At 70.8% G+C, this 49,868-nt stretch carries 55 protein-coding genes, 1 tRNA gene and 4 pseudogenes; 40 read left to right on the top strand and 20 right to left on the bottom strand.

Annotation, left to right across the window (positions count from 1 at the left end):
* The 4 genes from EBN88_RS05800 to gap form a co-directional block, all read left to right on the top strand.
* Positions 1-1,002, top strand: a 1,002-nt coding sequence (locus EBN88_RS05800) for a Tm-1-like ATP-binding domain-containing protein (RefSeq protein ID WP_147472663.1), incomplete at its 5' end; no start/stop codon positions are given.
* A gap of 174 nt (positions 1,003-1,176) precedes the next feature.
* A complete protein-coding gene (locus tag EBN88_RS05795) occupies positions 1,177-2,004 on the top strand; it encodes a phosphoenolpyruvate hydrolase family protein (RefSeq protein ID WP_122182716.1) in 828 nt (275 codons plus the stop codon).
* A 172-nt stretch (positions 2,005-2,176) separates the two neighbouring features.
* The gene (locus tag EBN88_RS05790; protein WP_122182715.1) at positions 2,177-3,205 is read left to right on the top strand and encodes a GlxA family transcriptional regulator; all 1,029 of its coding nucleotides are present in this window, start codon (positions 2,177-2,179) and stop codon (positions 3,203-3,205) included.
* A 162-nt stretch (positions 3,206-3,367) separates the two neighbouring features.
* Positions 3,368-4,366 (top strand): type I glyceraldehyde-3-phosphate dehydrogenase, encoded by a 999-nt coding sequence (gene gap, locus EBN88_RS05785; RefSeq protein WP_122182714.1) that lies wholly within the window; start codon positions 3,368-3,370, stop codon positions 4,364-4,366.
* Between the two features lie 39 nt (positions 4,367-4,405).
* Here gap and EBN88_RS31600 read toward each other — a convergent pair whose 3' ends face one another.
* Together EBN88_RS31600 and EBN88_RS05775 are read right to left on the bottom strand one after the other, a co-directional pair.
* On the bottom strand, positions 4,406-4,954 hold the full coding sequence (locus tag EBN88_RS31600; protein WP_233580482.1) for a hypothetical protein: 549 nt from the start codon (positions 4,952-4,954) through the stop codon (positions 4,406-4,408).
* Positions 4,955-5,034: 80 nt separating this feature from the next.
* Positions 5,035-5,793 (bottom strand): VOC family protein, encoded by a 759-nt coding sequence (locus EBN88_RS05775; RefSeq protein ID WP_122182713.1) that lies wholly within the window; start codon positions 5,791-5,793, stop codon positions 5,035-5,037.
* 259 nt (positions 5,794-6,052) lie between these two features.
* On the opposite strand from EBN88_RS05775, the gene EBN88_RS05770 reads away from it, so the two are divergent.
* The 8 genes and pseudogenes from EBN88_RS05770 to EBN88_RS05735 all read left to right on the top strand — a co-directional run.
* On the top strand, positions 6,053-6,571 hold the full coding sequence (locus tag EBN88_RS05770; protein ID WP_122182712.1) for a DUF6879 family protein: 519 nt from the start codon (positions 6,053-6,055) through the stop codon (positions 6,569-6,571).
* 3 nt (positions 6,572-6,574) lie between these two features.
* Complete coding sequence (locus tag EBN88_RS05765; protein WP_122182711.1) at positions 6,575-7,423, top strand: helix-turn-helix domain-containing protein; 849 nt, start codon at positions 6,575-6,577, stop codon at positions 7,421-7,423.
* Positions 7,424-7,557: 134 nt separating this feature from the next.
* Entirely contained in the window at positions 7,558-7,830 is a 273-nt protein-coding gene (gene tgmA, locus EBN88_RS05760; RefSeq protein WP_122182710.1) for a putative ATP-grasp-modified RiPP, read from the top strand.
* The gene (gene tgmB, locus EBN88_RS05755; protein WP_122182709.1) at positions 7,830-8,792 is read left to right on the top strand and encodes an ATP-grasp ribosomal peptide maturase; all 963 of its coding nucleotides are present in this window, start codon (positions 7,830-7,832) and stop codon (positions 8,790-8,792) included. The genes tgmA and tgmB overlap by 1 nt, the downstream gene beginning before the upstream one ends.
* Entirely contained in the window at positions 8,789-9,931 is a 1,143-nt protein-coding gene (gene tgmC, locus EBN88_RS05750; RefSeq protein ID WP_122182708.1) for an ATP-grasp peptide maturase system methyltransferase, read from the top strand. The genes tgmB and tgmC overlap by 4 nt, the downstream gene beginning before the upstream one ends.
* 93 nt (positions 9,932-10,024) lie before the next feature.
* On the top strand, positions 10,025-10,288 hold the full coding sequence (locus EBN88_RS05745) for a hypothetical protein (protein WP_122182707.1): 264 nt from the start codon (positions 10,025-10,027) through the stop codon (positions 10,286-10,288).
* Positions 10,269-10,790, top strand: coding sequence for a DUF6879 family protein (locus tag EBN88_RS05740; protein ID WP_122182706.1), 522 nt, complete (start codon positions 10,269-10,271; stop codon positions 10,788-10,790). The genes EBN88_RS05745 and EBN88_RS05740 overlap by 20 nt, the downstream gene beginning before the upstream one ends.
* 3 nt (positions 10,791-10,793) lie before the next feature.
* A pseudogene (locus EBN88_RS05735) lies at positions 10,794-11,264 on the top strand (Scr1 family TA system antitoxin-like transcriptional regulator); the annotation flags it as partial.
* Positions 11,265-11,295: 31 nt separating this feature from the next.
* On the opposite strand, the gene EBN88_RS05730 reads toward EBN88_RS05735, so the two are convergent.
* From EBN88_RS05730 to EBN88_RS05705, 6 genes are read right to left on the bottom strand one after another with little or no spacing between them, the layout of a single operon-like run.
* Positions 11,296-11,487, bottom strand: a complete 192-nt coding sequence (locus tag EBN88_RS05730) for a DUF397 domain-containing protein (protein WP_122182704.1) — start codon at positions 11,485-11,487, stop codon at positions 11,296-11,298.
* A gap of 3 nt (positions 11,488-11,490) precedes the next feature.
* Positions 11,491-11,685, bottom strand: coding sequence for a DUF397 domain-containing protein (locus EBN88_RS05725; protein WP_122182703.1), 195 nt, complete (start codon positions 11,683-11,685; stop codon positions 11,491-11,493).
* 4 nt (positions 11,686-11,689) lie between these two features.
* Positions 11,690-11,875, bottom strand: a complete 186-nt coding sequence (locus EBN88_RS05720) for a DUF397 domain-containing protein (RefSeq protein WP_122182702.1) — start codon at positions 11,873-11,875, stop codon at positions 11,690-11,692.
* Positions 11,876-11,878: 3 nt separating this feature from the next.
* Entirely contained in the window at positions 11,879-12,073 is a 195-nt protein-coding gene (locus EBN88_RS05715) for a DUF397 domain-containing protein (protein ID WP_122182701.1), read from the bottom strand.
* A gap of 4 nt (positions 12,074-12,077) precedes the next feature.
* On the bottom strand, positions 12,078-12,275 hold the full coding sequence (locus tag EBN88_RS05710) for a DUF397 domain-containing protein (RefSeq protein WP_122182700.1): 198 nt from the start codon (positions 12,273-12,275) through the stop codon (positions 12,078-12,080).
* 4 nt (positions 12,276-12,279) lie between these two features.
* Positions 12,280-13,164, bottom strand: coding sequence for a helix-turn-helix domain-containing protein (locus tag EBN88_RS05705; RefSeq protein WP_122182699.1), 885 nt, complete (start codon positions 13,162-13,164; stop codon positions 12,280-12,282).
* A gap of 240 nt (positions 13,165-13,404) precedes the next feature.
* Here EBN88_RS05705 and EBN88_RS05700 point away from each other — a divergent pair, with 240 nt between their 5' ends.
* From EBN88_RS05700 to EBN88_RS05685, 4 genes are all read left to right on the top strand, one after another.
* Positions 13,405-13,860 carry an ATP-binding protein gene (locus tag EBN88_RS05700; RefSeq protein WP_147472662.1) on the top strand — a complete coding sequence of 152 codons (456 nt, stop codon included), beginning with the start codon at positions 13,405-13,407 and terminating at the stop codon, positions 13,858-13,860.
* Between the two features lie 80 nt (positions 13,861-13,940).
* Positions 13,941-14,294, top strand: a complete 354-nt coding sequence (locus EBN88_RS05695) for a hypothetical protein (protein WP_122182697.1) — start codon at positions 13,941-13,943, stop codon at positions 14,292-14,294.
* Positions 14,291-14,641, top strand: a complete 351-nt coding sequence (locus EBN88_RS05690; RefSeq protein ID WP_122182696.1) for a DUF7848 domain-containing protein — start codon at positions 14,291-14,293, stop codon at positions 14,639-14,641. Before EBN88_RS05695 ends, EBN88_RS05690 begins: the two co-directional genes overlap by 4 nt.
* A 105-nt stretch (positions 14,642-14,746) precedes the next feature.
* The gene (locus EBN88_RS05685; protein ID WP_122182695.1) at positions 14,747-15,202 is read left to right on the top strand and encodes an NUDIX domain-containing protein; all 456 of its coding nucleotides are present in this window, start codon (positions 14,747-14,749) and stop codon (positions 15,200-15,202) included.
* A gap of 70 nt (positions 15,203-15,272) precedes the next feature.
* Here EBN88_RS05685 and EBN88_RS05680 read toward each other — a convergent pair whose 3' ends face one another.
* Positions 15,273-16,190 (bottom strand): NADP-dependent oxidoreductase, encoded by a 918-nt coding sequence (locus tag EBN88_RS05680; protein ID WP_122182694.1) that lies wholly within the window; start codon positions 16,188-16,190, stop codon positions 15,273-15,275.
* A 123-nt stretch (positions 16,191-16,313) separates the two neighbouring features.
* On the opposite strand from EBN88_RS05680, the gene EBN88_RS05675 reads away from it, so the two are divergent.
* From EBN88_RS05675 to EBN88_RS05660, 4 genes are all read left to right on the top strand, one after another.
* Positions 16,314-16,751, top strand: a complete 438-nt coding sequence (locus EBN88_RS05675) for a winged helix-turn-helix transcriptional regulator (protein WP_122182693.1) — start codon at positions 16,314-16,316, stop codon at positions 16,749-16,751.
* A 459-nt stretch (positions 16,752-17,210) separates the two neighbouring features.
* Entirely contained in the window at positions 17,211-18,224 is a 1,014-nt protein-coding gene (locus EBN88_RS05670) for a formylglycine-generating enzyme family protein (protein ID WP_122182692.1), read from the top strand.
* 60 nt (positions 18,225-18,284) lie between these two features.
* Positions 18,285-20,024, top strand: a complete 1,740-nt coding sequence (locus EBN88_RS05665) for a sulfatase (RefSeq protein WP_122182691.1) — start codon at positions 18,285-18,287, stop codon at positions 20,022-20,024.
* 36 nt (positions 20,025-20,060) lie between these two features.
* Entirely contained in the window at positions 20,061-22,124 is a 2,064-nt protein-coding gene (locus EBN88_RS05660; protein ID WP_122182690.1) for a sulfatase, read from the top strand.
* A 27-nt stretch (positions 22,125-22,151) separates the two neighbouring features.
* Here EBN88_RS05660 and EBN88_RS05655 read toward each other — a convergent pair whose 3' ends face one another.
* Positions 22,152-22,337: a hypothetical protein gene (locus tag EBN88_RS05655; protein ID WP_199742266.1), complete on the bottom strand. Its 186-nt coding sequence runs from the start codon at positions 22,335-22,337 to the stop codon at positions 22,152-22,154.
* Between the two features lie 143 nt (positions 22,338-22,480).
* Positions 22,481-23,809 (bottom strand): NAD(P)-binding domain-containing protein, encoded by a 1,329-nt coding sequence (locus tag EBN88_RS05650; RefSeq protein WP_233580481.1) that lies wholly within the window; start codon positions 23,807-23,809, stop codon positions 22,481-22,483.
* A gap of 97 nt (positions 23,810-23,906) precedes the next feature.
* On the opposite strand from EBN88_RS05650, the gene EBN88_RS05645 reads away from it, so the two are divergent.
* Positions 23,907-24,278, top strand: a complete 372-nt coding sequence (locus EBN88_RS05645; protein ID WP_122182688.1) for an ArsR/SmtB family transcription factor — start codon at positions 23,907-23,909, stop codon at positions 24,276-24,278.
* Positions 24,279-24,510: 232 nt separating this feature from the next.
* Here EBN88_RS05645 and EBN88_RS32545 read toward each other — a convergent pair whose 3' ends face one another.
* The 3 genes from EBN88_RS32545 to EBN88_RS05630 form a co-directional block, all read right to left on the bottom strand.
* Positions 24,511-24,777, bottom strand: a complete 267-nt coding sequence (locus EBN88_RS32545) for a hypothetical protein (protein WP_158621327.1) — start codon at positions 24,775-24,777, stop codon at positions 24,511-24,513.
* A gap of 138 nt (positions 24,778-24,915) precedes the next feature.
* Entirely contained in the window at positions 24,916-26,091 is a 1,176-nt protein-coding gene (arsB, locus tag EBN88_RS05635) for an ACR3 family arsenite efflux transporter (RefSeq protein WP_122182687.1), read from the bottom strand.
* Positions 26,088-26,402 (bottom strand): ArsR/SmtB family transcription factor, encoded by a 315-nt coding sequence (locus EBN88_RS05630; protein ID WP_122182686.1) that lies wholly within the window; start codon positions 26,400-26,402, stop codon positions 26,088-26,090. The genes arsB and EBN88_RS05630 overlap by 4 nt, the downstream gene beginning before the upstream one ends.
* 79 nt (positions 26,403-26,481) lie before the next feature.
* Between EBN88_RS05630 and EBN88_RS05625 the strand changes: the two genes are divergently transcribed.
* Together EBN88_RS05625 and EBN88_RS05620 are read left to right on the top strand one after the other, a co-directional pair.
* The gene (locus EBN88_RS05625) at positions 26,482-26,910 is read left to right on the top strand and encodes an arsenate reductase ArsC (protein ID WP_233580480.1); all 429 of its coding nucleotides are present in this window, start codon (positions 26,482-26,484) and stop codon (positions 26,908-26,910) included.
* Between the two features lie 84 nt (positions 26,911-26,994).
* A complete protein-coding gene (locus EBN88_RS05620) occupies positions 26,995-27,861 on the top strand; it encodes a phosphotransferase (protein ID WP_122182684.1) in 867 nt (288 codons plus the stop codon).
* A gap of 132 nt (positions 27,862-27,993) precedes the next feature.
* Here the strand turns inward: EBN88_RS05620 and EBN88_RS05615 are convergent.
* Positions 27,994-28,934: pseudogene (locus EBN88_RS05615) on the bottom strand (toprim domain-containing protein); the annotation flags it as partial.
* A 434-nt stretch (positions 28,935-29,368) separates the two neighbouring features.
* Here EBN88_RS05615 and EBN88_RS31590 point away from each other — a divergent pair.
* The 4 genes and pseudogenes from EBN88_RS31590 to EBN88_RS05595 form a co-directional block, all read left to right on the top strand.
* Positions 29,369-33,271, top strand: a pseudogene (locus EBN88_RS31590) (DUF6531 domain-containing protein); the annotation flags it as partial.
* 29 nt (positions 33,272-33,300) lie between these two features.
* Entirely contained in the window at positions 33,301-33,954 is a 654-nt protein-coding gene (locus EBN88_RS32655) for an RHS repeat-associated core domain-containing protein (protein ID WP_158621326.1), read from the top strand.
* Positions 33,954-34,556, top strand: a complete 603-nt coding sequence (locus EBN88_RS05600; protein ID WP_122182682.1) for a hypothetical protein — start codon at positions 33,954-33,956, stop codon at positions 34,554-34,556. Before EBN88_RS32655 ends, EBN88_RS05600 begins: the two co-directional genes overlap by 1 nt.
* A gap of 1,579 nt (positions 34,557-36,135) precedes the next feature.
* Complete coding sequence (locus tag EBN88_RS05595; RefSeq protein WP_147472661.1) at positions 36,136-39,615, top strand: type ISP restriction/modification enzyme; 3,480 nt, start codon at positions 36,136-36,138, stop codon at positions 39,613-39,615.
* A gap of 372 nt (positions 39,616-39,987) precedes the next feature.
* On the opposite strand, the gene EBN88_RS31580 is transcribed toward EBN88_RS05595, so the two are convergent.
* Genes EBN88_RS31580 through EBN88_RS31575 form a run of 4 tightly spaced genes read right to left on the bottom strand, consistent with a single transcriptional unit; the run spans position 39,988 to position 41,510 of the window.
* A complete protein-coding gene (locus EBN88_RS31580) occupies positions 39,988-40,368 on the bottom strand; it encodes a hypothetical protein (protein WP_233580484.1) in 381 nt (126 codons plus the stop codon).
* Positions 40,368-40,793 (bottom strand): ATP-binding protein, encoded by a 426-nt coding sequence (locus EBN88_RS05585; RefSeq protein ID WP_122182680.1) that lies wholly within the window; start codon positions 40,791-40,793, stop codon positions 40,368-40,370. Before EBN88_RS05585 ends, EBN88_RS31580 begins: the two co-directional genes overlap by 1 nt.
* Positions 40,794-40,839: 46 nt before the next feature.
* Complete coding sequence (locus EBN88_RS05580; protein ID WP_122182679.1) at positions 40,840-41,247, bottom strand: NUDIX hydrolase; 408 nt, start codon at positions 41,245-41,247, stop codon at positions 40,840-40,842.
* A 20-nt stretch (positions 41,248-41,267) separates the two neighbouring features.
* Positions 41,268-41,510: a hypothetical protein gene (locus EBN88_RS31575; RefSeq protein WP_233580485.1), complete on the bottom strand. Its 243-nt coding sequence runs from the start codon at positions 41,508-41,510 to the stop codon at positions 41,268-41,270.
* Between EBN88_RS31575 and EBN88_RS05575 the strand changes: the two genes are divergently transcribed.
* From EBN88_RS05575 to EBN88_RS05525, 11 genes are all read left to right on the top strand, one after another.
* Positions 41,424-42,143: a GntR family transcriptional regulator gene (locus EBN88_RS05575; protein WP_233580483.1), complete on the top strand. Its 720-nt coding sequence runs from the start codon at positions 41,424-41,426 to the stop codon at positions 42,141-42,143. The genes EBN88_RS31575 and EBN88_RS05575 overlap by 87 nt on opposite strands.
* A gap of 166 nt (positions 42,144-42,309) precedes the next feature.
* Entirely contained in the window at positions 42,310-42,666 is a 357-nt protein-coding gene (locus tag EBN88_RS05570; protein ID WP_122182677.1) for an SCO3933 family regulatory protein, read from the top strand.
* Positions 42,666-44,042 carry an FtsK/SpoIIIE domain-containing protein gene (locus tag EBN88_RS05565; protein ID WP_122182676.1) on the top strand — a complete coding sequence of 459 codons (1,377 nt, stop codon included), beginning with the start codon at positions 42,666-42,668 and terminating at the stop codon, positions 44,040-44,042. The genes EBN88_RS05570 and EBN88_RS05565 overlap by 1 nt, the downstream gene beginning before the upstream one ends.
* A gap of 84 nt (positions 44,043-44,126) precedes the next feature.
* Positions 44,127-44,789 carry a DUF2637 domain-containing protein gene (locus EBN88_RS05560; RefSeq protein ID WP_122182675.1) on the top strand — a complete coding sequence of 221 codons (663 nt, stop codon included), beginning with the start codon at positions 44,127-44,129 and terminating at the stop codon, positions 44,787-44,789.
* 16 nt (positions 44,790-44,805) lie between these two features.
* Positions 44,806-44,991, top strand: a complete 186-nt coding sequence (locus EBN88_RS05555) for a hypothetical protein (RefSeq protein ID WP_122182674.1) — start codon at positions 44,806-44,808, stop codon at positions 44,989-44,991.
* 2 nt (positions 44,992-44,993) lie between these two features.
* The gene (locus EBN88_RS05550) at positions 44,994-45,185 is read left to right on the top strand and encodes a mobile element transfer protein (protein ID WP_102910782.1); all 192 of its coding nucleotides are present in this window, start codon (positions 44,994-44,996) and stop codon (positions 45,183-45,185) included.
* A 15-nt stretch (positions 45,186-45,200) separates the two neighbouring features.
* A complete protein-coding gene (locus EBN88_RS05545) occupies positions 45,201-45,395 on the top strand; it encodes a hypothetical protein (protein ID WP_102910781.1) in 195 nt (64 codons plus the stop codon).
* A gap of 8 nt (positions 45,396-45,403) precedes the next feature.
* Entirely contained in the window at positions 45,404-45,664 is a 261-nt protein-coding gene (locus EBN88_RS05540; protein ID WP_122182673.1) for a SpdD protein, read from the top strand.
* 162 nt (positions 45,665-45,826) lie between these two features.
* Positions 45,827-47,128, top strand: coding sequence for a replication initiator (locus EBN88_RS05535; protein ID WP_122182672.1), 1,302 nt, complete (start codon positions 45,827-45,829; stop codon positions 47,126-47,128).
* Positions 47,104-47,298, top strand: a complete 195-nt coding sequence (locus EBN88_RS05530) for a helix-turn-helix transcriptional regulator (RefSeq protein ID WP_033314625.1) — start codon at positions 47,104-47,106, stop codon at positions 47,296-47,298. The genes EBN88_RS05535 and EBN88_RS05530 overlap by 25 nt, the downstream gene beginning before the upstream one ends.
* Entirely contained in the window at positions 47,295-48,701 is a 1,407-nt protein-coding gene (locus EBN88_RS05525) for a tyrosine-type recombinase/integrase (RefSeq protein WP_122182671.1), read from the top strand. The genes EBN88_RS05530 and EBN88_RS05525 overlap by 4 nt, the downstream gene beginning before the upstream one ends.
* Before the next feature lie 231 nt (positions 48,702-48,932).
* Here EBN88_RS05525 and EBN88_RS05520 read toward each other — a convergent pair.
* A tRNA-Arg gene (locus tag EBN88_RS05520) sits at positions 48,933-49,004 on the bottom strand.
* Positions 49,005-49,160: 156 nt separating this feature from the next.
* Here EBN88_RS05520 and EBN88_RS05515 point away from each other — a divergent pair.
* Together EBN88_RS05515 and EBN88_RS05510 are read left to right on the top strand one after the other, a co-directional pair.
* Positions 49,161-49,664 carry a response regulator gene (locus EBN88_RS05515; RefSeq protein WP_122182670.1) on the top strand — a complete coding sequence of 168 codons (504 nt, stop codon included), beginning with the start codon at positions 49,161-49,163 and terminating at the stop codon, positions 49,662-49,664.
* Positions 49,661-49,868: pseudogene (locus EBN88_RS05510) on the top strand (ArgS-related anticodon-binding protein NrtL); the annotation flags it as partial. The gene EBN88_RS05515 and the pseudogene EBN88_RS05510, both read left to right, overlap by 4 nt.

The following is a 49,868-nucleotide window of genomic DNA, read 5'->3' as shown; positions in this document are numbered from 1 at the left end:
GAAGGCGCCGCCGTGGTCGCCGCGCGCCTGCACGCCGAGGGCCGGCTGGACGGCGCCTGCGCCGTCGGCGGCTCGGGCGGCTCCTCGGTCGCCGCCGGCGCGATGCGGGCGCTGCCGGTCGGCGTGCCCAAGCTGCTGGTCTCGACGATGGCCTCCGGCGACGTCTCGCCCTACGTCGGGGAGAGCGATGTGACGATCATGCACGCGGTGGTCGACGTCGCCGGCGTGAACTCCGTCTCGCGCCAGGTCTTCGGCAACGCGGCGGCGGCCGTCGCCGCGATGGCGCTCGCGCACCGCGCCCGCGAAACACAACCTCCCCGCGAGGAACGGCCGTTGGTCGCCCTGTCGATGTTCGGCCTGACCACCCCGGCCGTGGACGAGGCGCGCGCCGAGCTCCTCCACCTCGGCTACGAGCCGCTGGTCTTCCACGCGACGGGCGCCGGCGGGCGCGCCCTGGAGAAGCTCGCCGCCGACGGCCGGCTCGCCGGGGTGCTGGACCTGACCACGACGGAACTCGCCGACGAACTGGTCGGCGGCGTGCTCAGCGCGGGCCCGCGCCGGCTGGAGGCGGCGGGCGCCCGGGGCATCCCGCAGGTGGTCTCGCTCGGCGCGCTCGACATGGTCAACTTCGGGCCACGGGCGAGCGTTCCGGCCGCGTTCCACGACCGCCACCTCCTCGTGCACAACCCGACGGTGACGCTGATGCGCACCACGCCGGAGGAGAACGCCGAACTCGGGCGGCGGCTCGGCGCCAAGCTCGCGGCGGCCACCGGGCCGGTCACGGTGCTGGTGCCGCTGCGCGGGCTCAGCGGGATCGACCTGCCGGGCGGCCCGTTCCACGCGCCGGACGCGGACCGCGCCCTGTTCGCCGCGCTGCGCGAGGCGCTGGCCGGCTCGCGGGTGGCGCGCGTCGAGGTGGACGCGCACCTCAACGACCCCGGCTTCGGCCGCGACGCCGCCCGCCGCCTGCACCGGATGATCACGGGGAACGGTCAACGGTGAACGGCGAACGACCTCCGGCGAACGGCGAACGGTCAGCGGCGTGCGACCACCGGCGAGCGGCGAACGGCGAACGCCCGGCGTCAGGCGTCCCGTTGACACCCGTCGGCCGGTTCCCCGTTCCCTGAGTCACCCACCACGAGTCACCCACCACCACCGAAGGAGCGAGAAGCGCCCATGGACCGTGACACCGCGCTGGCACGGCTGCGTGCCACCGTCGCCGCCGGCCGGCCGATCATCGGCGGGGGAGCCGGCACCGGCATCTCCGCCAAGTCGGCCGAGGCCGGCGGCATCGACCTGCTCATCATCTACAACTCCGGCCGCTACCGCATGGCCGGCCGAGGCTCGCTCGCCGGGATGCTCGCCTACGGCGACGCCAACGCCATCGTGCTGGAGATGGCCGACGAGGTGCTGCCCGTCGTCCGCGACACCCCGGTGCTGGCCGGCGTCAACGGAACCGACCCGTTCCGCGTGATGGGCCGGTTCCTGGACCGGATCGCGGCGGCCGGCTTTGTCGGGGTGCAGAACTTCCCCACCGTCGGGCTCATCGACGGGGTCTTCCGGCAGAACCTGGAGGAGACCGGCATGGGCTTCGACCTGGAGGTCGAGATGATCGCGACGGCCCACCGGCGCGGCCTGCTGACCGCCCCCTATGTCTTCGACGCCGACCAGGCCACGGCCATGGCCAGGGCCGGCGCCGACGTGCTGGTGCCGCACCTCGGGCTCACCACGAAGGGCACCATCGGCGCCGCCACCGCGCTCGGCCTCGACGAGTGCGTCGAGCGGATTCAGGCGATGCGCGACGCCGCCGTGGCCGTCAACCCGGACATCCTGGTGCTGTGCCACGGCGGCCCCATCGCCGAGCCCGAGGACGCGCGCCGGGTGTGGGAGCGCACCACGGGCGTCGTCGGCTTCTTCGGCGCCAGCTCGATCGAACGGCTCCCCACCGAGGTCGCGATCCGCCGCCGGACGGAGGAGTTCAAGTCCCTGCCGCCGCACCTCTGAACGCTCCCGGCGCGCCGTCGGCTCGGCCCCGCCGGCGCGCGGCCGGTCGCCGCCCCGGCCCCGTCGTCCCCGACCATGGAGTCCGACCGTTGGAACCGACCACGAAACGGTGAACGCGCCCCGCCGGGAGGGGCGCCGGTGCCGCCGTTCCCCGGGCAGAGGAGAGCCGACCATGCCCCCCGCCGACCAGGCGGCCCCCGCCGCCGCGAGCGCCCCAGCCGCCCCGCGCACCCCCGCCGCCCCGCCCGACGTTCCCCGCCTGCGGCGCGTCGCCGTCCTCGTGCTGCCCGGCGCCAAGCCGCTCGATGTCGGCATCCCCGCCCAGGTGTTCACGACCCGCGCGAGTATGCCCTACGAGGTGCGGGTCTGCGGCGCCGCGCCGGGGCTGGTCAGCGGGGGCGACGGCCTCGCCTACGCCGTGGACCACGGCCTGGAGGCGCTGGCCTGGGCGGACCTCGTCTTCGTGCCCGGCTACCGGTTCCCCGACGGCGAGGACCCGCCCCGGCCGGTGCTCGACGCGCTCGTCGCCGCCCACGACCGGGGCGCGCGGCTCGCCGCCATCTCGACGGGCGCCTTCGCGCTCGCCGCCACCGGCCTGCTCGACGGCCGGCGCGCCACCACCCACTGGCACTACGCCCGCGCGCTGGCGGCGCGACACCCGCGCGTCGAGGTGGACGAGAACGTGCTCTTCGTCGACGAGGGCACCGTCCTGACCTCCGCCGGCGCGGCCTCCGGCATCGACCTGTGCCTGCACGTGCTGCGCGGCGAGTTGGGGGTGGCCGCGTCGAACCACGCCGCCCGGCGGCTGGTCGCGGCGCCCTACCGCAGCGGCGGCCAGGCGCAGTACGTGCGGCGCGGCGTTCCCGAACCGCTCGGGGAACGGTTCGCCGCCACCCGCGAATGGGCCCTGCGCCGGCTGGACGAACCGCTGACCCTGGAACGGCTCGCCGAACACGCGGCCGTCTCCAAGCGCACCTTCTCCCGCCGCTTCGTCGACGAGACGGGCTACACGCCGATGCGCTGGCTGCTGCGCGCCCGCGTGGACATTGCCCGTGAGCTGCTGGAACGCTCCGAACGCACCGTCGAGCAGATCGCCGCCGACGTCGGCCTCGGCACCGGGGCCAACCTGCGGCGCCACTTCCAACGCGTCCTCGGCACCTCGCCGTTGGAGTACCGCCGCACCTTCGCCCGCGACGCGTAGCCGGGCGTGGTCGGGCGTGGTCGGTGGGGTGGGCGGGGTGGCACGCGAGGGTGGCACGATCCTTGCGGATGCTGACGATCACGCCACTGGCAGGCCCCCGGGCGCCGTGCGAGTCTCACAGAGGAGAGCGCAGGGACAACGCCTCGGAAGGCAGGACTTCTCATGACCCGCATCGCCATCAACGGATTCGGCCGCATCGGGCGCAACGTGCTGCGCGCCCTGCTCGAACGGGGCAGCGGCCTGGAGGTCGTGGCCGTCAACGACCTGACCGACCCCGCCGCCCTCGCGCGGCTCCTCGCGTTCGACTCGACCGCCGGCCGGCTGGGCCGCCCCGTGACCGCCGAGGGCGACACCCTCGTGGTGGACGGCCGCGCCATCCGGGTGCTCGCCGAGCGCGAGCCGGGGCGGCTGCCGTGGAAGGAACTGGGCGTCGATATCGTGCTGGAGGCCACCGGCCGCTTCACCTCGGCGGGGGCCGCGCGCGCCCACCTCGACGCCGGCGCGAGCCGCGTCCTGGTCAGCGCCCCCTCGGACGGCGCCGACGTCACCCTCGCCTACGGCGTCAACACGGACGCCTACGACCCGGCCGCGCACACCATCGTCTCCAACGCGTCGTGCACGACCAACGCGCTGGCGCCGCTGGCGTCGGTCCTCGACGAACTCGCCGGCATCGAGCACGGGTTCATGACCACCGTGCACGCCTACACCCAGGAGCAGAACCTCCAGGACGGCCCGCACCGCGACGCCCGCCGCGCCAGGGCCGCCGCCCTCAACATCGCGCCGACCACGACCGGCGCGGCCAAGGCGATCGGCCGGGTGCTGCCGAACCTCGACGGCAGGCTGTCCGGCGACTCGATCCGGGTGCCCGTTCCCGTCGGCTCGATCGTCGAACTCAACACGAGCGTCGCCCGGGACGTGACCCGCGAGGACGTGCTGGCGGCCTACCGCCGCGCGGCCGACGGCCCGCTCGCCGGCATCCTGGAGTACTCCGAGGACGCGCTGGTCTCCTCCGACATCGTGGGCAACCCGGCCTCGTCGATCTTCGACTCGGCCCTCACCCGGGTGGACGGCCGCCGCGTCAAGGTCGTCGCCTGGTACGACAACGAGTGGGGCTTCTCCCAGCGCGTGGTCGACACCCTGGAACTCCTCGCCGCCCGCTGAGCCGCCCAGGCACAGCGCCGCCGGGTGGCCGGGTCGCCGTCACCCGGCGGGCTCGATGCGCAGCACCGCGCTGGCCTCGCCGATCTCGACGACCTCCAGGCTCATGACGTCGTTGATGGTCGCCGGCGGGCCCTCGTCGCATCGCAGCTCGACGCCACCGCCGCCCGCCGACGAAACCCCGCCGCCACCGGCGCAGCCGGCGACGCCGAAGCCGGAGCCGGTCAGCGGCGCGGCCAGCTCCACCCCGTCCTCGGTGATCGCCGTCACCTCGATCGGCCCGAGGCCGTACTCCGGCGGCACGTTGACGACGTCGCCCGCCGCCACCTCGACCTCGCAACTCCCGTCGCCACAGGGCCCGTCGGGCGTGGGCGGCGGGGTGGCGGTCTCCTCCTCGGCCGTCGGCTCGTCCCCGCCGGACCCGCCGCCCGCGTCCTCGCCCTTCTCACCGGCGGACTCCGAGGACTCCGACGACCCGGCCCCGTCCTCGGCATCCGAGGAGTCCGACGAGCACGCCGTGAGGACGGCGAACGCGACGGCGGCGGCGACGGCGGCACGGGCAACGGCGGTGGACGACGTTCTGCGCATCATGCCCACCATCAAAACCCATCCGCGCGGGACCCCTCCCGGCGCGGCCGGCCGAGGGCCGCCGGCCGAGCGCCCGGCCCGCATCAGCCGGCGGCCGGGGGCGGGCGGAGAACGCAGAACTCGTGGCCGTCCGGGTCCGACAGACACCGCCACGGAACGTCGCCCTGCCCCAGGTCGATGTCGACCGCGCCGAGGTCCCGCAGCCGCGCCACCTCCGCGCCCATGTCGTCGTCCGGGTACGGCAGCAGGTCGATGTGCACGCGGTCCGGCACGGTCTTCCCCTCCGGCTTCCGCAGGAACTCCAGATACGGGCCGAGACCCGTCGAGGAACGCAACGACGCCTGCTGGTCGGTCACTTCACCCGGCGTCCACTCCGTCGCCCCGTCCCAGAACCGGGCCATGGCCCGGGGGTCCGCGCAGTCCACGACCACGGCCGCGATCGGCCCGGTGTCCCGGTAGACCTCGCGCGGCTCCAGCACACAGAACTCGTTGCCCTCCGGGTCGGCCAGCACCACCCACGGCACGTCGTCGCCCTGCCCCACGTCCGCCGGCGTCGCGCCGAGGCCCCGCAGCCGTTCGACCAACTCCGCCTGGTGGGCGAGGGAGGTGGTCGCGAGGTCCAGGTGCACCCGGTTCTTCGTCGGGGACTTGGGCTCCGGGACCCGCACCACGTCCACGACGAGCGCGGCCGGGTCCGGCCACACATAGTCCCCGCCCGGCTCGACGTTGGCCACGCCCGGCGCCTCGCTCGACAGCTCCCACCCGAGCGCCGCCGCCCAGAACCGGCCGACGGCCTCCTCGTCCAGGGCCTTGATGTTCACGTTCACCGGTCGCAACGCCATGCCCGCGATCCTAGGCCGCCCCTCTGACACCGCCCGGGAGCGCCCGCGCGGCCCCCTTGACCCCGCGCGGCGACGGGGTGACGCTCGGGAATCCGTGGCGATCGGATCGACTCCGGGAGAGGCCCGACAGGAGCCTTCGTTCCTCGGGATCATGTGCAACACCCGGACACAGCACGGAGGTCTCCGCTCACGAGACGATCCGTCGCCTGCCCAAGGTCATGCGGCAGTGCCCGCCGCCCCGCGACAGCGAAGAGAGACGATGACAAACCCTGTACTCGAGGGCCTGGCCAGAACCCGCCGCTCCGCGGTCCATCTGGAGATGCGCGACACCTACCAGCCCAGCGATCCCGAGTTCATCGCCTGGCAGAACGGCAAGCGGCTGGACCCGGCCGCCGACCGGTCGGCGTGGTGGCGTCCGTTCCTGGACGTGGTGGCGGAGACGACGGCGCCCGGGGTCGTCATGCGGCGGGCCCGGATCGTCTCCGAGCCGGTGACGGACTACATCCGCTACGAGTACGACGTGACGTTCCCGAACGTGGTGGCGGGCGAACTCGTTCGCTGGCTGCCCCGCCGCAAGGCCGCCGACATCCCGCTCCCGGGGACCGACCTGTGGATGTTCGACAACGAGTCGGTGCTCTTCACCTACTTCTCCGGCACGGGGGAGGTCGTCGAACGAGAGTGGCGGGACGAACCCGAGGTCATCCAACTCGTCACACACGCCTTTGAGTTGGTGTGGGAGCGGGCGATCCCCCACGGAGAGTACGAGCCGGTTCGGTGACCCATGGCCCCGTCAGCGTCATCCAGCGTCCAGCGGGCCCGGCGTGCCCTCGCCGACCGCCTGCGCGAGTTGGCCAGAGACGCCGGGCTCGCGGGCAAGGAACTTGCCGCGCTGTGTCATTGGCATCCGTCCAAGGTGTCGCGGATCTCGACGGCGAAGGCACAACCCAGCGAGGACGACATCAGGGCGTGGTGCCGGGCCTGCGGTGCTGAGGACCAGACGGAGGACCTGATCGCGTCGCTGCGGACTGTGGAGGGCATGTGGGTCTCCTGGCGTCGGATGGAACGGGCGGGACTGCGACGGTCGCAGGAGGCTCGCTTGCCGCTCTACGAGCGCACCCGCTGGTTCCGGGCCTACTCGCCGGGGCTCTTTCCCGGTCTGCTCCAGACGCGCGGCTACACCGAGGACGTGCTCCGTGCCGTCCAGCGGAGACGGGTTCCCGTCGATGACGTGGCTGATGCCGTGGCGGCCCGTATGGAGCGTCAGCGGGTGCTCCGCGAGGGGCGACGACGCTTCGCCTTCCTTGTCGAGGAGGGCGCGTTGGGCAATGGGCTCGGCAACGCCGACACGCAGGCGGAGCAACTCGACCACCTGCTGGAGGTTGCCGCGCTGCCCCACGTCAGCATGGGCATTGTTCCCATCGGGCTCGGCCGCACCAGAATGCCCGTCGAAGGCTTCTGGATCTACGACACGGCACAGGTCAACGTCGAGCTGGTATCCGGCTATCTCACCCTCACTCAACCGAGTGAGGTGCGGGCATACGCCGAAACATTCGCCATGCTGGCCGGCATGGCCGTCTACGGTGACCGGGCCCGTGCGTTGCTCACCGAAGCCAGGAACTCGCTGGCCTAGTCCCCGCGCAATTCCGCGCAATCGGCTGCCCGTCGCAGGTGTGCCGTGGCTAGCGTTGTGACGATCCGGCCGACATGCGGAGGCCGGGAATGAGCGAACCTTCGGCAACACCAGGAAGCGGAGGCTCAACAGAGATGACCCGCACACCCGCGCCGTGGGGCACGTTACGCATGGAGCCGTACGCGGCCACCACCACGACCCCGCAGTACACACCCGTCATCGATCCCGGAACGCAGATCGCTGTCATCGTGGACGAGCAGGGCAGAACCGTTGAGTTGGGGAGTCACGGGACCAGCACCAGCGGCCTGACGCCCACCACGACCTCACCCGGCGACGGTGCCGGGCCAGGTGTGGCGACCGACGCGGACAGCACCGAGTCGTACGACCAGGACCAGAGTTCCGGCTGATGAGTGACGGCGGGTCGGTCCTCGTGCTCACCAATCCGTACGACGTGACGACGGACCTGGTGTTGCGGCTTCTCGCCGAACGCCGAGTTCCCGTCGTTCGTCTCGACCCGGGTGCTGACCTGCGCACGGGGGCCTCGTTGACGGCCGTGCACCGCACGGCTGACCAGCGGGGCACCCTGCGCACGGCGAGCCGGGAACTCGACCTCACCCGCGTCCGGTCCGTGTGGGTGAGGCGACCCTCGCCGTACGAAGACCCGCAGGACCAGGACGATCAGAACCGCCGCTTCGCCGCCGAACAGTCCTTCTGGGGTGCCGGCGGCATCCTCGCGTCGTTGCCGGCGGCGCACTACGTCAACCATCCGTGGCACAACCGGGCGGCCGAGTTCAAGCCCGCGCAGCTCTCGACCGCCCGACGCTGCGGCTTCCTGCTGCCCGACACGGTGATCACCAACGACCCGGCCGAGGTGCGTGAGTTCATCGCCCGTCGCCCTGGCGGGGCGGTCTACAAGCCGCTGTGGAACACGCCATACCGAGTGGGCGGTGAGCCGCGAGCCGTGTGGGTGCGGGAGGTGCGCCGCGATGAGATCACCGACGCGGTGTCCGTCTGCCCCCACATGTTCCAGGCCAGGGTGGACAAGCTGTTCGATGCCCGGGTGACCGCCGTCGGCGATCGGTTGTTCGGCGTCCGGATCGACAGTCCCGATCTCGACTGGCGTCACCGTCAACACCTGATGAGATGCGCCCCGGTTGAGGTCCCGGACTCCGTCGCGCGTGGGGTCGTCTCCTACCTCTCCGAACTCCGGCTGGTCCACGGTGCGTTCGACTTCGCCGTGACCACGGCGGGCGACTGGTACTTCCTTGAGTGCAATCCGAACGGTCAGTGGGCCTGGCAGCCGGCAGAGACCACGCGAGGGATCGCCCATGCGTTCGCCGACCAGTTGGAGAAAGGCTCTGAGCCATGAACGCATCGACGAGGCTTCGCCACGCCCTGACGGAGAGACTCACCGGGGAGGGCACCCTGGTGGAACCCGAGTGGCGGGCTGCCGCCAGGGCTGTTCCGCGCGAGCTGTTCGTCACGGCCTACTTCAGGCCGGTGGCCGGAAGCGTTCCGACCCGCTGCCGGCCCGTCCGTCAGGGCGAGCCGGGATGGCTGGAGGGGATCTACGCCGACGAGACGCTGATCACCCAACTGGACGGCCGCATCAGGCCCGATGACGTGAGTGAGGGAACCGTGGCCGGCTCTCCGTCCTCGTCGTCCACCCTGCCCTCGCTGGTGCTGCGCATGTGGCAGCAGCTTGGCGCCGAGCCCGGGCATCGGGTGATCGAGGTCGGCACCGGAACCGGTTACTCGACCGCGCTCGGCGCTTATCGCCTCGGGGAAGCCCACCTCACCAGCGTCGAGTACGACCCGGAGGTGGGCGAGACCGCCGCCGCCGCGCTCCGGGCCGCCGGCCTCGCGCCCCGGTTGATCACCGGCGACGGGCTGCGCGGCGACCCGGACGGCGGCCCGTACGACCGCCTGATCGCGACCTGTTCGGTCCGGTACATCCCGCTGCCGTGGCTGCACCAGGTGCGACCGGGCGGACGGATCCTGGTCACCCTGTCCGGATGGAGCTACGCCAACTCCCTCGCGCTGCTTGACGTGACCGGCCCCGGAGAGGCCACGGGACGGTTCCTGCCCGGCCACACCAGTTTCATGATCGCCCGGCCACACGACCGGCCGCCCCGACCGACGCTGGCCCTGCTGCCCGGCGAGGAACGGCCGAGCCGGATCGACCCGGCGAAGCTCGACACCTGGACCGGCGGTTGGGTCGCCCAACTCGCGGCGCCCGCAGCCGAACGCATGGGCGCGGGAGCGGAACAGGTCCTCTGGGACGTGTCCACCGGCTCGCAGGCTCGAACCGTCCCCAACCCCCGTGGCGGCTGGACCGTTGTGCAGCGCGGCCCCGTTCCGCTGTGGGATCGGGTCGAACAGGCCGTGCGGCACTGGGAGTCCGCCGGTGAACCACATCAGGAGCAGTTCGGCATCACGGTGTCGCCAAGCCGCCAGCGGGTGTGGCTCGACACCGAGGACGGCCCCGGCTGGGACCTGCCGATCTGACGCGTCGCTCTCCCTCGACGGTGCGGTGTCCGCACTCGGAGTCGGGGACAGGGCATTCGAACACCATCACATCGACGTAGGGAAAGGGCAGGCATGAAGCTCAGGTTCCTCGGGATCATTCCAAACACGCCCGTGGACGACTCGCCCACCATCTGGTTGGACGACGACACGGGAGACTTGCTGATCCAGTCCTACCGAGCCACCGAGGACGAGGTGAAGGCATGTCAGGAGATCGGGTCCATCCCCGGTCACAGCACGGACGTGCCGGATCACGAGACGATCATCCGGCTCCCCGCCGTGATGCTGAAGTACATCCCCCGACCGGAAGGCAGCAACGGTGAAGCACCCCGTGCGTGAAGGGATCTCCAAGACACGGCACTCCGCCGTACACCTGGAGATGCGCGACAACTACACCCCGAACGATCCGGAGTTCGTTCGCTGGCGTGCTGGCCACAGGTACGAGGGCGACCCGGCCAGGCTGCCGGAGTGGTGGGGGCCCTGGGGTGACCTCGTACGAGAGACGACCGCGCGCGGGGTGGTCATGCGGCGGGCTCGGATCGTCTCCGAGCCGGTGACGGACTACATCCGCTACGAGCACGACATCACGTTCGCCAACGTCGCGGCGGGAGAGCTGGTCCGATGGCTGCCCCGCCGCAACGCGGCCGACATCCCGCTTCCAGGGACCGATCTGTGGATGTTCGACAACGAGTCCGTGCTCTTCACGTACTTCTCCGGCATCGGAGAGGTTGTTGACCGAGAATGGCGCACGGAACCGGACGTTGTGCGGCGCGTGGCATCCGCCTTCGAGGCGGTGTGGGAGCGGGCCATTCCTCATGAGGAGTACGCGCCGGTAGCGTGAGCCATGGTTCGGTCAACGTCGTCCAGTGCCCAGCGAGCCCGGAGGCTTCTGGCCGACCGCCTGCGTGAGTTGGCCGGGGACGCCGGGTTGACCGGTAAGGATCTGGCCGCCCGGTGTGGCTGGCACCCTTCCAAGGTTTCCCGCACAGCAACGGCGAGGACGCGGCCGAGCGAGGACGACATCAGGGCGTGGTGCCGGGCGTGCGGCGCCGAGGACCAGACGGGCGACCTGATCGCCTCGCTGCGGGCCGTCGAGGGGATGTGGCTGTCCTGGCGCCGGCTGGAACGCGCCGGGCTCAGACGGTCCCAGGAGGAACGGCTACCGCTGTACCAACGCACGCGCCGTTTCCGCTCCTACGCCGTGTGGGCCATACCCGGGCTTCTCCAGACCCCTCGGTACACCGAGGACGTGCTCCGGACGATCCAGCGGCAGCGGCTGCCCACGGACGACGTAGCCGAAGCCGTGGCGGCCCGCGCCCGCTCGGGGCGCGGGCCGCAGCCCTGTGCTACTTGCCGTCGTCCCTGACGGTGGTCAGGAACGCGGACCAGGCCGGTCCGGAGAAGGTGAACGCCGGGCCGGTGGGGTTCTTGGTGTCGCGGATGGCCATCGAACGGCCGTCGAGGCGGGCGGCCTCGACGCAGCTGCCGCCGTGGTCGTTGGAGTAGCTGGAGGTGAACCAACGGGCTTGGGTGAGCATGGGTTAGTGCTCCTTTGCCGTGGTCAGGGTGTTGAGGAAGGCCGACCAGGCCCCACCCGTGAAGGTGAAGGCCGGGCCGGTGGGGTTCTTGGAGTCGCGGATGGCCATGGTGTTGTCGTCCAGGTGGGCTGCTTCGACGCAGTTACCGCCGTGGTCGTTGGAATAGCTGCTGGTGTACCAAGTGGCGTCCGCTGGCATGGGGTTACCGCTCCTTGACCGTGGTGAGGAAGGTGTTCCAGGCGTCGGCGGTGAAGGTGAACGCCGGGCCGGTGCGGTTCTTGGTGTCGCGGATGGCCATGGCGTGGCCCTCCAGGCGGGCCGCTTCGACGCAAGCCCCGCCCTGGTCGTTGGAGTAGCTGGAGGTGAACCAACGGGTTTGGGTGAGCATGGGTTAGTGCTCCTTTGCCGTGGTCAGGGTGTTGAGGAAGGCCGACCAGGCCCCACCCGTGAAGGTGAAGGCCGGGCCGGTGGGGTTCTTGGTGTCGCGGATGGCCATGGTGTTGTCGTCCAGGTGGGCTGCTTGGACGCAGTTGCCGCCCTGGTCGTTGGAGTAGCTGGAGGTGTACCAAGTGGCGTCCGCTGGCATGGGGTTACCGCTCCTTGACCGTGGTGAGGAAGGTGTTCCAGGCGTCGGCGGTGAAGGTGAACGCCGGGCCGGTGCGGTTCTTGGTGTCGCGGATGGCCATGGCGTGACCGTCCAGACGGGCGGCCTCGACGCAATCGCCGCCCTGGTCATTGGAGTAGCTGGAGGTGAACCAACGGCCGTCGGGGGGTGGGGTGGTGGTCATGCTGTCAGTGCTCCTTGATCGCTTGCTTGATCATATTCAGAGAGTCCCGAGGCCCGGCGGCGAGGGCTTGCAGGTCGGTGAACGTCTCGTCGTAGCGTGCCACGTCGCTCTCGCGCCGGCTGACCCACCCGTCGGCGAGGTTCTCCAGGTAGACGATGGACTTGAGCGCGGCGCCCTCCGGGAAGCGGAGCACCGCGAACTTCCCGTTCATTCCGGGGTGGTGGCCCGCCGTGAAGGGCAGGACCTGGATCTTAACGTTCGGCAGGGCCTCCGCGATCTCCACGATGTGGGTCAGTTGGTCGCGCATCAACTCGCCGTCGCCGACCCGCCTCAGTAGGACCGCCTCGTTCACGATCGCCGTCAGCCTCAGGGCGGACTGTCGGCGCCGCAGCACCTCCTGCCGCGCCATGCGCACCGCGACGAGGCGGTTGACCTCCTCCGCGCTGAGGCCCTGGTGCGCTCGCTGGTGGATCACGCGGACATACGCCTCGGTCTGAAGCAGCCCGGGAACGAACTCCGCCTCGTAGTTGTGCAACGAACTGGCCGTGGCCTCCAGGCCGAGGAACGCCTTGAAGACCGGCCGGATCACCGGGCGGTACTTGGCCGACTGCCACCAGTCCTTCCGCGTCTTCGTCACGGCGGCGTAGCCCATCAGCTGGCTGCGCATCTCCTCGTCCGCCTGGTAGATCTCACACAGCGCCATGACGTCCGCCTGTTCGACGACCGTGTTCTCTCCGGTCTCCAGGCGGGTCAGCTTGGACGGGCTCCACAGCAGCCTCTTCACCACCTGACTCGCCTTCAGACCGGTCGCGAGTCGCAACCGGCGCAGCTCGCTGCCCAGTTGGAGTCGGCACAGCGCGGGCGTCGCCGACTCGATGTCCGTGATCATCCGTAGCCCTCCCTCTCAGTTTCGCGGCGAACGTTCTGCTGGCGCAAGAAACGTTCTGAGCCAGAACGGGCGACCATCGCCGTTCCGCGTGAACTTCCTTACGACAGCAGGGAGTTACGCAGAAATTTGACAGCGGAATTCCGGCTTTCTGGTCCTCAACATAGCCGTTCTGATGCCATTCTGAACATGGCTGCTCACACAGCGCGGTTGAACCGCGAGAAGGCCGACCGGGAGGGCTCAATGGCTATCACACGAGGTGCGCTCGCCAGCCGGGATGTTCACTTCTGGGCCATAACTGTTCGCTCCCGCGAGATCGGTTACTGGCGGGCGACCGTTGCTGACATCCTGCGGGGCTGGTGCGCCCGCGAGGAGACCGTGGCGCTCGGGCAGCAGGGCGTCTCGGAGCTGTTGGCCAACGTGGCGTGCCACGTGGACGATCCGCGCTGTGGGCTGCGGCTCAGCCGCGCCGAGGGGAACGTGCTCGTCGAGGTGCTGGACCGCTCGGGGCAGCCGCCGCGCGTCGGGAGCCGGCCGAACTGGTCGGCCGAACGCGGGCGCGGGCTGTGGCTGCTGCGGGAAATGGCCGACGACTTCGGCTATATGCCGGCGCCCTATCCGGAGGGCGACGGGCTTCGGATGGGAAAGGTCGTCTGGTTCTCGTGCCGGGGCGCCGTTCCCGGAGCACCGGCCCAATGAATGGCCCATCGGAATCGCCGTGGCCTCCGGAATGGGAGTTCCTGGTTCCGAAACCGGGGCGGGGACCGGGGAACGGATGGGTGCTGGGACCGTGCTGGTTCTACTGCGGGCACCAGGTCACCGCCGTGCTGTGGATCGGCTGCGCGACCACGGTCGGCGCGGGCGCGCCGCTCTATATCTGCGGGCCGTGCCTGGACCAACTGCACGCGATGCTCTGGGACTTCACCGAGCTGAACCGGAACGCGGCGACCGACGCCGAGGGGCGGCTCGTTCCGCTCTACCGGCCGTCGGTCGCCGGGCCGGCGCCCACCGTTCCCCGGCGGCGCGCGGCCCGCCGGGCCCGCACCCGGCTCGGGGAACGGCTGCTGCGCCTCGCCGCCGGCGCCGGAGACGGGAGCGACAGGGGAGACAGGGGAGAGAGGGGAGAAGAGTGAACTCGATCATCAGGGGCGCCGACTGGGTGCTGTGCGAGGAACGCGGCGAGGGCGTGCCGGACGGGATCTACGGCGTCGCGTGCATGACCTGCGAGGCGGCCTCGCCGCTCTTCGACGACGAACAAACTCCGTGCGCCGTCTGGGCGTTGCACCACACCCAGGAGCAGCCGGAGCACACGTTGTTCCTCGCCCGCACCGAGCGGCACTGGCGGGTGGTGCGCCGCCCGGAGCCGGAGGACCCGGCGGCCAGGCGGCCGACGGCGCTGGACCGGGCGTTCGGACCGGCGTTCGTCGGCCTGATGTGTCTGCTGACCGCCGCCTCGGGCCTGCTCCCGCTCCTCACCTGACCGACACCGACCAACCGAACCACGTCAACCGGCGAGGGCCGGCGACGACCGGCAACGACCAGTAACCATCAACAACCAGCGACGAACCGAACAGCGAAGGCTCTTATGCGTACGACGATCGTGCACTCCACCCTGCCCATCACGTTCCATGTCCTCGCCACCACCGCCAGCAACCACGCCCTGATGGTGCGGGGGCAGCGGGAGGAGGGGGAGGGCTGGGTGCTGCCGCACGGCGCGGTGACCCCGGGGCGGTGCCTGATCCTGACCGCCCGCGAACGGCTGATGGAGGTCGCCGGCTACGACCGGCCGCTGAGCGAGGTGCTGGCGGTCACCCTGCGCACGGACGAGGACGGCGAACTCAACGGCGTCGAGTACGTGCTCGACGGCGGCGTGTTGCCGGAGGTGCCGGACAACGACCCGCGTGAGGGCGCCAGTTGGGTGCCGATGCGGGAACTCCACGAGCCGCCGGCCATCTACCAGTACGCCATCATCGCCGCCGGCCAGCGCCGCCACCTGCCGTTCCTCGTCAACGGGGACCGGCCGGACGCGGCGTTCGTCTGACCGAGGGACGGGTGTGCGCGCTGGCGCGCGGACCGGGGCGCGCGCCCCGCGCGCACGCGCGCACACCCGCTCAGGGCGCGAGTACGAGGCGGCCGCGCGTTCCGCCCGCCGCCATCAGGCGGTGCGCGCGGGCCGCGTCGTCGAGCGGGAGGACGGAGTGCACGCGCGTCGGCAGCGCGCCGGACGCGGCGCGGGCCAGCAGGTCGGCCAGGCGCGCGCCGTCGGCCTCGGTGTTGACGGTGTGCACGGCGATTCCGCGCTCCGCCGTCGGCTCGGCGTTGGGCAGGACGCCGACGAAGGTGCCGCCGTCCCGGACCAGGGCCAGGCCGGCCTCCTGCAACGCGGCGGCGTCGGCCACCGCGTCCCAGCCCGGCTCGGCGCGGGTGACGAAGTCGGCGCCGAGGCCCCGGACGAACTTCTCGTCCCCCGGCCTGGCCAGACCGGTCACGCGCCAGCCGCGCTCGGGCGCGAGCGCCGCGACGTTGGCGCCGACGGCGCCGGCCGCGCCGGTCACCAGCAGCGCCGCGCCGCCGGCGGGCGCGTCGCCGAGCAGCTCGACGATCCAGGCGGCGGTCAGCCCGTTGAGCGGAACGGTCGCGGCCGGCACCAGGTCGAGTTCGTCGGGCACGACGGCGAGATCGGCGGCCGGCAGGACGAGTCGCTCGGCATAGGTGCCGAAGTCCCGGTCGAAGCCGCCCGCCAGGCCGGCGACCCGCGCGCCGACCGCGAGGTCCACGCCGGCCCCGGTCGCGTCCACGGTGCCGGCGAACTCCCAGCCCAGGCCGGTGCGTTCGGGCTGGTTGATCAGGCCCATCGCGTGGAACACGCCGTTGGCTACGGCGAGGTCGACGGGGTTGACCGGCGCGGCGGCGACTCGGACGCGGACCTCGCCAGGGCCGGGCTCGGCGAGGGGCACGTCCACGATCTCGATCGAGTCGGGGCCCTCGGGGGTGCGGACGACGGCCATGCGGAAGGTGGTCGAACTCATGCTGTGGCTCCTGGGTTTCGGTGTCCGGTGGCTGGCGGTTCCCAGCCTGGTGCCGGTACTCTCCACTGGGAAGTAGGCACCTGAAAGTGCGTAGGTCACCGCTGGGTGGGAGGCGAACGTCCGATGACGACGAGGACGGCGGCCGAGCGGCGGGCGGAGGCGAAGGCGGGCTATGACGCGTTCCTCGCCGGCTGTCCCAGCCGCCAACTGCTGGAACGGATCTCCGACAAGTGGGTCGCGCTGGTCCTGGCGGCCCTCGGCAGCGACGGGCCGCAGGTCTCCGGGGACGCCTGCACCGGCGAGCCACGGCCGATGCGCTTCTCCGAACTGGCGCGCCGGCTGTCCGGCATCAGCCAGAAGATGCTGACCCAGACGCTGCGCGCGCTGGAACGCGACGGGATGATCACGCGGACGGTGACGCCGACCGTTCCGGTCACGGTGACCTACGAGCTGACGGACCTCGGGCTCTCGCTCCGCACGGTGATGCGGGGCATCAAGGAGTGGGCCGAGACCCACATGGAACAGGTCCACGCCCACCGCGAGGCGTACGACGCCCGTTGAACCGCCCCCCGGCGGCCCCGGTCCGGTGCCCCGCACCCGAAGAAGGAGATCCCCGCGTCGCGTTCCAGCCAGCGGACGCCCCATTGAACATCCCCGTGCGATGTGGTGCGATCCCCACCATGAGGGAGACCCGCTCGGCGCGCACGGTGCTGCTGGACCAGTTCTGGCCCGGCCGCCGCGCCGACCACTTCGACGAGTTCTGTCGCTGAGCCCTTCCCTTCTCGCGGTCACCGCCCCGGAGTCGCGGGCGGCATCCCGCCACATCGGCCGAGTCGGCTGAGTCGGCGGGATCGCCCCGCCTGACCTCCGCCCGCGCGCGGCCTCTCCCCGTCCGCGCCCCGCTCCGCGCACCGTTCCGCACCCGTTCCGCATGGTGCCGCGCGCCGGCGTTCCCCGCCCGGGCCGCCGTGCGCCCCGCTCCGCCCTGCCCTGTCCTGCCCGGACCCTGGAGCCCCACCCATGTCCTGCTGCGCCCCGTCCGCCGCCGGCCACCACCACGATGACCACCAGCCGTCCGCCGGCGGGCAGTTGGTCGGCGTGCCCCAAGCCCGCGCGGCCGCGCCGTTCCGCCCGCCGGCCGCGCGGCGCGGCACGCGCGGTCAGGTGCGGCTGCCCGGCGGGACGTTCGGCATGGGCGACGCGTTCGGCGAGGGCTACGCGGCGGACGGCGAGGGCCCGGTGCACCCGGTGCGCCTCGACCCGTTCCTGATGGACGCGACCACGGTCACCAACGCCGCCTTCGCCGCGTTCGTCAAGGACACCGGCTATGTGACGGACGCGGAACGGCTGGGCCTGTCGGCGGTGTTCCACCTCTCGGTGCGGGCCGAGCCGGCCGACGTGCTGGGGCGGGCCACCGGAACGCCGTGGTGGCTGGTCGTGCGCGGCGCCTCCTGGCGCCACCCGGCCGGGCCGCTCTCCGGCATCAGCGACCTCCAGAACCACCCGGTGGTGCAGGTGAGTTGGCACGACGCCCAGGCGTACTGCGCGTGGGCGGGCAAGCGGCTGCCCACCGAGGCCGAGTGGGAGTACGCGGCGCGGGGCGGCCTGGAGGGCCGCCGCTTCCCGTGGGGCGACGAACTCACCCCGCGCGGGCGGTGGTTGTGCAACATCTGGCAGGGCACCTTCCCCACCCACAACACCGCCGAGGACGGCCACGCCGCCACCGCGCCCGTGAAGTCCTTCCGCCCCAACGGCCACGGCCTGTGGAACATGGTCGGCAACGTCTGGGAGTGGTGCGCCGACACCTTCGCGCCCGACGCCTACGCCGCGCGCGCCGGCGCGCCGGACCCCGTCCACGACCCCCGTGGCCCCGCGCACGACCCGGCACCTGACGCCCGCCGCGTCATGCGGGGCGGCTCGTTCCTGTGCCACGACTCCTACTGCTACCGCTACCGGGTCGCCGCCCGCTCCGGCAACACCGCCGACTCGGCGGCGGCCAACATCGGCTTCCGCTGCGCCAACGACGCCGCCTGACCCGCCACTTCACCCCGCCACTTCACCCGCCGCCCCACCCCGGCCCCGGAGGAATCCCCCATGACGAAGAGACGGCCACGTTCGCTCGGCCTGCTGGCCCTCCCCGCGATCCTCACCCTCACCACGCTCGGCGCCCCGGGCCCCGCCACCGCCCACGACGCCGGTGCGACCGCCGACCGGCACCACGGCGCGCAGCGGCCCAACATCGTCTATATCCTCGCCGACGACTTCGGCTGGACGAGCCTCAGCAGCCCCCGCACCAACGACGGCAACCCCAGCGACTACTACGAGACGCCGGCCCTGGAGCGCATCGCGCGGGAGGGCGTCGCCTTCGACAACGCCTACACCTCCGTCAACTGCACGCCCACCCGCGCCGCCCTGCTCACCGGCCTCTACGCCCCGCGCCCCGAGAACAACATCTACCTCGTGGGCAACCTCAACCGGGGCGGCGACGACACCCTCCTGTACGGCCCGCCGCAGGGTCGCGAGGACGGCGCCACCGCCCTGCCCGCCGAGGCCGTCACCGTCGGCGAACGGCTCCAGGACGCCGGCTACACCACCGGCTACGTCGGCAAGTTCCATGTCACCAGGACCGGCGAGGACATCACCGCCCTGCACGGCTTCGACGAGAACCTCGGCGGCACCAACGCCGGCGACCCCGGCGCCTACCACGCCAGCGACGGGCAGTTCGGGCCGAAGATCGGGCCCGCGCTCGACGCGTTCGCCGGCGACTACACCCAGGAGTACGTGGACGAGAACATCAGGCCCTACAGCCACGGCGTCGACCCGGCCGCCCTCGACGCCCTCGTCGGCACCGACAAGCACGTCACCGACGCCCTCGCCGACGCCACCATCGACTTCGTCGACCGCAACAGCGAGGACCCGTTCTTCGCGTTCCTCAGCTCCTACGCCGTCCACACCCCGGTCGGCGAACGGCAGGCCCGCGCCGACCTGTTGGCGAAGTACCAGGCGGCCGAGCCGGGCAGCGGCCCGTCCAACCCGTCGTACGGGGCGCTCGCCGAGGGCCTCGACCAGGCCGTCGCCCGCGTCGTCGACCACCTGGAGACCACCCCCGACCCGAGGAACCCCGGCCACACCCTCGCCGAGAACACCGTGCTCGTCTTCACCGGCGACAACGGCGGCGTCGAGCGGTTCACCGACAACGGGCCGCTGCGCGGGCAGAAGGGCGAGCTGCGCGAGGGCGGCATCCGCGTCCCGCTGATCGCCTGGAGCGCCAACCCCGAGCTGGTGGACGGCGACCGCGTCGACCACACCCCGGTCTACGCCGCCGACCACCACGCCACCATCGCCTCGCTCGCCGGCGCCCGGCCGCCCGCCGGCCAGCCCCTCGACGGCGTGGACCTCAGCGGCCTGTTCGCCGACCCCGACGCCAGGCTCCGCCGCGACGCCCTCTACTGGCACCTCCCCGGCTACCTCGTCGACGCCACCCGCGACCAGCGCCCGCAGTCCGTGATCCGCTCCGGCCGCTGGAAGCTCGTCTACTCCTACGAGGACCGCTCCTGGGAGCTGTACGACCTGCGCCGCGACATCGGCGAGGCCGAGACCCTGGCGGCCGAACGCCCCGACGTCGTACGGGAGTTGGGCAACGATCTGATCCGCTGGCTCGACGACCTCGACGCGCCGCTGGCGACGCTCCGCGAGGGCCGCGAGCCCGTCGAGTTCACCGTCACCGGCACCACCTACGCGGACGGCGAGGCCACCCGGCGCCGCGACGAGACCCTCGTCATCCGGCCCGGCGAGGAACTCCCGCTGGTCCTCGAAACGCCACGGCGCCACTGAACGACGGCACCAGCCCTCCCGAAAGGCACCCTCGCCATGCCCAGACCAGCGACCGCCCAACGCCCACAACGCCCACAACGCCCACAACGTCCGCAACGCCCGTCCCGACCGCGCCCGTCCCGCCGCCGGTTCCTCTCCACCGCCACCGGCACCGCCGTCGCCGGCCTCGTCGCGGCCCCGTGGCCCGCCTCGGCGGCCGGCCGGGGCGGCCGACCCGGCCGCCGGCCCCCGAACGTCGTCTTCGTCTCCATCGACGACCTCGGCTGGGACGAACTCGGCGCCTACGGCAACACGTTCAACGAGACCCCGCACCTCGACCGGCTGGCCCGCGAGGGCGTCCGCTTCACCAGCGCCTACGCCGCCGCCCCGCTCTGCTCCCCGACCCGCGCCGCGCTCGTCACCGGCCGCTACCCGGCGCGCAGCGGCATCACCGACTTCCTGCGCGGCGAGGCCGCCGCCAGCGACAAACACCTCTCACCCGACATACCGACCATCCCCGACGTGCTCCGCCCGCACGGCTACACCACGGGCCTCATCGGCAAGTGGCACCTCACCGAGACCTACAGCGGCCCGTACCGGGAGCGGCCGGGCAACCCGTTCGCCCACGGCTTCGACGAGGTGATCGCCTCCGAGGAGAAGTACATCGCCGACGGCGACTACTTCCACCCGTACTTCTTCCTGCCCGACCTCCCCGCCAGGGAGCCCAACGAGTACCTCACCGACCGGCTGGCCGCCGAGGCCGTCGACTTCCTGACCCGCCACCGCGACGAGCCGTTCTTCCTGCACGTCTCCAACTACGCGGTGCACACCGTCCTCGACGCCAGGCCCGAGCTGGTCGCCAAGTACCGGGCCAAGCCCGGCGCCGACGAGGCGCCCAACCGGCCGGTGCTCGCCGCCATGTTGGAGAGCGTCGACCAGCAGGTGGGCCGCATCGCCGACACCCTCGCCGAACTCGGCCTGGACCGCGACACGTTGCTCCTGGTGACCTCCGACAACGGCGGCCCGTACCGCGACGCCAACCAGCCGCTGCGCGGCGGCAAGGGCGAGCTGTACGAGGGCGGCATCCGGGTGCCGCTCATCGCGCACTGGCCCGGGCGGGTGCGCGGCGGCCGCAGCGAGGACGCCCCGGTCAGCACCGTCGACGTGCTGCCCACCGCCCTCGACCTCGCGGGCGGCCGGCCCGGCCGGCACCGGTTCGACGGCGTCAGCCTCGCCCCCGTGCTGACCGGCGCCGGCGCCCTCCGCCGCGAGGAACTGTTCTGGGTCTATCCGCACTTCATCGGCTCCACCCACCCGCACGCCGCCGTGCGCTCCGGGCGGTACAAGCTGGTGCGGTACTTCAGGGACGGGCGAAGCGAGCTGTACGACCTGGCCCGCGACCCCGGCGAGACCACCGACATCTCCGCCCGGCACCCCGGCCGCGCCCGCGCGCTGCGCGCCCGCCTCGAAGCGCACATCGCCGAGGTGAACGTCCTGCCGCCGACGCCGCGCCGCGCGGCGTACCCGGTGCCGGAGCTGGCCGAGACCTTCGACGGCGACCTGGCGCGGTGGAGCGTGCTGCCGGTGACCGAGCACGTGGGCGACGCCCGGGTCGAGAACGGCCGACTCGCCGTCAGCGCCGACCAGTTGACCCACCTGGTGTTCCGCTCCGACGTCACGCCGGGCTCCGACACGGCGGCGGCCGTCCTCACCCCCGGCACCTTCGCCGAGGCCGGCACCCAGGACACCGTCTTCGTCGGCGTCGCCCAGGACGCGGACAACTACCTGCTGTTCCGCTACCACAACGGGCTGCGCCGCGTCGGCTGGGACCTGCGGGTGGACGGGCAACTCGTCACCGCAGGGGCCGAACCGCTGCACAACCTCGACGGCACCGTGGACCTCACCGGCCCCGACGCCCGCTACGCCTTCGTGCTGCGCGGCACCAGGGCCACCGCCTACGCCGACCAGGGCGACGGCTGGGAGTTCCTCTTCACCGCCGACACCGGCGGCGCGCTCGACCTCAGCGACCCCGCCGTGCGCGCCCGTTACCGCTGGGCCACCAGCGTCCGCCTCGACGACGGCACCATCACCCTCGACGGCCTCACCGCCCACCGCGCGTAGGGCTCGCCGCCCCCGCGACCGGCTGGCTCACCGCGCCGGATCACCCAGATCCGCGCGGGCCAGCCGGTCGGGGTCGGAGAGGATGTCGATCGCCGCGATCCGGCCGTCGGCGACCGTGCAGCCCATCACCGAGAACAGCGCGCCGCGCACGGTGTTGACCAGCCCCGCGCTGCCGTTGACCAGCACCGGATGGGTGACCGCCGTGGTCGCCATCCGCCGGAACGTCGCCAGCCGCCCGGCCACGGCCGCCGCCCCCCGCCCGACACCACGTCAACAAGCCCAAGCAGAAGTCACGTTGTCGCAGAACCGCCCGGCCCCGCCTCACCTGGCGCGGCGCGGGCGGCCGGCTCGCGCGCTCAGGCGCCGCAGCAGCCGCCTCCACGCCCCGGAACGTCGGGGATGTCCCCGGCCGGGGCCGGGAGCCCGGTGCCGCCGCACACGCCGGTCGCCGGCAGGGCCAACGCGACGCTCCGGGCCGCCGTCAGGTCCCCGGCGAGCGCGGCGGCGAGGGAGCGGACCTGCTCGTATCCGGTCATCGCCAGGAAGGTCGGGGCGCGGCCGTAGGACTTGGCCCCGGCCAGGAACAGGTCGGGTTCGGGATGGGCCAACTCCTCCACGCCGTGCGGGCGGACCGTGCCGCAGGAGTGGACGTTGGGGTCGATCAACGGGGCCAGCGCCGAGGGGGCGGAGAGGCGTTCGTCCAGGCCGAGGCGGACCTCGCCGAGGAAGGAGAGGTCGGGGCGCAGGCCGGTGAGCACCACGACCCGGTCGACGGGTTCGGTGCGGCGGCCGTCCTCGGCGACCAGGACCAGCCGGCCGTCGGCGTCCCGTTGGACGGCGGCGGTGCGGAAGCCGGCGACCGCGCGCGCATGGCCCCGGTCGACGGCCGCCCTGGCCGCCAGGCCCAGGGCGCCGCGCGCCGGGAGCTGGTCGGCGGTCCCGCCGCCGAAGGTCGTCGCCGAGATCTCGCGCCGCGTCACCCACAGCGCCTCGGTGCCGGCGCCCTCCTCGGTCCCGGCGAGGTCGGCCAGGGCGGCGAGCGCGGTGAACGCGGAGGCGCCGGCGCCCACCACGGCGGTCCGTTTCCCGGCGAACGCCGCGCGCACGGCCGGGTCGCCGAGGTCGGGGACGCGGTAGTCGAGGCGCCCGCGTTCGGCCAGGGCGCGTTCGCCGGCGGCGGGCAGGCCGTCGGCGCCGAGGGGGGCCGGGATGGACCAGGTGCCGGAGGCGTCGATGATCGCCCGGACCCGGACGCGTTCCTCGCCGCCGTCGGCGCTGGTCAGGTGAACGGTGAACGGCTGCCGCGCGCGGCCGGCGTCCACCACCCGGTCGCGCCCGGCGCGGGCCAGGCCGGTGACGGTGGTGCCGTAGCGGACGCGGTCGCCCAGGGCGTCGGCCAGCGGTTGGAGGTAGTCGGCGACCCAGCGGGCGCCGGTCGGGTGCTCGTCGCTCGGGGGCGGGGTCCAGCCGGTCGGGGCGAGCAGCTTCTCGGCGGCCCGGTCGACGAGTTCGGCCCAGGTCGAGAAGAGGCGCACATGCCCCCACGCGCGAACGGCGGTCGCGGCCGTCGGCCCGGCCTCCAGGACCAGCGGCGTCAGGCCGCGCCCGACGAGCTGGGCGGCGGCGGCCAGTCCGACGGGTCCCGCGCCGATGACCGCGATCGGCGGGGCGTTGCGCTCCGGCATGGTCGTTGCTCCTTCACTGCCGACACCTTGATTCGACGGTTGTCGATATCCACTCCGGAGCCTGGCACTCGATATCGACATCTGTCAACATAGACGCATGTCGAAGAAGAGGGTCGAACTCCCGGTGCTGGCCGCCGAGAACGCGGCCGCGCCGTGCTGCCCGCCGCTGACGGCGGGGGAGCTGTCCGTGCCGGACTCCGAGCGGATGGCCGCGATGTTCAAGGCGCTGGCCGACCCGGTGCGGCTGCGGCTGTTCTCCAGGGTCGCCTCCCACCCGGGGCGTGAGGCGTGCGTCTGCGACATCGCCGACGTCGGCGTCTCCCAACCCACCGTCAGCCACCACCTGAAGAAGCTCCGCGAGGCCGGACTCCTGACCTCCGAACGCCGGGGCACCTGGGTCTACTACGCCGTCGCGCCCTCGGTCCTCGCCGCGATGTCGGCGATGCTCGACCTGCCCGCCGACCGCTGAGGCCCCGGGCCCGTGCCTCCGCCCGTCCCCGTCCCCGTGTCCGGAGCCGCCCGTGGAACGCGTTGACCTCCTCGTCGTCGGCGCCGGCCAGTCCGGGCTGTCCACCGCGGCCGTCGCCTCCCGCGCCGGATGGGGACGTTCCCTGATCCTGGAGGCCAGCGAGGACACCGCCGGTTCCTGGCCCGCGTACTACGACAGCCTGACGCTGTTCTCCCCGGCCCGTTACTCCGCCCTACCCGGCCACCCCTTCCCGGACGGCGCCCCCGGTGACGTCCCGGGCGGCCGGGACCGCTACCCGACCCGGGACGAGGTCGCCGACCACCGTGCGCCCGGGCCGTTCGAGGGCGCGCGCGTCCTCGTCGTGGGCGCGGGGAACTCCGCCGTGCGGATCGCCGCCGAACTCGCGCCGCACGCCCGGGTGACGCCGGCCACCCGCGCCCCGGTGCGGTGGGTCGCGCAGCGCCCGCTCGGCCGGGACATCCACTGGTGGACGCGCCACACCGGCCGTCGACGACCAGTGCCGACCGTTCCACCGGGGCGGCGTCTCCACCACCGTTCCCGGGCTCGGCTATGTCGGCATCGAGTTCCAACGGAGCCTCGCGTCCAACTCGCCGCGCGGCGCCGCGCGGGACGCCGCCTACGTGTTGGCGCGGCTCCGTTCCGCCCCCGCCGGAACCGGTGGCGCGGTGGCGCGGCGGCGCAGGGCGAGGGAGACATGAACCAGGGCCACCAGCGCGGGCACCTCGATCAGCGGGCCCACGACCCCGGCCAACGCCTGCCCGCTGGTCACGCCGAAGGTGCCGACCGCGACCGCGATGGCCAACTCGAAGTTGTTGCCGGCGGCGGTGAACGCCAGCGTCGCGGTGCGGTCGTAGGGCAGGCCGGCGGCCCGCCCCAGGGCGTACGAGCCGCACCACATCACGGCGAAGTAGACCAGCAGGGGCAGAGCGATCCGGGCCACGTCCCACGGTTCGGAGGTGATGGCGTCGCCCTGGAGGGCGAACAGCACCACCACGGTGAACAGCAGCCCGTACAACGCCCACGGCCCGATCCGGGGCAGGACCCGACTCTCGTACCGCCCCCGGCCCAGGCCGCGCTCCCCGAGGCGGCGGGTGAGAAAGCCGGCGAGCAGGGGAACGCCGAGGAAGACCGCGACATTGAGCGCGATCCTCCCGGGCGAGACGTCGAGGCGCTCGCCCGCGCCCTCGCCCAGGCCCAGCCAGCCGGGCAGCAGGTCGAGGTAGAACCAGCCGAGCAGGCCGAACGCCACCACCTGGAACACGGAGTTGAGGGCGACGAGAACGGCCGCCGCCTCCCGGTCGCCGCAGGCCAGGTCGTTCCAGATGATCACCATGGCGATGCAGCGGGCCAGGCCGACGATGACCAGTCCGGTGCGGTACTCGGGCGCGTCGGCCAGGAAGAGCCAGGCCAGGGCGAACATGACGGCGGGGCCGAGGAGCCAGTTGAGGACCAGCGAGAGGAACAACAGCCGGCGGTCGCCGGTGACCGCCCGCAGGCTGGTGGCGTCGTAGCGGACCTTGGCCAGCACCGGGTACATCATGACCAACAGGCCGGCGGCGATGGGCAACGAGACGCCGCCGACCTCCAGGTCCGCCAGCCGCTCGTCCAGCCCCTCCACCGCCCGGCCCAGCAGCAGGCCGCCGGCCATGGCCGCGACGATCCAGACCGGCAGGAACCGGTCCAGCGTGGACAGCCTCGACACGACGCCGGGGCCCGGCCCGGGCTCCGGCCCGGCTCCCGACCCGGCGGCGGTCACGGTTCCGGACTCGGCGGTGGGCTCGGTGGCGGTCATGGGCAGGCGCGCTTCCGGTCCGACTCGACCGTGACACGGGCCAGGGCCGCCAACTCGGCGCACCGCCCGGCCAGGGACTCCAGGACCTCGGGCCGCAGCCGGTAGTAGGTGAACCGGCCGCAGGGCTCGGTGTCCACCACCCCGGCCTCGCGCAGCACCCGCAGATGGTTGGAGAGGTTGGTCTGCCGCGCGCCGGTCTCCTCGATCAGGTGCGTCGTGCACAACGTCTCGCGGGCGAGCAGCGCCACGATGCGGGCCCGCAGCGGGTCGGCCAGCGCCCGGACCACATCGGCGTCAACTGAGGTCAGCATGGGCTGATACTGTCACATCAGCGTTGACTGATACCAGCCTCGGCTGATGCCGGCCTCACCCCGCGAAGGACGTGCCACCGTGCCCCCCGAGCCCACCGCCCCCCGCGCCTCCGTGCTGTTCGTCTGCGTCCACAACGCCGGCCGCTCCCAGATGGCCGCCGGCTTCCTCGCCCACCTCGCCGGCGACCGCATCGAGGTCCGCTCGGCCGGCTCCCTGCCCGCCGACCAGATCAACCCGGCCGCCGTCGCGGCCATGCGGGAGGTGGGCATCGACATCGCCGCCGAGCGACCCAGGGCGTTGACCACCGACGCCGTCGAGGCGTCCGACTACGTCATCACCATGGGCTGCGGCGACGCCTGCCCGGTCCTCCCCGGAAAGCACTACCGCGACTGGCAGTTCGACGACCCCGCCGGCCGGGGCCTCGACGCCGTCCGCCCCATCCGCGACGCGATCCGCACCCGCGTCGAGGACCTGATCCACGAGATCGACACCCGCCCCGCGCCCTGACGGGCGACCCCGCCGTCACGGTGCCCCGGCCCGGACGCGTACCCGTCCGGAACGGAGAAGACCTCCGTGTGCCAGGGTTGACCGATGGACAGGCCCGACGTCACACGCGCGAAGGCGGCCGCGACGTCGGTCGCCGCGTCGCTCGGCCTGCGCGCCAGCGACGCGACCGTGCTCCACAACTCGAACAAGCTGGCGCTGCGGCTGACGCCGTGCGACGTCTTCGCCCGCGTCGCCCCCGTGGGGCAGGAGGTCGCACGGTTCGAGGTCGAACTCGCCCGGCGGCTCGCCGAGGTCGGCGGCCCGGTGTGCCCCCTGGAGCCTCGGGTGGACCCGCGTGTGTACACGCGGGACGGCTTCGCGGTGACGCTGTGGACCTACCACGCGCCCGTGACCCCGCACCTCTCACCGGCCGACTACGCCGGGGCGCTGGAACGGCTGCACGCCGGGATGCGCCGGCTCGATATGCCGAGCCCCCACTTCACGGACCGGATCACGGAGGCGGAGGAGGTCGTCGCCGACCCGGAACGCTCGCCGGAACTCGCCGACGCGGACCGCGTCTTCCTCGGCGGCAGACTGGCAGGTCTGCGACGGGCCATCGAGGAGCGCGGCGCCGTGGAACAGCTGCTCCACGGCGAGCCGCATCCCGGCAATGTGCTCGGCACGAGAGACGGCCCGCTGTTCATCGACCTTGAGACGTGCTGCCGTGGACCCGTCGAGTTCGACCTCGCCCATGTCCCCGAGGCGGTCTCCGCGCACTACCCGCACATCGACCGGGACCTGCTGGACGACTGCCGACAGCTCGTCCTCGCGATGGTCGCCGCCTGGCGCTGGGAGGTTGGCGACCAGTTTCCGAACGGCAGGTTCTTCCGGGAGGAGTTCCCGCGCGTGCTGCGCGACGGTCCTCCCTGGCCGACGCTCGACACGATGAACGACCGACTGGCCGGCCCGTAGAGCCGGGTGGGTCCGGGTTCCGGGAGCGCGGCCCCGGTCAGATGTCGAGGAACCGGACGTCCTTGGCGTTGCGTTGGATGAAGTGGCGGCGGGCCTCCACGTCCTCGCCCATCAGGATGGAGAAGAGTTCGTCACGCCCGTGCCGAACGCGGAGATGATCGCCTGGATCTCCTGGTTGTGCGGGATTCTGTCGATCCCGGCCTTCTCCACGTTGAGGATCTTGCCCCGGATCGGGAGGATCGCCTGGTAGCGCGGGTTGCGGCCGGACTTGGCGCTGCCGCCGGCCGAGTCTCCCTCCACGATGAAGATCTCCGACATCGCCGGGTCGTTCGACTGGCAGTCGGACAGCTTGCCCGGCAGCGCCGCCGTCTCCAACAGGCCCTTGCGGCGGGTGAGTTCGCGCGCCCGGCGGGCCGCGACCCGGGCCGTGGCCGCCCGCATGGCCTTGCGCACGACGTCCACGGCCTCGTGCGGGTTGCGGTCGAACCAGTCGGTCAACCGCTTGTGGACGACCCGCTGCACGAACGCGCGCGCCTCCGTGTTGCCGAGCTTGGTCTTGGTCTGGCCCTCGAACTGCGGCTCGCCCAGCTTCACGGAGACGACCGCGGTCAGGCCCTCGCGAACGTCCTCGCCGGAGAGGTTGGCGTCCTGCTCCCGCAGCAACCTCTTCTCCCGCGCGTAGCGGTTGACCACGGTGGTCAGGGCCGTGCGGAACCCCTCCTCGTGGGTGCCGCCCTCGTGGGTGTGGATGGCGTTGGCGTAGGAGTACACGCTGTCGCTGTACTGGCCGTTCCACTGGAGGGCGACCTCGACCGACAGCGGCCGTTCCGCGTCCTCGGCGGCGATGGTGATGACCGAGGGGTGAACCGGCTCGCCCCTGCGGGCGTTGAGGTGGGCGACGAAGTCGGCGATGCCGCCGTCGTAGCGGTAGGAGTGGCCTCACGGCGGGCCAGCGGGGCGGTGGGTTCGCCGTGCCGGTAGTCCTGCGTCCACCGGTGCCCGTCGGTCCAGATCTCCACCGACAGCCGGGTCGACAGCGCGTTCACCACCGACAGGCCCACGCCGTGCCAACCTTGTTCATGAAGTCGGACGTTCGAGCGCACGAGCCGACAAGGCGCGAAACGATCCACCAACGCACCTTCCGCTGTGCGCCCCGCCGTGCGGGGAGTTCGGGCCGCAACGTTGGCGGGGCCGCTCGCTGACGCCATGGGACCCCATGAAACCAGAGGTAACGGTGTCCGGACGTCCGGCCGGACGTCCGGTTCTGCCTATGGCCCGGGACCACGGCAGTTCGCCGTTCGCCCCCTCGCGCGGGCCCGCCGTCCTGCCCCGAACCCTCAACTCACCGACGCCCAGAGCGCCGCCCCCGTCAAGGCAGACGACGCGAGGTTCCCCGCGCCCTCCCCGACCCGGTGTCCAGCGGAAACGCGGGCCGCGACTGTTGAGTTCGGCGTCATCTTCGCGTTGACTCCGATGAGGGATCATCTTCACGAACGGGGTGGGGACGATGGTGCGTCCGTCCGACTGGTCGCCGGTGGACATGGACCGGGACCCGACGCCTGGGGACCCGGACGAGGTCCGCGAACTCGCCGATGACTTGCGGGAGTTCGCCGACGATGTGGGCGAGGCGCTGGGGAAGATCCGGGGGTTGGCGGGCGAGCGGGCCGTCCTGGACTGGGCGGGGCTGTCGGCGGACGCGTTCCGTCGTGAGTTCGAGGGCGTGCCGGACAATCTGACCAAGCTGGAGGACTCCTACTCCCTCTGCTCGCAGGCGCTGCACGCCTACTGGCCCAAGCTCCAGACCGCGCAGGGGATGGCGGACCGGGCGTTGGACCGGGCGATCTCGGCCCAGGCGGATCTGGCGTCGGCGCAGGCGGCGTTGGGGGACGCGCAGGACTGGGTGGGGCGGGCCGGCGAGGAGGCCGAGCGGCTTCAGCGGGAGGGGGAGCGGGAGAACGTCGAGCCGCCGGACGAGGCGGATGTCCGGGCCGCCGCGCGCGACCAGCAGGCGGCGGAGGCGGCCGCAGGCGTGGCCAGGTCCCGGGTCAACGACGCCGAGGAACGCCTGGCCGCCGCCCGCCAACTCGCCCTGGACGCACAGGAGATGCGCGAGGAGGCCGCCCGGGTCTGCGCCCAGGGCATCGAGGAGGCGTCCGACGCCGGCATCCAGAACCGGCGGTGGTGGGAGAAGGCCATCAAGTGGGTGACCGACAACTGGGACACCATCGTCGCGGTCTGCAAGGTCATCGTCGCCGTCCTCGGCGTCGTCGTGATGATCATCGGCGGACCGTTGGCCTGGGTCGTCCTGGCCGCCGCGTTGGTCGTCCTCGCCGACACGTTGATCAAGTACGCGCGCGGCGAGGCCGGACTCCTCGACGTCGCCTTCGCGGCTTTGGACTGCATCCCCGGCATGAAGGGCCTGACGACGCTGGGCGGACTGGCGCGCGGACTGCGCGGCGGACTCTCCGCCGCCCGCACCGGCCTGAGGGGCATCGCTCAGGGCGTCAGGGGCCTCGGCCCGCGCCTTCGCAACCTGGGCCGCGACATCCGGTGCCTGATCACCCGGGGCGACCCGATCGACCTGTCTACCGGCCAGATGGTCATGTCCGCCGTCGATATCGAACTGCCAGGTGTGCTCCCGCTGGTGCTGGAGCGTCATCACCGGACGGGCAGCCGTTCCGGCCGGTGGCTGGGGCCCTCCTGGAGCAGCACCCTCGACCAGCGCCTGCTGCTCTCCGAGCACGGGGTGCGGCTGTGCGCCCACGACGGCATGGTGCTGGACTATCCACGCCCGGCGGAGGACACCCCCGTCCTGCCCGTCGAGGGCCCCGCGTGGCCGCTGAGCTGGGACGGCACGCCCGGCGGCGAGCTGCGGGTCCACCGGACCGACACCGGGCAGACGCTTGGCTTCCGGCCGTGCCCCGGCCGGCCGCCCACGGAGCTGCCACTCACCTCGATCGCCGACCAGCGCGGCAACACGATCGCCGTCCGCCACGACGCCGAGGGCGCCCCCAGCGAGCTGCTCCACCACGGCGGTTACCACATAGGCATCGCCCGTGAGGGGCGCCGGATCACCGAGCTGACGCTGCTCAGCCACCCGGACCGTCCCAGCCTGGTCCGCTACGGCTACGACGCGGACGGCCAGCTCGCCGAGGTCGTCAACTCCTCGGGGCTGCCGCTGCGTTTCACCTATGACCACCGGCAGCGCATGACGGGCTGGGAGGACCGCAACGGCGTCGCCTACCGGTTCACCTACGACGAGCTGGACCGCTGCGTGGCCGGCACCGCCGCCGACGGCGCCCTCGCCTACACCTTCGCCTACGACACCGAGACCCGGACCACCACGGTCACGGACTCCCTGGGGCACCAGACGCTTCACCGGTTCGACCGGAGCCTCCAACTCGTCGCGGAGACCGACGCGTTGGGCCACACCGTGTACCAGGAGTGGGACCGGCGCGACCGGCTGGTCAGTCGCACCGACGAGCTGGGGAACACCCTGCGCGTCACGTACGACGAGGCGGGTCACCCCGTCGCCGTCCACCACCCGGATGGCTCGGTCTCCACCACCCGCTACGACGAGGCCGGTCACCCGGTGGAGAGCACCGCCCCGGACGGCACGACCTGGCGCCAGGAGTGGGACGAGCGGGGCAACTGCGTGTCCGTCACCGACCCCACGGGCGCCGTCACCACCTTCGAGCACGACGAGACCGGGGCCCTGACCCGCCTGGTGGACGCGACCGGCGCCGAACAACACTTCGTCAACGACGCGTTGGGCCACCCCGTCACGGTGACGGACCCGCTCGGAGGGGTCACCCGCCTCAGCTACGACCCGTTCGGCAACCCCGTCTCCGCCACCGATCCGCTGGGCGGCACGACCCGCTGGAGCTGGACCGTCGAGGGCCTGCTCGCCGCGCGGACCACGCCCGACGGCGCCACCGAGCGCTGGACCTACGACGGCGAGGGCAACCGCCTCAGCCACACCGACGCCCTCGGCCGCACCACCCGCTGGACCTGGAGCCGCTTCGACCAGCCCGCCACCCGCACCGCCCCGGACGGGGCGCGCCACACGTTCACCTACGACACGGAGCTACGCCTGGCCCAGGTCACCGGGCCGGGCGGCCGCACCTGGGACTACACCTACGACGCGGTGGGACGCCTCACCTCCGAGACGGACTTCGACGGCCGCACCGTCCGCTACCGGCACGACCCGGTCGGCCGGCTGCTCAGCCGCGTCAACGCCGTCGGCCAGACCGTCGAGTTCGGCTACGACGCCCTGGGTCGGCAGGTCACCAAGTCGGTGGACGGTGAGGTCACCCGCTTCACCCACGACGCCCAGGGCCGCATGACGCGCGCCGAGAGCCCGGACGTCACCCTCGTCCTGGCCTACGACCCGATGGGCCGGGTCGTCTCCGAGGAGGCGGACGGCCGGACGTTGACCCGGACCTACGACGCCCTCGGCCAGCCGGCGACGCGGCGCACCCCGGCCGGCGTCACGACGCGCTACACCTATGACGCGGCGGGCCGGCGCACCGCGTTCACCACGGCCGGGCGCACCGTCACCTCCACCCGGGACCCGCTGGGCCGGGAGACCGCGCGGGGCATCGGGGCCCTCGGGCTCGTTCTCGCCCAGCGCTGGAGCGCCGGGCAGCGGCTGACGGGCACTGACCTGACGCTGCCGACGGCCGAACTGCCGCTGGTCAGGCGGTCGTTCGCCTACGGGGACGACGGCCGCCCGGTGCGGGTGGACGGCCCGGCGGACGGGTCCCGCCGCTACGAGCGGGACGCCGGGGGCCGGATCACCGCCGTGCGGGCGATCGGGTGGACCGAGAGCTACGCGTATGACGACCTCGGCCGCCCGGTGGAGGCCAGCTGGCCCGAGGAGCACCCCGGCGGCCCCGAACGCGGCACCCGCGCCTACGACGGCGCCCGGATCACCCGGGCGGGAGACGTGCGCTACACCTACGACGCGGCCGGTCGCGTGGTGCTGCGGCAGCGCAAGCGGCTGTCCCGCCCACCGGAGACGTGGCGTTACACCTGGGACGCCGAGAACCGGTTGACCGGCGTCACCACCCCGGACGGCACCCGCTGGCGCTACCTCCACGACCCGCTGGGCCGCCGCGTCGCCAAGCTCCGCCTGGCGGACGACGGGGAGACGGTGGTCAGCCGCACCGACTTCACCTGGGATGGCCCCCACCTGGTCGAGCAGACGACCCACACTCCCCATGGCGCGACGGAGCGCGCGACCCTCACCTGGGAGCGGGAGGGCGTGCGCCCGCTGACCCAGACGGAGCGGGTCGTGCGGGGCGGTCCGGCGGGCGCGGACGCCGAACAGGAGGCGGTGGACGAGCGGTTCTTCGCCATCGTCACGGACCTGATCGGCACCCCGACGGAACTCGTCTCGGAGGACGGCACGATCGCCTGGCGCGGCAGGGCCACGCTGTGGGGGCTGACCGCCGACGACCCGGCGGCCCTGGCCGAAACCCCGCTGCGCTCCCCCCCGGGCAGTACCACGACCCCGAAACGGAGCTGCACTACAACTACTTCCGCCACTACGACCCGCGCAGCGCCCGTTACCTCAGCCCCGATCCGCTGGGCGTGGACGCGGGGCCCGACCCGTACGCATACGTGGCGGACCCGCTCGCCTGGTACGACTACCTGGGGCTGCTCACGTGCCGCCAACACGCGGACATCCTGCGCGAGAACCTGCGGCTGGACGGGCGGCCCGTCCCGGCCAACGGCGCGGCGGCGCACCTGGTGCCCTCGGGCATGAACCGCAACAACGCCCCGGCGATGCGCAGTCTGCTGTCCCGCTACGGCGTGGACATCGACGAGGCGGCCAACGGCATCCCGCTGGGTCACCCCCGGCCGCACAACTTCACCCACCGGGGCGCGTTCCTGGACCGGTTGAGCACGCACCTGGACAACTTCGAGCGCAACCAGCTCGCTCTCGGCAGCAGCACCACCGAGATCGGGGACATGCTGCGGATCGAACTGCGGAAGGTGGGCGACCAGGTACAATCCGAGCTTCGCCTGCTGAACCTGGACCAGTTGATCAGTGGCACTCCGCATCCGAGCGCCTATTGGACCGCGTGATGACCGAGAACGCCCCGCAGCCGGAACGCGCCGTCTACCGGCTCCTGCCGAGCAGGCGGGACATCAGGACCGTGCGCTTCGACGACTCGCTCACCCAGCTCAAGCGCTGGGAGTTCCACGGCCCGCCGCAGCGGCGCCCCGACCACTTCGGCGCCGAGTGGCTGGGCGAACCGGGCTGGCCGAAGGCCGAGTTCCCCTCCACCTATCCGGACGCGCCGGTGTTCAGCCGACGGCTGGTCGAGCTGCTCGGCGACGAGTTGGCGACGGCGGGCACCCTGCTGCCGCTCACCGTCACCGAGGGCGGCGCGGTGGCGGACGAGGACTACCGGGTCTATGTGGTGGACACGGTCGTCGACTGTGTCGATACGGCCAGGTCGTCACGGCCCGGCCCGACGGGCGAGATGAAGCGCACGGTCTTCCGCCCCGAGGCCCTGCCCACCCGCCTGCCCGCCTTCCGCGTGCCGCAGTTCCCGGTGGGCGTCTACTGGAACGGCTGGGCCGCCGACCGCCTGAGCGGTCTCCTCGGCGACCACCTGGAGGCCCGGCTGGTCTGGTCGAACGCCCCCGGCAGCCGCCCACACCCGTTTGTCTGGGGCGTCTGAGCGACGGGGTCCTCGCCGTTCCCCGTCCGGGGGAACTCGGCGACGGGGTCGACCTCCGCACCGGGGACATGATCCTCCAGGGGACCGACCTGAACCCGCCTGCGGTGATGCCGCCGGTCCTCCAGCGGACGCGCGTCTCCTCCCACCGGCAGGTGGCTCGTTCGGGCACGCCCGGGCCTTCACGCTCCACCAGCGTCCGGAGATCGACCACCAGGGCGTGTGCCACGCCGTGCCCGACGGCGCGATCCTGGTGCACCCGCTGCCCAGCCCCAACGAGGACGCGCCCGGGTGTGCATCGACCGGTTCCGCCTGGGACGAGGATGAACGACCCAACGGCCCCTCACATCCATCGCGGAACACCGCCACCGCCACCGCCCCGCCCCGTTCCGTTCCGTTCGCGGCCGGACCCGGACCAACGGTGTCAGTTCCGGCAGCTCCGCGTGGTAGAAGCGGTGCGCGGCCGGTGCCACACCGGCCACCGCGTCGAAACGTGTCCCTTCCGGTGCCGGGAATCCCTCGGCGGACCCCAGGTACGGGTTCCGAACGAAGATCTCCTCCTCCCGCTCGCGGGCGAACCGCAGGGTCGCCACCGCGAGGTCCGGCTCACGGGAGTCGCGGCTGCTGGTCTGGAGGAGCCTGCGCCCGTCGGCGGGTGCGCCGGCGAAGTCGATACCGGGCGCCGGCGACCAGTGCCAGGCGCCGTCGAGGCCGCCGAGTTCCTCCGCCACCAACGCCGGTTCTGAATGCCGGCGTCGGAAGCCGCATTGATGTCGCGGGCGCACTGGCTGGCGGCCTCCTCACGCATCTCTTGGGCGTCCCGGGCCAGTTGACGAGCGGCGGACAGCCGCTCCTCCGCGTCGTTGACCCGGCCCTGCGCCGCGCCCGCCGCCGCCTCAGCGGCTTGTTGATCGCGGGCGGCGGCGCGGATGTCGTCCTCGCCCGGAGGCTCGGCGTTGTCCCGTTCGCCCTCGCGCTGGAGCGTTCCACTTCCTCGCGAGGACAACCGTCGGAGCGAACGGAAGACGGGCTGGTCAACACCCCATGGACCGGAGGAGAGCGGCAGCGGGATGCCTTGCGCGACTGGCCCGTGACCGGCCCGTAGACGGTGAGAGACAACGAGAGAGGGCGGGAGTCAGTGAGACTGACTCCCGCCCTCTGCCGCGACGTCTGCACTGGTCAGCGGTACGTTCACGCTGTTCCCGTTGAAGTGCCCCCGGCAGGATTCGAACCTGCGCACACGGCTCCGGAGGCCGCTTGGCTCCTCGGCAAAATGCCAGGTCCGGGCTCTGCGGAGGTTCGCGTTCACGGTTCCGGTCCACGAATAGTCCAGGAGTAGGTCTGTCCGCCATTGACGCCGGTGCCCACCGATCCCGATGCCCTGCACGCATGCCAAGCAGGTGTCTGGCAGCCCTGAGGTTGGCCTCGCTCTCTGTGAGGTCAAGCAACGGTCCTGGAGTTAACCCGATCGAAGGTACTAAAGGGACAATTAGACGCAAATAAGAAGGGCTGGGCGGGTGGCACGTAGGGTTTCATGGCGTGATCGCTGGATCTCCGCCCGTAGCATGGGCACACTAGTCAGGTGACCTCGCCAGCCTCATCGCCTGCCCTCCTGAACGCCTATTTCAAGGATGTCGTTCGCCTGCAACGTTCCGGTGTCGGAGTTCCTGAGACTTCTTACTACGGCTCTTTGGAACGACTCCTGTCAGGTGTTGGGAAGAGTTGCAGTCCTGAGATTGCGGCTGTTATGCATCCGGGGAATGTTGGTGCTGGTATCCCTGACGGCGGTCTTTTCTCGGCTCACCAGCTTAGTCGCGCCGGCGGAAAGCAATCTGCCTTCGATCGGCAGCTTCCTACGCATGGTGTGGTTGAAGCTAAGCCCCTTGAGAGCGATCTGGACAAGATTGCCGACACGCAGCAGATTAAGAAGTACTTGCTGCGATACGGCAAAGTTCTCCTGACCAATTTTCGCGAGTTCGCTCTTTGGACGCAGACCCCGCAAGGACCGGTGAAAGGCGAATCCTTCGCGCTAGCGGGAACTACGGAGGAATTTCTCGCTCTACGAGCGGCCGACTTGGAGTCTGTTTCCAGCCGGTTTTTCGACTATCTGCGTCGGGTCATTCTCTCTGGTGCCCCAATTTCACGCTCCGAGGACCTTGCCGCGTTTCTTGCCGCTTACGCGAAGCAAGCTCTTGATCGAGTGGAAAAAGGCAACCTGAAGGCACTGGAGCCGCTCCGAAAAGCTCTTAGCGACGCCCTCGGGGTCACATTCTCGGGAGATCGCCAAGCGAAGTTTTTCCGTTCGACCCTAGTGCAGACAATCTTCTACGGTGTGTTCTCTGCCTGGGTCTTTTGGTCGGCCGAAAATAAAAACAAGGACGAGCGTTTCGATTGGCGTACCGCGAGCTGGTTCTTGAATGTGCCAGTCGTGAGAGCACTGTTCGACCAAGTAGCTAATGCCTCGCGCCTCCGCCCTTTGCATCTGGATGAGTTGCTGGACTGGGCGGGAGAATGTCTGAATCAAGTAGATCGCGAGGCTTTTTTCGCCAACTTTGAAACAGATGATGCGGTTCTGTATTTCTACGAGCCGTTCCTGGCCGAGTTTGATCCAGAGCTTCGTCGACAGCTCGGTATCTGGTACACGCCAAGCGAAGTAGTAAAGTACATGGTGGACCGCGTGGACGCGGTGCTTCGAGAGGAATTGGGCTGCCCTAATGGGTTCGCTGATGAAAGGGTATGGGTTCTAGATCCTTGCGTCGGCACCGGGTCGTTTCTGCTTGAAGTATTGCGTAAGATTCATGCGACTCGTCTCGAAACTGAGGGCGATAGCCTCGCTGGTTTCGATGTGCGAGAAGCAGCTATCCGTCGCATAATTGGGTTTGAGATTCTGCCGGCCCCCTTCGTCGTGGCGCATCTCCAGATTGGCATGTTGCTGCGACGTATGGGTGCTCCACTTGACGCCGACACGGAACAGCGAGCTTCCGTTTACCTAACTAACGCCCTCACTGGTTGGGCTAAGGAACAACAGCAAGCGATCAGCTTGCCGGAATTGGCAGATGAAAGGGACGCCGCAAGCCAGGTCAAGCAAAAGGCCCCGATCCTCGTAGTACTCGGAAATCCGCCGTATAACGCCTTTGCTGGCGTCAGTCCAGCCGAAGAAGGCGGATTGGTCAGTATCTACAAGGAAGGGCTAAAGAAATGGGGAATTACTCGCAACAACGTTGATGACCTCTATGTTCGCTTTCTCAGGTTGGCGGAGCGTCGCGTAACCGAGATGCAAGGAGAGGGCGTCGTAAGTCTCATTAGTAACTTCTCGTACCTTGGCGATCCATCGCTTGTTCTCGTCCGTGAGCGGATACTGGCAGAGTTCGACTCCATTTGGCTGGATAATCTCAATGGGGATTCGCGCGAGACGGGGAAGAAGACACCCGATGGAAGGTCGGATCCATCGGTCTTCTCAACTCCAAGAAACCGCGAGGGTATCAGTGTAGGTACGGCTATTGGAACGTTCGTACGTCGTCAAGAGCGCTCCACTGTGCCCAGCGTTCTGTATCGGGATTTCTGGGGCCCCGCCAAGCGGGAGGATCTTGTAGCCAGCCTTGGCGAGACGCAACCGGGATATCAGGAGATTCTGCCGCTGGAGGATACGGCTTATAGCTTTCGGCCGCAGCGCCTTCATGATGAATATCTGAAATGGGCTCGCGTAGACGAGCTGTCCCACGTTGCACCGATGCCGGGTCTTCTGGAGAAGCGCGGTGGTGGCCTAATTGATGCGGACCGGGAGGTCCTAGAAGCGCGTATTCAACGGTTCCTGGACCCAACACTGTCCGTAGAAGAACTAGGCGAAACAATCAGAGGGTTGGCCGCCAGCTGGGCTGGATACATCCCGGAGAAGGTCCGGGAGCGGCTAATTGATGCGGGAGGGTTCAAATCTGACCACGTCCGCCGGTACCTGTCTAGGGCCTTTGAGACCCACTGGGCCTATTTGGAACCTACACCACCACTCTGGAATCGAGCGCGTCCAGATTTGCAGGAAGCGGCCGAAGTCGATTGTGAGTTCTTTCTAGCGCGTAGGCGAGTTCCGCGTGCTTTGGATGGAGCTGCATTCTACTTGAGTAAGCATATCGGTGACGATCATGTTTTGCATAAGAATGCATACTACATTCCTACTCGAAGGTTTGGTGCTGAGTTCTCCAAGTCTGACGGGGATCAACAATCTCTATTCGCAGACATGGCCGCTGACCAAGAGAGCGGCACGCTAGCTAACCTCTCGTCGAAGGCGCGAGAATGGCTCGCAGGACTCTCGATTGGTAACCCTGATGCGAATCGTGCAGTCGGCGATATGCCATGGCTGCATGCTTTGGCTGTCGGATACAGTTCTGAATATCTAAATGAGAACCGGGACGGTGGGCGCTTCCATTTCCAAAGAGTGCCGTTGCCGACTTCAGCGGATGGACTTTCTAGGGGAGCTTCGTTGGGCCGGAAGGTAGCCGAACTCCTCGACTTGGACACAACTCCTTCCCCTGAGCTCCATGAGAGCGAACTGAAGCTCAGGCCAGTAGTGGGAGCTATCGGCACGAGTGATAGCTCGCCTCTGACGGCTGAGGACTTCTCTCTCGTAGCGTGGGCTATCGTGCAGCCGGGTAAGGTTATGCCGTACGAAGGGCGTACCACCAAGCGTTCATGGCTGAGCGATGAACGAAATGCGCTGTTGGCGGCAGGAGCTGGCCTGGGTGTCGCGGCTGAGACGGCCCTTTCCTGTCTCGGTGATGCTGTTGATGTTCACCTAAATGAGAGGGCAATCTGGCGAGGTGTTCCGTCAGCCGTATGGAAGTATAAGGTGGGCGGTCACACAGTGTTGCGAAAGTGGCTGTCATACCGCGATCGCCGGGTACTAGAGCGACCCTTGAGTACAGCGGAGATCCGCCAATTCTCAATGATCGTTCGACGTTTGACGCTTCTAGTCTTGCTTAGTGATGGGCTTGATCGGCATTACCAGGAGACGCGGGACGCTTCCTATTCATGGCGTACAACAATCAGTCGACCTGACGTCGATAGCTGAAAGCGCGTAATGCGGGAGTACTCAGGCCGCGGTCGGTGGAGCGGCTTTGGGCTGGAGCTGCTTTGGCGCGAGTGATCATGGCCCCGTAAGCTTCCGGCGCGTCGGGCAGTCTGTGGACCTGCCCGGTAAAGCACGACGTTGGGGCCATGATCTTCGAGGCTCGCGCCAAAGTGGCTGCCTAAAGCCGCGCAGCCGATCGCCCCAGCCACGACGTACCCCTTCCCTGGCATCAGGCTGCTGATTGCTGTAAGCGCGGCGCGGGTGCCGGCCGGGCTGGAGCGGGGCGGAGACAGGAGCGCAGGCCCGGCCGGGGGCCGGGCCGCGCGCGGTGAGCGGAGCGAGCCGCCTTGAACCAGTAGAGAAAGTTGTAACTCAGTCTGTGGGGCGGGGCGTGAAGTCGTATGCGCAGGCTGGGAGTTCTACCCCTTGGCGGTGGGCCATCGGCAGGTAGACCACTGGGCGGATCGTCCAAGTGATGCGGGTGCTGGCGTGGGTCAGAGAGACCGTGCAGGGTTCCATGCGTAAGAGGGCTCGTCGCGTGTCGTTGCGGCCGTCGTAGAGCCAGGCCCAGGCCTCGTCGGAGGCGTCCGGGTCGAGTGCTGGTGAGATGGTGCGCAGGGCGACCGCTACCCATCTGTCTGCCTGTGGTGCCGAGTAGGCGTCGAAGGATGCCCGGAGTGCCGGCCGTCCTGTTTCGTCGTTGACGTCCTGCGTCCAGCACTCGCACCAGAAGCCCCGCTGGGGCTTGTCCATCAGCACGGGCGGCCTCCGGGCTGGGTGTCCGTGAAGAGTTCCGCGGTGACGGTGTAGCCGCTGTGGCTGCCGTGGACGACGACCCGGTGTGCGATGACGCTGACCATGCCCAAGCCGCGGCCATGCACGGCGTCCTCGCTCGGTTGCTCGACCTTCGGAGCCGCGCCCATCCCTCCCTCGTCGGTGACCGACAGGGCCACCACCTTCGGGGAGATCGCGAGGGCCAGGTGGAAGCTGCCCAGCCCGCCGCTCGCCGTGTGGAGGATCGCGTTCGCGCTCAACTCGCTCACGATGAGCTCGGCGTCGTCGGCCAGGGGAGATCCGCGCAGGATGTCCCGCGTCCAGCGGCGGGCCCGGCTGACCTCTTCCGGAAAACCTGGGCAAGTGAGTCCCCAGACCCGGGCGGTGCTCGTATACTCGTGCATACAAGTTCCTTCGTGCTGGTAGGCCGCCATGTGCAGCGGGTTCGGGCTAGACGAGTTTGACGCCGTCGTGGGCGCGGATGGCCGGCGGGGATACCGCGTCGAGTGCGTCCAGGACGCGGATCGCGTATGCCTCGTCGGCGAGTTCGATGACTTCTTCGCGGGTGGCCCAGCGCAGTGCGCGGGTCTCGTCCCCGGTGGTGGGTGTGCCGTCGGCGGCCTCGCAGCGGAAGACCATGGAGACGATGAGGCCCTTCATGTTCTTGTAGATGCCGGTCAGCATCGCGGGAAGCGCGATCTTGATGCCGGTCTCTTCGAGAACTTCGCGCTGGAGGGCCTCGGGGATGGTTTCCTCGCGTTCGAGGATTCCGCCCGGGGGTTCCCAGTGGCCGTTGTCGCGGCGTTTGATCAAGAGGGCGCGGCCCTGGTCGTCGACGATGACTCCGGCGACGCTCACGGAGTGTGGACGGTCGGTGCTCACGTTCCTCTGCCCTCTCGGATGGCTAGGCTCTCCACGGTAGCAACAAAGCTCGCCCACTCGTCTAGATACCTAAAGGAGTACACGTGTCCTCTCTTTCCTCCGGCCTCCTCGGCGATCTCGATCCCACGAGCGATCGTGCGGTCTTCCGGCAGATCGCCGACCAGCTGCGCGAGGCCATCGACCGTGGGCGATTCAAGGAGGGCGAAAAGCTGCCCTCCGAGGCCGAACTCGTCGAGCATTACGGGGTTTCCCGTATGACGGTTCGAAACTCCTTCTCCGTCCTCCAGGGTGAGGGCCTGGTGCACGCCGAGCACGGCAAGGGCGTCTTCGTGCGACCACGACCGCCTGTGCGGCGGCTCGCCTCCGACCGGTTCGCCCGGCGTCACCGCGAGCAGGGGAAGTCCGCGTTCATCGTGGAGGCCGACGCCGCCGGCAGTCACCCGCAGGTGGACAGCCTGGAGGTCAAGGAAGAGAAGGCAAGCCAGGACGTCTCCACCCGGCTCGGGTCCGTGCGGCGAGTGCTCGCCCGGCGTCGCCGGTATCTGCTGGACGGGCGGCCCGTGGAGTTCGCCACCTCGTATCTGCCGCTCGACATCGCACGGGGCACACCGATCGCCGAGCCCAACCCCGGGCCTGGCGGCATCTACGCACGCCTTGAGGAGCTGGGCCACCGCCTCGACCACTTCGAGGAAGAGATCCGCGCCCGGATGCCCTCGCCCGACGAGGTCCGGACGCTGCGGCTGGCCTCCGGCGTGCCGGTCATCCACCTGATCCGCACCGCGTTCGACCAGGAAGGGCGGGCCGTGGAGGTCTGCGACACGGTCATGGCGGCCGACGCCTACGTCCTGTCGTACCAGCTCCCGGCGACGTGAGCGCCTGACCGGCGGTGGTGCGCGGGGGCTGCTTTCCCGAACTCGTACACCCCAACACGCTTACTCGTATAGACGAGTGGGCAAGTTGTGTGGCAAGGTGGTTGCCGTTCCCGGAGATCGGGTTCGAACGCCGCATCTTGTATAGACGAGTAGATGGGAAGAAGTCTTGCGCACCATCCGTGTAGAGACCTCCGCCGCGACGATCCTGCTGACCGAGGCGCCCGAGCCCAAGGTTCGCGACCGGCAGACCGGTGAGATCGCCAAGGACGCCAACAGCGGAGAGGCCCTGATGGCGCTCGGCGTCGTCTACCTGGAGGACGGTGAGTCGTCGTTGATCAAGGTCACCGTTCCGGAGAGCGGCGTGTCCGAGGGGCTCACGCTCGGGGCTCCGGTCTCGCTGCCGGGTCTGGTGGCCCGGCCATGGGAGAGCGTCTTCAACGGGCAGCAGCGGCACGGCATCGCTTACCGCGCCGCCGCCGTGACTCCGGCCGCGTTCCCGGCCGCCAATGGGGCCGCTGCCTGATGACCGATCTGACGACGCTCCTGGAGGTGGGTGGTCCTGTCGCCGCACTCGGCGGCGGGGCCGCCTACGCCCGGGCCAAGCATCCCGGGGTGTACTGGTCCACGGTCGGCCTGCCGATATCCGCCGCCCGGCTCCTCAGCTCCTACGGCTCGGTCATGGAGGCCTGCGGCCTCACCGTGGCTCCGTCCCGGCTGCGGATGCTGGCGGTCAAGGCCACCACCCGCCGTGAGGTCCGGCCCGTGCCGCCGCGTCGCGGCATCATCCGGCCCACCTCGACCGGGCTGCGGATCCGGCTCCGGCTCGCTCCGGGGCAGGAACCAGCCGACGTCGCCGCCTCGGCAGAACGGTTGCGGCACGCCTGGGGCGTCCACGCGGTGTACGTGACCACGATCAAGCCCGGTGTGGTTGAGCTGCGGCTGGTCGGCTTCGACGTGCTGCGGCAGGTGCGGATGCCTCGCAAGGTGGACGCCGGGTTCCTTCGGGTGCCGGTGGCACTGCGGGAGGACGCCATGCCGTTCACACGCGACTACCGGACCGTGCCGCACCAACTCACCCTCGGCGCCACGCTGTCGGGCAAGTCCATGTATCTGCGGCACCTGATCGCCGGGCTCGCCCCTCAGTCGGTCGCCCTGGTCGGGATCGACTGCAAGCGCGGTGTAGAGCTGGCGCCGTTCGCCCCCCGCCTCTCCGCGCTGGCGACCGACCCTGAGCAAGCCGCCGAGCTGCTGCCGGTGCTCGTGAAGGAGATGGAGGACCGATACGACCTGATCAAGGCCCGGCAAGGCATCGCCCCGGACACTCCGGCCGAGGAAATCACCTCGGACGTCTGGGGACTGCCCGAGTCCGAACGCCCGGTCCCGATCGTGCTGTTCGTGGACGAGGTGGCTGAACTCTTCCTCGTCGCCACCAGGAAGGACGAGGAACGCCGGGACGAGATGGTCACCCAGCTCATCCGGCTCGCCCAGCTCGGCCGCGCGGCCGGCATCTACCTGGAGGTCTGCGGCCAGCGCTTCGGTGCCGAGCTGGGCAAGGGCGCGACCATGCTGCGGGCCCAGTTGACCGGCCGCGTCTGCCACCGCGTCAACGACGAAGCCTCCGCGAAGATGGCACTCGGCGACATCGCCCCCGAAGCGGTCACGGCCGCCTGCGCCATCGCCCCCGAACGCCCCGGCCTCGCCGTGGCCGGTGACACCTCCGGCGGCTGGTCCCGCATCCGCACGCCGTACCTGTCGCTGGGCGACGCTGCCGAGACCTGCCGCGAGTCGGCCCACCTGGTCCCCGACCTGCCCGCGCTCAAGCCCTTCCGGCCCGACGTGCCCGTACGGCCCGTCAAGACACCGGGCCCGGCCGTGCGGCCCCGGCCCGTGACCGACTGACCCGCGCCCCTAACCCCGGTCGGCGTGACCGCCTCACGCCACGTCCCTACCCCTCCCATGCCCGAATTCGGAAGGAGCCGCAGCATGCGCGCCCACCTGGCCCGCGTCGATGCGGTGCTCGTTCAGGCGGTCATCGCCGCCGCGCTGTCCTTCGCCCACCTGCACGATGTCGCCTCGGCGGCCGGACAGGACGGGTGGAAGGCGTGGGCCTACCCGATCAGCGTTGACCTGCTGCTCGTCGCCGCCTGGCGCCGACTGCGCTCCGGAGAGGCGAAAGCGGCCGGGTGGTGCTGGTTCCTGATCGCACTCGCCGCGTCCCTGGGCGCGAACGTCGCCACCGCCGGCCTGCTCGACCTGGATCACGTACCGGCCTGGCTGCGCATCCTCGTGGCGGGCTGGCCCGCGGTCGCCTTCCTCGGCGGAACGCTCCTGGTCCACTCGCCTCCGACAGTGCACGACGAGACCAGTGACGTCGTGGACCAACAGGATCCTGACGACATCGAGGACCAGGAGAACGCGTCCGATCCGGTGCCAGACCCGCCGACGCCACCGGCGGCCGATCCGGCACCGGCCCCACCGTTGGCCCCGCCTCCGGTCGCTGTCCCGGCCGCCCTGGTCGAGCACGCCCGCAAAGTCGCCGCCGACCACCGCACCCGCACTGGAACGGCCATCGACACCCCGACCCTGCGCGCCCGCCTCGGTGTCCCGCCGCCCATGGCCGAAGCCATCGCCGCTCAAATCACCTGACCAGCAAAGGGAGATCATGCCGCTCTTCTGCTTCAACACGGCCGCCGACTACCTCTCAGCGGCCCGCGACATGGCCATCAGTGGCCGGTCGGCGCTCGCCCGGCTCCTCGCCGAGGAAGCCGCCGACCGCACGCCGAACCCGGAGGAAGCCGCCCGGATCCTGCGCGACTTCCCCCGCCCCAGCCCGCGACAGGAGGACTGACCATGCCCGCGCCAAAGCGCTTCCGCCACGTCAGCCGCATCGGCCCCGTCCAGGTCGGCACCTCCTACGACGGTCGCGGCCGGGAGAAGCACACCGCCGCCTGCACGGCCCCGCGCTGCGGCTTCTCCGCCGACTACGACAGCCGCGCCGCCGCCGAGCTGGCCGCCCGCACCCACCGTTGTCCCGTGCGCTGAAAGGATCCCCGACCCGTGACCGTCAGCCTTCCGCTTGTCGTCGTCCTCGGCTTCTTCGCCTGGGGAGCAGTCAGGTTCCTCGGCGTCCGCGTCTGGATCGTCGTCCTGATCGCCCTCTTCGGCTTCTGGCTCTCCCGCACCTTCCTCGCCCCCGCCATCGAGTCCGGCACACGTTCCGGAGTGACCGTCATAAACGGCTCACACGCCTAGACGAGTAGATAAGGAGCCCTGACCGTGTTCCTCCCGAAGTACCCGACAGCCCGACCCCGCCGCCCGCGCACACCCACACCTCGGCCGAGCCGCCGCCCGTACGGCGTTCGTTCCCGTCGGTCTCCATCGATCAGAAGACCGTCGTGGCCCTGGTCGTCGGCGGGGTCGTCCTCACCGCGCTCCTGGCGGCCGTCGCCGTCACGGCCATCTCTGTAGCCGTGGCCGCCGTCGTCCTGCGCTCCATGCTCCGCGATCACCACCGCCGCTGAACCGCGCTGGCCTCCGGGGCGGCGGCACACGACCAAGCATTTCGCCGCCCCGGCGCCTGCTCCTCCCGACCGACCGAGCCAGTCAGAAGGGGAATCGCCATCTTCACCCGCACCACTCCGGCCCCACTCCCGGAACTCGCGAACCTGGCCGCGCAGGGCACGCTGCCGGGTATCCTCCGCCAGCTCTCCGGACTCGGCGGCTGCACCCACCCGATCCGCCTCGACGGCCACCGCACCGAGTACGACGTCGACACCCGTACCGGCGAGATCGGCAACGCCCTCCACCGCCTCGACTCGTCCAGCCTCCCGGCCGGGCAACTCCTCGTCCGCTGCAACAACCGCCGCACGACCCGCTGCGCCGCCTGCGCCGAGGTCTACCGCCGCGACACCTTCCACCTGATCACCTCGGGCCTGCGCGGCGGCAAGGGCATCCCAGAACACGTCGCCGCCCACCCGCGCGTGTTCGCCACCTTCACCGCGCCGAGCTTCGGCCCGGTCCACAACCGCCCCTCCAGCGGGCGCCCCTGCCGCTGCGGTACCCACCACGACCAGGACGACGACGAACTCGGCACCGCGCTCGACCCGGACACCTACGACTACGAAGCCGCCGTGCTCTGGAACGCCCACGCCGGTCCCCTCTGGCGGCGCTTCTCGACGTACCTGCGCCGAGAGGTCGCCAAGCGCGCCGGCCTGTCACAGCGGCGCTTCCGCGAGCACGCCCGCGTGTCCTTCGCCAAGGTCGCCGAGTACCAGAAGCGTGGTGCGGTCCACTTCCATGCGGTCATCCGCGTCGACGGCCCCAGCGGCGGCGACACCCCGCCCCCTGCCTGGGCCACGGCCGAACTGCTCACGGACGCCATCCGGGCTGCCGCTGCCAAGGTTCGCGTGGACGGCCCGACCATCGACGGCCGCACCCACACCTTCACCTTCGGCCGCCAACTCGACGTACGCACCATCCGCTCGGCCGATTTCAACGACGGCCAGGAGCTCACCGAACGGGCCGTCGCCGCCTACATCGCCAAGTACGCCACCAAGGGCGCCGAAACCGCGACAGGAGCTCTCGACAGGCCACTCAAGTTCGCCGCCGAACTCGCCCAGCTCGACATCAGCGACCATGCCCTCCGCATGATCCGAACCGCCTGGTTCCTCGGCGCGCGCAAGGACCTCGAACACCTCCGCCTGCGCGCTTGGGCCCACATGCTCGGCTTCCGCGGCCACTTCTCCACCAAGTCCCGCCGCTACTCCACCACCCTCGGCGCCCTCCGTGACGCCCGCGCCGAATGGCGTCGCGCCCAAGCCGCAGCAGCAGCCAACGGCCCCGAGACCGACACGACGTACGTCCTCGCCCACTGGGTCTTCGCCGGTACTGGCCTCTCGGACGCCGAAGCCTGGCTTGCCGCATCTCTCGAACCCGCCCCCGGAACGGAAGGAGAACCGACATGGACCGCCGACGGGATGAACTGATGACTGTCCCGCAGATCCTCGCCGAGCTCGGCGGAGTGTCCCGCCGAACCTTCTACCGCTGGCGCGAGCTGGGGCAGGCCCCGGAAGCGATCAAGCTTCCGAATGGTGAGCTCCGCGTCTGGCGCAGCGACTTCGACGCGTGGCTCCACGGGCTCGCGGAGGCGGCGTGAAGTCGCATGACGTGAGGGTGTGGGGCATCCGCAAGCGGCCGTACAAGACGCCGTCGTATGACGTGCGATGGAAGGTCGGCGATGCCCCACCGTTCTCCGAGACCTTCCGGACGAAGGCACTCGCCGACAACTTCCGGGCCAAGCTTCTTCGGGCTGCTCAGAAGGGGGAGGCATTCGACACGGAAACCGGTCTGCCGGACTCCATGGCACCCGCCAAGGCGTCTCGCACCTGGTACGACTTCGCACGGGCCTACGTCGCCATGAAGTGGCCGCACGCGGCTCCGAACTCGCGCGACAGCTTGAACGAGACGATGACGCTCGTCACGACTCAGCTGCTGGGTGATCGGCCTGGGCGCCCGGCTGACGACGTCTTGCGCCGTGCGCTGCGGGGCTGGGCCTTCGTCGTCCAAGCCTCGGACGAGGAAGCTCCGCCGGTCGACATCGCGAACGCTCTTCGCTGGGTGGCCAAGGCCTCGCTGCCGTTGGCGACGCTCAAGAATCCGGCAGACATCCGCCGCGTCTTGGACTCGCTCAAGCTCAGACTGTCGGGCGCCCCAGCGGCCGCCGAGACGGTACGGCGCAAGCGCGCGGTCCTCTTCAACGCCCTCGCCTACGCGGTCGAATTGGGGGAGCTCCCGGAAAACCCGGTCACGCTCGTGAAGTGGAAGCCGCCGAAGGTGACCAAGGAAGTCGACCGCCGGGTCGTGGTGAACCCTCGGCAGGCACGCGAACTCCTGGCCGCAGTCTCTTACGTCGGCGGCTACCGCAGAGCCCGTGGGCGGCGCCTGGTCGCGTTCTTCGCCTGCCTGTACTTCGGTGGGCTTCGGCCGGCGGAAGCTGTGGCGCTGCGTCGTCCGGACTGCACGCTGCCGGAGGCCGGGTGGGGTTCACTGATCCTGGAGAAGACCCGCCCGACCGTGGGGAAGCGCTGGACCGGGACCGGGGAGGTTCACGACAACCGCGGCCTCAAGAACCGCCCCACGAACGAAACCCGCATCGTCCCGATCCCGCCTCGTCTCGTCCGTATGCTCCTCGCCCACATCGAGGAGTTCGGCACCGCCGAGGACGGGCGGATGTTTGCCAACGAACGCGGGGGAGTGGTCGCCTCCACTACGTACTGGCGCGTCTGGGACGAGGCTCGGCACCTGGCGCTCACGCCGGAACAGGTGGCCTCGCCGCTGGCCGCTCGGCCGTACGACCTGAGGCACGCCGCGCTCTCCTCGTGGCTCAATGCGGGCGTCGACCCCACCGAGGTTGCGGAGCGTGCGGGCAACAGCGTCGAAGTGCTGCTGAGCCGGTACGCGAAGTGCCTCGACGGTCGCCAGGACATCGCCAACCGCCGGATCGCCGAGCTCCTCGGTGAGGACGACGGCCAGGAGGACGAGCCCGGCGACGGGACCTGATCCCGACACACCTCCTACGCGCGCACCTGCGGCATGATGGCCCCTGGACTACGGTCCGGGGGCCTCGGCGTTTTTGGGCCTGACCTGCTGATTCCTACCCGGTAGCCAGTCCACGGATAGTCCACAGCCCTCGACATACAGCCGCTCCGCGCGGCACACGCCTGCACATACGCGAAGACCCCGTCCCAGCGAAAGCGCTGATGGCGGGGTCTTTGGGCACCTCATGCAAGGTGCCCCCGGCAGGATTCGAACCTGCGCACACGGCTCCGGAGGCCGTTGCTCTATCCCCTGAGCTACGGGGGCGCTTGGCGCCTTGGGTGGCGACGGAGAGAACACTACCAGCTCGCCGGGGGTGCCCCGCACCGTGGTTTCCGCACGTGGGTGCGGAGGGAGGTACTCCCGGGTAGAAGTTGCCGGAAAGGCCGGACGGCGGCGGGGGAACGCGCTTACGCTGGCAGGGTGCCAGGCGCTCCTGGCCGGGTGCTGGTGGTGGACGACAGCCAGGTCATCCGGCAGCTGATCAGGGTCAATCTCGAACTCGACGGGTTCGAGGTCATGACCGCCTGCGATGGCGCCGAATGCCTGGAGCGGGTCCATCGGTTCCGGCCGGACGTGATCACCCTCGATCTGGCGATGCCCCGCCTCGACGGCCTCGGCACCGTCGACCGGCTGCGCCTCGACCGCAGCACCCGGCACATCCCGCTGCTGCTGATCTCCGCCAGCGTCGACCCCCGCCGCCCCTGGGGCGCCGACGACGGGCCCCCCGACTGGAGCGGGAGCGCGAGCGGCGACGCGGGCGTCCCGCCCGGCGGGGGGATCGACGCCGTGCTGAGCAAGCCCTTCGAGCCGGCCGAACTCGTCGGCCTGGTCAAGCGGTTCTGCGCCGAGGGCCGGCGACGCGTCGTCCAGTTGGTGAAACCGCTGGCGGAGTGCGCCCCCGCCTCTCGTACGCTTGCTCCGTGACCCCGACCCAGCTCTCCCAGGCCGTGCTGCGCTCCGTGCGCGACGCGGTGGACGGCGGCGAGCTGCGGGTGGCCGTTCCCGAGCGGGTCACGTTGCGCCGCCCGCCCCGGCACGTCGGGGCGCACGCCTGGTCGACGGGCGTCGCGCTGCGGCTGGCCGGCCCGGCCGGGCTGCCGGCGCCCGAGGTCGCCCGGCTGCTGCGCC

This window comes from Streptomyces triticirhizae, from assembly GCF_003696235.1.
GTDB lineage: Bacteria > Actinomycetota > Actinomycetes > Streptomycetales > Streptomycetaceae > Streptomyces > Streptomyces triticirhizae.
This window is presented reverse-complemented; position numbering and strand designations above follow the sequence as displayed.

Coding starts and splice junctions, on each gene's coding strand:
- tgmB (WP_122182709.1), top strand. CDS start 7,830: ATGAGTGACGGCGGGTCGGTCCTCGTGCTCACCAATCCGTACGACGTG.
- EBN88_RS05645 (WP_122182688.1), top strand. CDS start 23,907: ATGTCGAAGAAGAGGGTCGAACTCCCGGTGCTGGCCGCCGAGAACGCG.
- EBN88_RS05650 (WP_233580481.1), bottom strand. CDS start 23,809: ATGCCGGAGCGCAACGCCCCGCCGATCGCGGTCATCGGCGCGGGACCC.
- EBN88_RS05705 (WP_122182699.1), bottom strand. CDS start 13,164: ATGATCACGGACATCGAGTCGGCGACGCCCGCGCTGTGCCGACTCCAA.
- EBN88_RS31575 (WP_233580485.1), bottom strand. CDS start 41,510: ATGCTCGACGAGTTCGGCCTCGGAGGGCAGCTTTTCGCCCTCCTTGAA.
- EBN88_RS05775 (WP_122182713.1), bottom strand. CDS start 5,793: ATGGCGTTGCGACCGGTGAACGTGAACATCAAGGCCCTGGACGAGGAG.
- EBN88_RS05745 (WP_122182707.1), top strand. CDS start 10,025: ATGAAGCTCAGGTTCCTCGGGATCATTCCAAACACGCCCGTGGACGAC.
- gap (WP_122182714.1), top strand. CDS start 3,368: ATGACCCGCATCGCCATCAACGGATTCGGCCGCATCGGGCGCAACGTG.
- EBN88_RS05660 (WP_122182690.1), top strand. CDS start 20,061: ATGCCCAGACCAGCGACCGCCCAACGCCCACAACGCCCACAACGCCCA.
- EBN88_RS05560 (WP_122182675.1), top strand. CDS start 44,127: ATGCGCGCCCACCTGGCCCGCGTCGATGCGGTGCTCGTTCAGGCGGTC.
- EBN88_RS31600 (WP_233580482.1), bottom strand. CDS start 4,954: ATGATGCGCAGAACGTCGTCCACCGCCGTTGCCCGTGCCGCCGTCGCC.
- EBN88_RS05620 (WP_122182684.1), top strand. CDS start 26,995: ATGGACAGGCCCGACGTCACACGCGCGAAGGCGGCCGCGACGTCGGTC.
- EBN88_RS05565 (WP_122182676.1), top strand. CDS start 42,666: ATGACCGATCTGACGACGCTCCTGGAGGTGGGTGGTCCTGTCGCCGCA.
- EBN88_RS05685 (WP_122182695.1), top strand. CDS start 14,747: ATGCGTACGACGATCGTGCACTCCACCCTGCCCATCACGTTCCATGTC.
- EBN88_RS05600 (WP_122182682.1), top strand. CDS start 33,954: ATGACCGAGAACGCCCCGCAGCCGGAACGCGCCGTCTACCGGCTCCTG.
- EBN88_RS05715 (WP_122182701.1), bottom strand. CDS start 12,073: ATGCCAGCGGACGCCACTTGGTACACCTCCAGCTACTCCAACGACCAG.
- EBN88_RS05630 (WP_122182686.1), bottom strand. CDS start 26,402: ATGCTGACCTCAGTTGACGCCGATGTGGTCCGGGCGCTGGCCGACCCG.
- tgmC (WP_122182708.1), top strand. CDS start 8,789: ATGAACGCATCGACGAGGCTTCGCCACGCCCTGACGGAGAGACTCACC.
- EBN88_RS05675 (WP_122182693.1), top strand. CDS start 16,314: ATGACGACGAGGACGGCGGCCGAGCGGCGGGCGGAGGCGAAGGCGGGC.
- EBN88_RS05680 (WP_122182694.1), bottom strand. CDS start 16,190: ATGAGTTCGACCACCTTCCGCATGGCCGTCGTCCGCACCCCCGAGGGC.
- EBN88_RS05710 (WP_122182700.1), bottom strand. CDS start 12,275: ATGACCACCACCCCACCCCCCGACGGCCGTTGGTTCACCTCCAGCTAC.
- EBN88_RS05585 (WP_122182680.1), bottom strand. CDS start 40,793: ATGCACGAGTATACGAGCACCGCCCGGGTCTGGGGACTCACTTGCCCA.
- EBN88_RS05730 (WP_122182704.1), bottom strand. CDS start 11,487: ATGCTCACCCAAGCCCGTTGGTTCACCTCCAGCTACTCCAACGACCAC.
- EBN88_RS05530 (WP_033314625.1), top strand. CDS start 47,104: ATGGACCGCCGACGGGATGAACTGATGACTGTCCCGCAGATCCTCGCC.
- EBN88_RS05770 (WP_122182712.1), top strand. CDS start 6,053: ATGACAAACCCTGTACTCGAGGGCCTGGCCAGAACCCGCCGCTCCGCG.
- EBN88_RS05765 (WP_122182711.1), top strand. CDS start 6,575: ATGGCCCCGTCAGCGTCATCCAGCGTCCAGCGGGCCCGGCGTGCCCTC.
- EBN88_RS05670 (WP_122182692.1), top strand. CDS start 17,211: ATGTCCTGCTGCGCCCCGTCCGCCGCCGGCCACCACCACGATGACCAC.
- EBN88_RS05550 (WP_102910782.1), top strand. CDS start 44,994: ATGCCCGCGCCAAAGCGCTTCCGCCACGTCAGCCGCATCGGCCCCGTC.
- EBN88_RS05795 (WP_122182716.1), top strand. CDS start 1,177: ATGGACCGTGACACCGCGCTGGCACGGCTGCGTGCCACCGTCGCCGCC.
- EBN88_RS05665 (WP_122182691.1), top strand. CDS start 18,285: ATGACGAAGAGACGGCCACGTTCGCTCGGCCTGCTGGCCCTCCCCGCG.
- arsB (WP_122182687.1), bottom strand. CDS start 26,091: ATGACCGCCACCGAGCCCACCGCCGAGTCCGGAACCGTGACCGCCGCC.
- EBN88_RS05790 (WP_122182715.1), top strand. CDS start 2,177: ATGCCCCCCGCCGACCAGGCGGCCCCCGCCGCCGCGAGCGCCCCAGCC.
- EBN88_RS05725 (WP_122182703.1), bottom strand. CDS start 11,685: ATGCCAGCGGACGCCACTTGGTACACCAGCAGCTATTCCAACGACCAC.
- tgmA (WP_122182710.1), top strand. CDS start 7,558: ATGACCCGCACACCCGCGCCGTGGGGCACGTTACGCATGGAGCCGTAC.
- EBN88_RS31580 (WP_233580484.1), bottom strand. CDS start 40,368: ATGGACAAGCCCCAGCGGGGCTTCTGGTGCGAGTGCTGGACGCAGGAC.
- EBN88_RS05700 (WP_147472662.1), top strand. CDS start 13,405: ATGGCTATCACACGAGGTGCGCTCGCCAGCCGGGATGTTCACTTCTGG.
- EBN88_RS05655 (WP_199742266.1), bottom strand. CDS start 22,337: ATGGCGACCACGGCGGTCACCCATCCGGTGCTGGTCAACGGCAGCGCG.
- EBN88_RS05555 (WP_122182674.1), top strand. CDS start 44,806: ATGCCGCTCTTCTGCTTCAACACGGCCGCCGACTACCTCTCAGCGGCC.
- EBN88_RS05720 (WP_122182702.1), bottom strand. CDS start 11,875: ATGCTCACCCAAACCCGTTGGTTCACCTCCAGCTACTCCAACGACCAG.